General features: G+C 59.0%; 57 protein-coding genes (2 of these 57 only partly in view). 30 read left to right on the top strand and 27 right to left on the bottom strand.

Going from position 1 to position 56,344, the window contains the following annotated elements; all coding sequences use genetic code 11:
* The 8 genes from EDB94_RS20265 to EDB94_RS20230 form a co-directional block, all read left to right on the top strand.
* Positions 1-968: the 3' portion of a carboxyl transferase domain-containing protein gene (locus EDB94_RS20265; RefSeq protein ID WP_108019342.1), read on the top strand. 640 nt of this gene lie to the left of the window's left edge; the window shows 968 of its 1,608 coding nt (coding positions 641-1,608); its start codon lies off the left edge, out of view; it ends in the stop codon at positions 966-968.
* A gap of 14 nt (positions 969-982) precedes the next feature.
* Positions 983-1,789, top strand: a complete 807-nt coding sequence (locus tag EDB94_RS20260) for an enoyl-CoA hydratase-related protein (RefSeq protein ID WP_008170610.1) — start codon at positions 983-985, stop codon at positions 1,787-1,789.
* A gap of 2 nt (positions 1,790-1,791) precedes the next feature.
* Positions 1,792-3,786, top strand: coding sequence for an acetyl/propionyl/methylcrotonyl-CoA carboxylase subunit alpha (locus tag EDB94_RS20255; protein WP_014579286.1), 1,995 nt, complete (start codon positions 1,792-1,794; stop codon positions 3,784-3,786).
* Positions 3,786-4,691, top strand: a complete 906-nt coding sequence (locus tag EDB94_RS20250) for a hydroxymethylglutaryl-CoA lyase (protein ID WP_108019343.1) — start codon at positions 3,786-3,788, stop codon at positions 4,689-4,691. Before EDB94_RS20255 ends, EDB94_RS20250 begins: the two co-directional genes overlap by 1 nt.
* 14 nt (positions 4,692-4,705) lie before the next feature.
* Positions 4,706-5,281: a peroxidase-related enzyme gene (locus tag EDB94_RS20245; RefSeq protein WP_014576479.1), complete on the top strand. Its 576-nt coding sequence runs from the start codon at positions 4,706-4,708 to the stop codon at positions 5,279-5,281.
* 52 nt (positions 5,282-5,333) lie between these two features.
* Positions 5,334-7,022 (top strand): AMP-binding protein, encoded by a 1,689-nt coding sequence (locus EDB94_RS20240; protein ID WP_081449819.1) that lies wholly within the window; start codon positions 5,334-5,336, stop codon positions 7,020-7,022.
* A gap of 152 nt (positions 7,023-7,174) precedes the next feature.
* Positions 7,175-7,861 carry a DUF2959 domain-containing protein gene (locus EDB94_RS20235; protein WP_008170621.1) on the top strand — a complete coding sequence of 229 codons (687 nt, stop codon included), beginning with the start codon at positions 7,175-7,177 and terminating at the stop codon, positions 7,859-7,861.
* Positions 7,862-7,882: 21 nt separating this feature from the next.
* Complete coding sequence (locus EDB94_RS20230; protein ID WP_008170623.1) at positions 7,883-9,868, top strand: hypothetical protein; 1,986 nt, start codon at positions 7,883-7,885, stop codon at positions 9,866-9,868.
* 18 nt (positions 9,869-9,886) lie between these two features.
* On the opposite strand, the gene EDB94_RS20225 is transcribed toward EDB94_RS20230, so the two are convergent.
* The 5 genes from EDB94_RS20225 to EDB94_RS20205 form a co-directional block, all read right to left on the bottom strand.
* On the bottom strand, positions 9,887-11,158 hold the full coding sequence (locus EDB94_RS20225; protein WP_108019344.1) for a CynX/NimT family MFS transporter: 1,272 nt from the start codon (positions 11,156-11,158) through the stop codon (positions 9,887-9,889).
* Between the two features lie 86 nt (positions 11,159-11,244).
* Positions 11,245-11,988: an ABC transporter permease gene (locus EDB94_RS20220; RefSeq protein ID WP_108019345.1), complete on the bottom strand. Its 744-nt coding sequence runs from the start codon at positions 11,986-11,988 to the stop codon at positions 11,245-11,247.
* Positions 11,988-12,935, bottom strand: a complete 948-nt coding sequence (locus EDB94_RS20215) for an ABC transporter ATP-binding protein (RefSeq protein WP_108019346.1) — start codon at positions 12,933-12,935, stop codon at positions 11,988-11,990. The genes EDB94_RS20220 and EDB94_RS20215 overlap by 1 nt, the downstream gene beginning before the upstream one ends.
* Before the next feature lie 20 nt (positions 12,936-12,955).
* Positions 12,956-14,110, bottom strand: coding sequence for an ABC transporter permease (locus EDB94_RS20210; protein ID WP_108019459.1), 1,155 nt, complete (start codon positions 14,108-14,110; stop codon positions 12,956-12,958).
* A gap of 36 nt (positions 14,111-14,146) precedes the next feature.
* Entirely contained in the window at positions 14,147-15,070 is a 924-nt protein-coding gene (locus EDB94_RS20205; RefSeq protein WP_108019347.1) for an ABC transporter substrate-binding protein, read from the bottom strand.
* Between the two features lie 174 nt (positions 15,071-15,244).
* Here EDB94_RS20205 and EDB94_RS20200 point away from each other — a divergent pair, with 174 nt between their 5' ends.
* On the top strand, positions 15,245-16,336 hold the full coding sequence (locus EDB94_RS20200) for a TauD/TfdA family dioxygenase (protein WP_094182554.1): 1,092 nt from the start codon (positions 15,245-15,247) through the stop codon (positions 16,334-16,336).
* Between the two features lie 27 nt (positions 16,337-16,363).
* Here the strand turns inward: EDB94_RS20200 and EDB94_RS20195 are convergent, their stop codons facing one another.
* Positions 16,364-16,672 carry a hypothetical protein gene (locus EDB94_RS20195; protein WP_008170638.1) on the bottom strand — a complete coding sequence of 103 codons (309 nt, stop codon included), beginning with the start codon at positions 16,670-16,672 and terminating at the stop codon, positions 16,364-16,366.
* Positions 16,673-16,839: 167 nt separating this feature from the next.
* Here EDB94_RS20195 and EDB94_RS20190 point away from each other — a divergent pair, with 167 nt between their 5' ends.
* A complete protein-coding gene (locus tag EDB94_RS20190; RefSeq protein ID WP_260312645.1) occupies positions 16,840-17,649 on the top strand; it encodes an ABC transporter substrate-binding protein in 810 nt (269 codons plus the stop codon).
* Here the strand turns inward: EDB94_RS20190 and EDB94_RS20185 are convergent.
* The 5 genes from EDB94_RS20185 to EDB94_RS20165 all read right to left on the bottom strand — a co-directional run bounded on the left by EDB94_RS20185 (position 17,646) and on the right by EDB94_RS20165 (position 21,124).
* Positions 17,646-18,032 carry a phosphate-starvation-inducible PsiE family protein gene (locus EDB94_RS20185; protein WP_108019348.1) on the bottom strand — a complete coding sequence of 129 codons (387 nt, stop codon included), beginning with the start codon at positions 18,030-18,032 and terminating at the stop codon, positions 17,646-17,648. The two genes, EDB94_RS20190 and EDB94_RS20185, sit on opposite strands and share 4 nt — an antisense overlap.
* Before the next feature lie 77 nt (positions 18,033-18,109).
* Entirely contained in the window at positions 18,110-19,045 is a 936-nt protein-coding gene (locus tag EDB94_RS20180; RefSeq protein ID WP_108019349.1) for a M14 family metallocarboxypeptidase, read from the bottom strand.
* Positions 19,042-20,256, bottom strand: coding sequence for a serine hydrolase (locus EDB94_RS20175; RefSeq protein WP_108019350.1), 1,215 nt, complete (start codon positions 20,254-20,256; stop codon positions 19,042-19,044). The genes EDB94_RS20180 and EDB94_RS20175 overlap by 4 nt, the downstream gene beginning before the upstream one ends.
* On the bottom strand, positions 20,253-20,639 hold the full coding sequence (locus EDB94_RS20170) for a GFA family protein (protein ID WP_108019351.1): 387 nt from the start codon (positions 20,637-20,639) through the stop codon (positions 20,253-20,255). Before EDB94_RS20170 ends, EDB94_RS20175 begins: the two co-directional genes overlap by 4 nt.
* 125 nt (positions 20,640-20,764) lie before the next feature.
* Positions 20,765-21,124 (bottom strand): helix-turn-helix domain-containing protein, encoded by a 360-nt coding sequence (locus tag EDB94_RS20165; protein WP_108019352.1) that lies wholly within the window; start codon positions 21,122-21,124, stop codon positions 20,765-20,767.
* A gap of 110 nt (positions 21,125-21,234) precedes the next feature.
* On the opposite strand from EDB94_RS20165, the gene EDB94_RS20160 reads away from it, so the two are divergent.
* Together EDB94_RS20160 and EDB94_RS20155 are read left to right on the top strand one after the other, a co-directional pair.
* Positions 21,235-21,840: an NAD(P)H-dependent oxidoreductase gene (locus tag EDB94_RS20160; protein ID WP_108019353.1), complete on the top strand. Its 606-nt coding sequence runs from the start codon at positions 21,235-21,237 to the stop codon at positions 21,838-21,840.
* Entirely contained in the window at positions 21,837-22,238 is a 402-nt protein-coding gene (locus tag EDB94_RS20155) for a GFA family protein (protein WP_108019354.1), read from the top strand. Before EDB94_RS20160 ends, EDB94_RS20155 begins: the two co-directional genes overlap by 4 nt.
* Before the next feature lie 31 nt (positions 22,239-22,269).
* Here EDB94_RS20155 and EDB94_RS20150 read toward each other — a convergent pair whose 3' ends face one another.
* Positions 22,270-22,728 (bottom strand): hypothetical protein, encoded by a 459-nt coding sequence (locus EDB94_RS20150; protein ID WP_108019355.1) that lies wholly within the window; start codon positions 22,726-22,728, stop codon positions 22,270-22,272.
* 265 nt (positions 22,729-22,993) lie between these two features.
* Here EDB94_RS20150 and EDB94_RS20145 point away from each other — a divergent pair, with 265 nt between their 5' ends.
* Positions 22,994-23,842, top strand: coding sequence for an MOSC domain-containing protein (locus tag EDB94_RS20145; RefSeq protein WP_108019356.1), 849 nt, complete (start codon positions 22,994-22,996; stop codon positions 23,840-23,842).
* A gap of 121 nt (positions 23,843-23,963) precedes the next feature.
* Entirely contained in the window at positions 23,964-25,163 is a 1,200-nt protein-coding gene (locus EDB94_RS20140; protein ID WP_108019357.1) for an MFS transporter, read from the top strand.
* A gap of 33 nt (positions 25,164-25,196) precedes the next feature.
* On the opposite strand, the gene EDB94_RS20135 is transcribed toward EDB94_RS20140, so the two are convergent.
* The 4 genes from EDB94_RS20135 to EDB94_RS20120 form a co-directional block, all read right to left on the bottom strand.
* Entirely contained in the window at positions 25,197-25,445 is a 249-nt protein-coding gene (locus EDB94_RS20135) for a DUF1272 domain-containing protein (RefSeq protein WP_108019358.1), read from the bottom strand.
* Positions 25,446-25,486: 41 nt separating this feature from the next.
* Positions 25,487-25,858 carry a hypothetical protein gene (locus EDB94_RS20130; RefSeq protein ID WP_108019359.1) on the bottom strand — a complete coding sequence of 124 codons (372 nt, stop codon included), beginning with the start codon at positions 25,856-25,858 and terminating at the stop codon, positions 25,487-25,489.
* Between the two features lie 244 nt (positions 25,859-26,102).
* On the bottom strand, positions 26,103-26,513 hold the full coding sequence (locus tag EDB94_RS21035; protein ID WP_108019360.1) for a GFA family protein: 411 nt from the start codon (positions 26,511-26,513) through the stop codon (positions 26,103-26,105).
* Positions 26,514-26,657: 144 nt separating this feature from the next.
* Positions 26,658-26,954, bottom strand: a complete 297-nt coding sequence (locus tag EDB94_RS20120; RefSeq protein WP_108019361.1) for a hypothetical protein — start codon at positions 26,952-26,954, stop codon at positions 26,658-26,660.
* A gap of 455 nt (positions 26,955-27,409) precedes the next feature.
* Here EDB94_RS20120 and EDB94_RS20115 point away from each other — a divergent pair, with 455 nt between their 5' ends.
* The 3 genes from EDB94_RS20115 to EDB94_RS20105 all read left to right on the top strand — a co-directional run bounded on the left by EDB94_RS20115 (position 27,410) and on the right by EDB94_RS20105 (position 29,615).
* Positions 27,410-28,435: a DUF2235 domain-containing protein gene (locus tag EDB94_RS20115; protein ID WP_108019362.1), complete on the top strand. Its 1,026-nt coding sequence runs from the start codon at positions 27,410-27,412 to the stop codon at positions 28,433-28,435.
* A gap of 97 nt (positions 28,436-28,532) precedes the next feature.
* A complete protein-coding gene (locus tag EDB94_RS20110) occupies positions 28,533-28,865 on the top strand; it encodes an SMR family transporter (RefSeq protein WP_014576437.1) in 333 nt (110 codons plus the stop codon).
* Between the two features lie 24 nt (positions 28,866-28,889).
* Positions 28,890-29,615, top strand: coding sequence for an SGNH/GDSL hydrolase family protein (locus tag EDB94_RS20105; protein WP_108019363.1), 726 nt, complete (start codon positions 28,890-28,892; stop codon positions 29,613-29,615).
* A gap of 15 nt (positions 29,616-29,630) precedes the next feature.
* On the opposite strand, the gene EDB94_RS20100 is transcribed toward EDB94_RS20105, so the two are convergent.
* Together EDB94_RS20100 and EDB94_RS20095 are read right to left on the bottom strand one after the other, a co-directional pair.
* Positions 29,631-31,289, bottom strand: coding sequence for an acetolactate synthase large subunit (locus EDB94_RS20100; protein ID WP_108019364.1), 1,659 nt, complete (start codon positions 31,287-31,289; stop codon positions 29,631-29,633).
* A gap of 58 nt (positions 31,290-31,347) precedes the next feature.
* Complete coding sequence (locus EDB94_RS20095; RefSeq protein WP_108019365.1) at positions 31,348-32,961, bottom strand: FAD-dependent oxidoreductase; 1,614 nt, start codon at positions 32,959-32,961, stop codon at positions 31,348-31,350.
* A gap of 157 nt (positions 32,962-33,118) precedes the next feature.
* On the opposite strand from EDB94_RS20095, the gene EDB94_RS20090 reads away from it, so the two are divergent.
* From EDB94_RS20090 to EDB94_RS20075, 4 genes are all read left to right on the top strand, one after another.
* On the top strand, positions 33,119-34,075 hold the full coding sequence (locus tag EDB94_RS20090; protein ID WP_260312644.1) for an AraC family transcriptional regulator: 957 nt from the start codon (positions 33,119-33,121) through the stop codon (positions 34,073-34,075).
* Positions 34,076-34,166: 91 nt separating this feature from the next.
* Positions 34,167-34,775 carry a sigma-70 family RNA polymerase sigma factor gene (locus EDB94_RS20085; protein ID WP_108019367.1) on the top strand — a complete coding sequence of 203 codons (609 nt, stop codon included), beginning with the start codon at positions 34,167-34,169 and terminating at the stop codon, positions 34,773-34,775.
* Positions 34,772-35,500, top strand: a complete 729-nt coding sequence (locus tag EDB94_RS20080) for an anti-sigma factor domain-containing protein (protein ID WP_108019368.1) — start codon at positions 34,772-34,774, stop codon at positions 35,498-35,500. The genes EDB94_RS20085 and EDB94_RS20080 overlap by 4 nt, the downstream gene beginning before the upstream one ends.
* 120 nt (positions 35,501-35,620) lie before the next feature.
* A complete protein-coding gene (locus tag EDB94_RS20075; RefSeq protein WP_108019369.1) occupies positions 35,621-36,049 on the top strand; it encodes a hypothetical protein in 429 nt (142 codons plus the stop codon).
* Positions 36,050-36,095: 46 nt separating this feature from the next.
* Here the strand turns inward: EDB94_RS20075 and EDB94_RS20070 are convergent, their stop codons facing one another.
* The 4 genes from EDB94_RS20070 to EDB94_RS20055 all read right to left on the bottom strand — a co-directional run bounded on the left by EDB94_RS20070 (position 36,096) and on the right by EDB94_RS20055 (position 40,881).
* The gene (locus EDB94_RS20070) at positions 36,096-37,421 is read right to left on the bottom strand and encodes a sensor domain-containing diguanylate cyclase (RefSeq protein ID WP_108019370.1); all 1,326 of its coding nucleotides are present in this window, start codon (positions 37,419-37,421) and stop codon (positions 36,096-36,098) included.
* Positions 37,418-37,654, bottom strand: a complete 237-nt coding sequence (locus EDB94_RS20065) for a hypothetical protein (RefSeq protein ID WP_108019372.1) — start codon at positions 37,652-37,654, stop codon at positions 37,418-37,420. The genes EDB94_RS20070 and EDB94_RS20065 overlap by 4 nt, the downstream gene beginning before the upstream one ends.
* An 89-nt stretch (positions 37,655-37,743) precedes the next feature.
* Positions 37,744-39,255 carry a fibronectin type III domain-containing protein gene (locus tag EDB94_RS20060; protein ID WP_260312643.1) on the bottom strand — a complete coding sequence of 504 codons (1,512 nt, stop codon included), beginning with the start codon at positions 39,253-39,255 and terminating at the stop codon, positions 37,744-37,746.
* Positions 39,256-39,600: 345 nt separating this feature from the next.
* Complete coding sequence (locus tag EDB94_RS20055) at positions 39,601-40,881, bottom strand: FAD-binding oxidoreductase (RefSeq protein WP_311316510.1); 1,281 nt, start codon at positions 40,879-40,881, stop codon at positions 39,601-39,603.
* Positions 40,882-41,065: 184 nt separating this feature from the next.
* Here EDB94_RS20055 and EDB94_RS20050 point away from each other — a divergent pair, with 184 nt between their 5' ends.
* Positions 41,066-42,583, top strand: a complete 1,518-nt coding sequence (locus tag EDB94_RS20050) for an aldehyde dehydrogenase (protein WP_108019378.1) — start codon at positions 41,066-41,068, stop codon at positions 42,581-42,583.
* Between the two features lie 74 nt (positions 42,584-42,657).
* Here the strand turns inward: EDB94_RS20050 and EDB94_RS20045 are convergent, their stop codons facing one another.
* Positions 42,658-44,022, bottom strand: a complete 1,365-nt coding sequence (locus EDB94_RS20045; RefSeq protein WP_108019380.1) for a glutamine synthetase family protein — start codon at positions 44,020-44,022, stop codon at positions 42,658-42,660.
* A 255-nt stretch (positions 44,023-44,277) separates the two neighbouring features.
* On the opposite strand from EDB94_RS20045, the gene EDB94_RS20040 reads away from it, so the two are divergent.
* From EDB94_RS20040 to EDB94_RS20020, 5 genes are all read left to right on the top strand, one after another.
* The gene (locus EDB94_RS20040; protein WP_108019381.1) at positions 44,278-44,604 is read left to right on the top strand and encodes a hypothetical protein; all 327 of its coding nucleotides are present in this window, start codon (positions 44,278-44,280) and stop codon (positions 44,602-44,604) included.
* 302 nt (positions 44,605-44,906) lie between these two features.
* Positions 44,907-46,013, top strand: coding sequence for a polyamine ABC transporter substrate-binding protein (locus EDB94_RS20035; RefSeq protein WP_108019383.1), 1,107 nt, complete (start codon positions 44,907-44,909; stop codon positions 46,011-46,013).
* A gap of 3 nt (positions 46,014-46,016) precedes the next feature.
* A complete protein-coding gene (potA, locus tag EDB94_RS20030; RefSeq protein ID WP_108019385.1) occupies positions 46,017-47,135 on the top strand; it encodes a polyamine ABC transporter ATP-binding protein in 1,119 nt (372 codons plus the stop codon).
* Between the two features lie 4 nt (positions 47,136-47,139).
* Positions 47,140-48,069, top strand: a complete 930-nt coding sequence (locus EDB94_RS20025) for an ABC transporter permease subunit (RefSeq protein ID WP_108019387.1) — start codon at positions 47,140-47,142, stop codon at positions 48,067-48,069.
* Positions 48,062-48,889: an ABC transporter permease subunit gene (locus tag EDB94_RS20020; RefSeq protein ID WP_053114713.1), complete on the top strand. Its 828-nt coding sequence runs from the start codon at positions 48,062-48,064 to the stop codon at positions 48,887-48,889. Before EDB94_RS20025 ends, EDB94_RS20020 begins: the two co-directional genes overlap by 8 nt.
* 24 nt (positions 48,890-48,913) lie before the next feature.
* On the opposite strand, the gene EDB94_RS20015 is transcribed toward EDB94_RS20020, so the two are convergent.
* Complete coding sequence (locus EDB94_RS20015; RefSeq protein ID WP_108019389.1) at positions 48,914-49,804, bottom strand: LysR family transcriptional regulator; 891 nt, start codon at positions 49,802-49,804, stop codon at positions 48,914-48,916.
* Between the two features lie 105 nt (positions 49,805-49,909).
* Here EDB94_RS20015 and EDB94_RS20010 point away from each other — a divergent pair, with 105 nt between their 5' ends.
* Both EDB94_RS20010 and EDB94_RS20005 read left to right on the top strand, forming a co-directional pair.
* On the top strand, positions 49,910-50,350 hold the full coding sequence (locus tag EDB94_RS20010) for a DoxX family protein (RefSeq protein WP_108019391.1): 441 nt from the start codon (positions 49,910-49,912) through the stop codon (positions 50,348-50,350).
* Between the two features lie 26 nt (positions 50,351-50,376).
* Entirely contained in the window at positions 50,377-51,150 is a 774-nt protein-coding gene (locus EDB94_RS20005; RefSeq protein ID WP_108019393.1) for a class III extradiol ring-cleavage dioxygenase, read from the top strand.
* Positions 51,151-51,162: 12 nt separating this feature from the next.
* Here EDB94_RS20005 and EDB94_RS20000 read toward each other — a convergent pair whose 3' ends face one another.
* Complete coding sequence (locus tag EDB94_RS20000; RefSeq protein WP_108019394.1) at positions 51,163-54,267, bottom strand: efflux RND transporter permease subunit; 3,105 nt, start codon at positions 54,265-54,267, stop codon at positions 51,163-51,165.
* Entirely contained in the window at positions 54,264-55,433 is a 1,170-nt protein-coding gene (locus EDB94_RS19995) for an efflux RND transporter periplasmic adaptor subunit (protein ID WP_108019396.1), read from the bottom strand. Before EDB94_RS19995 ends, EDB94_RS20000 begins: the two co-directional genes overlap by 4 nt.
* 113 nt (positions 55,434-55,546) lie before the next feature.
* Between EDB94_RS19995 and EDB94_RS19990 the strand changes: the two genes are divergently transcribed.
* Entirely contained in the window at positions 55,547-56,074 is a 528-nt protein-coding gene (locus EDB94_RS19990) for a hypothetical protein (RefSeq protein WP_108019398.1), read from the top strand.
* An 81-nt stretch (positions 56,075-56,155) separates the two neighbouring features.
* On the opposite strand, the gene EDB94_RS19985 is transcribed toward EDB94_RS19990, so the two are convergent.
* Positions 56,156-56,344: the final stretch of a branched-chain amino acid ABC transporter permease gene (locus EDB94_RS19985; RefSeq protein WP_108019400.1), read on the bottom strand. 807 nt of this gene lie beyond the right edge of the window; the window shows 189 of its 996 coding nt (coding positions 808-996); its start codon lies beyond the right edge, outside the window — the gene reads right to left on this strand; the stop codon is at positions 56,156-56,158.

The following is a 56,344-nucleotide window of genomic DNA, read 5'->3' as shown; positions in this document are numbered from 1 at the left end:
CTGGCCCGCCGCTGGTAAAAGCTGCCACCGGTGAAGTGGTCAGCGCCGAAGACCTAGGTGGCGCCGACGTCCACTGTAAAATCTCCGGTGTTGCCGACCACTACGCCGAGAACGACGCACACGCCCTGGAAATCGCCCGGCGCAGCGTCTCCAACCTGAACCGTCGCAAGCCAACGGATGTGGAAATCCGCAAGCCCAAGGCACCGCTGTACGACGCTGAAGAAATCTACGGCATCGTCGGCACCGACCTGCGCAAGCAGTTCGACGTGCGCGACGTCATCGCCCGCACCGTAGACGGTTCCGAGTTTGACGAATTCAAACGCTATTACGGCCAGACCCTGGTCACCGGCTTTGCCCATATCCACGGCTACCCGGTCGGCATCATCGCCAACAACGGCATCCTGTTCAGCGAAGCCGCCCAGAAAGGCGCCCACTTCGTTGAATTATGCTGCCAGCGCAACATCCCGTTGCTGTTCCTGCAAAATATCACCGGATTCATGGTTGGCCAGAAATACGAATCCGAAGGCATCGCCAAGCACGGCGCCAAGATGGTTATGGCCGTAGCCTGTGCCAACGTGCCCAAGATCACCGTGCTGATCGGTGGTTCATTTGGTGCGGGCAACTACGGCATGTGCGGTCGTGCCTACAGCCCGGATTTCCTCTGGATGTGGCCGAACGCCCGCATCTCGGTGATGGGCGGCGAACAAGCCGCCGGCGTTATGGCCACCGTTCGCCGTGAAGGCATGGAGCGCAAGGGCCAGGAATGGAGCGCCGAGGAAGAAGCTGAATTCAAGAAGCCGATCATCGACACCTACGAACACCAGGGCCACCCGTACTACGCCAGCGCCCGCCTCTGGGACGACGGCGTCATCGACCCGGCCCAGACCCGGGAAGTGGTTGCCCTCAGCCTGTCTGCCACCCTTAACCGACCCGCCAAGCCGACACGCTTTGGCGTGTTCCGGATGTAATCGGGGAGACTGACATGACAGACAACGAATCCGCAGTTCTGCTCAAACGTCGCGACGAAGGCATTGCCGAGGTGGTTCTCAACCGCCCTGACAAACGCAACGCCTTTGACGACGTGATCATCCAGCAGCTGATCAGCACCCTCACCGAGGTGAATGCTGACAACAGCGTGAAGGTCGTCATCCTGCGCTCCGAAGGCAAGCACTTCTCCGCCGGGGCCGACCTTGGCTGGATGCGCCGCATGGCAGAGAACAGCCGCCAGGAAAACCTGGATGATTCCCGGGAACTGGCGCGGCTGATGAACGTACTCAACCACCTGTCCAAGCCCGTGATCGGCCTGGTACAGGGCGCCGCTTTCGGCGGCGCGGTGGGCCTTGCCGCCTGCTGCGACATCGTAATCGCCACCGAGAAATCCAGCTTCTGCCTCAGCGAAGTGAAGCTCGGCCTGATTCCGGCCGTGATCAGCCCCTACGTGGTGCGCGCTATCGGCGAACGCCAGGCCAGGCGGTACTTCATCTCGGCCGAAGTATTCACCGCCAAGCAGGCTCAGGAATACGGCCTAGTGCACATCGTCTGTGACGATGTCGATGCCATGGAAGCCCGCTGCAACGAGATGCTCCAGCAACTGGCCATGAACGGGCCCGAGGCCATGAAAGCCGCCAAGGACCTGGTATTCGCCGTCAGCCACAAGCCCATCAACGACGACGTGATTGACGACACCGCACACCGCATCGCGGATATCCGGGTGGGTGAAGAAGGGCAGGAAGGGCTCAGCGCCTTCCTGAACAAGCGCAAGGCCAACTGGGTTCCGGAGGAAGAATAACAATGTTCAGCAAGATACTGATCGCCAACCGGGGCGAAATCGCCTGCCGGATCATACAAACCGCCCACCGCATGGGCATTCGCGTTGTCGCCGTCTATTCCGAGGCTGACGCCAATGCACGGCACGTGGCCATGGCTGACGAAGCCTTCCACATCGGCCCTGCACCTAGCTCCGAGAGCTACCTGCGGGCCGAAAAGATCATCGAGATTGCCAAAAAGAGCGGTGCCCAGGCCATCCACCCGGGTTACGGTTTCCTCTCGGAAAACACCGGGTTTGCCGAATCCTGTGAAGCCAACAACATTGTCTTCATCGGCCCGCCCTCCTCGGCCATCGCTGCCATGGGCTCCAAGTCCGCGGCCAAGGCCATCATGGAAAAGGCCGGCGTTCCGCTGGTGCCCGGTTACCACGGCGACGACCAGTCGGTTGAAACCTTGCGGGCCGAAGCCGAGAAATGCGGCTTCCCCTTGCTGCTCAAGGCTGTTGCCGGCGGCGGTGGCAAAGGCATGCGCGTCGTGAACAACATGGGCGAGTTTGACGATGCCCTGGCTGCTGCCAAGCGCGAAGCCCAGAACGCGTTCGGCAACCCGGACATGCTGATCGAACGTTACCTGACCCAGCCCCGGCACGTGGAGATCCAGGTCTTCTGCGACCAGGAAGGCAAGGGCGTTTACCTGGCCGAGCGTGATTGCTCCGTGCAGCGCCGCCATCAGAAAGTCCTGGAAGAAGCCCCGGCCCCGGGCCTGAGCGAAGAAACCCGCAAGGCCATGGGTGAGGCGGCCGTGCGCGCCGCCCAGGCCATTAACTACGTGGGTGCCGGCACCGTTGAATTCCTGTACGACGTCGACGGCTCCTTCTTCTTCATGGAGATGAACACCCGCCTTCAGGTCGAGCATCCGGTGACCGAAATGGTCACCGGCCAGGATCTGGTGGAATGGCAGCTGAAAGTGGCCTGGGGTGATGCCCTGCCGCTGGAACAGTCTCAGGTGAAAACCCGGGGCCACGCTCTGGAAGCGCGGATCTACGCCGAAGACCCGGACCAGGACTTCCTGCCGGCCACCGGTAACCTGCGCTACCTGAGCACCCCGGATGAAAGCGCCCATGTGCGCGTCGACACCGGCGTGACCGAAGGCGACGACATCAGCATCCACTACGACCCCATGATCGCCAAACTGATCGTGTGGGACGAAACCCGCGACCAGGCCATCAACCGCATGGTTCAGGCCCTGGAGCACTACCGCATCGCGGGCGTGAAGACCAACATCCGGTTCCTGCACGCCCTGGCGGACGCCCAACCGTTCCGGGAAGCGGAACTGACCACCGGCTTTATCGACGATCACCGGGAACTGCTGTTCCCGAAATCCAAGCTGGATACCCATAAAGCCCTGGTACTGGCCGCCGGTTTTGTTCTGGAACAGCGCAAATCCCGGGAAGTGGTCAGCACCGACCCCTGGTCGCCGTTCGGTCGCCAGAACAGCTGGCGCATGAACTCAGAGTTTGCCCAGCCGCTGCAGCTGCAGGTGGGCGAAGAGATTCACGACCTGAAGGTGCTGGAGCGCGACGACCGCTATCAGGTATTCGTTGGTGACAGCGTCTACAACCTTACGGCCCGTCTGGATGACGACTACCTGCAGGCGGTCATCAACGGCCATCGCATCAGCATCCACGGCAACCTGCACAACGACCAGCTGGTGCTGTTCTACGAAGGCGACACCTTCAACTGCACCGTGTACAAGGAAAGCTACGGCTTCGAGGAAATGGCCGGCGAAGGCAGCCTGGCCGCGCCCATGAACGGCGCCATCGTCGCTGTGCAGGCCAAGGTTGGCGACAAGGTCACCGCGGGCCAGAGCCTGGTGATCATGGAAGCCATGAAGATGGAACACGCCATCAAGGCCCCTGCCGACGGCGTGGTCACTGAAATCTTCTTCGCCGAGGGCGACCAGGTTTCTGAAGGTGCCGAACTGATTGCCATTGAAGTGAATGAAGAGGAGGCAGGCTGATGGCCTTTCCCAAACAGGTTCGCCTGGTTGAGATGAGCCCCCGGGACGGACTCCAGAACGAGCCCGGCCCGGTGATCGCCACCGCCATCAAAACCGGGCTTATCGACCGCCTGGCAGACAGCGGCCTGAGCCACATCGAAGCCGCCAGTTTCGTGTCCCCGAAATGGGTGCCACAAATGGGCGACGCCGCCGAGGTGATGGCCGGCATCACCCGCAAGGCTGGCGTCCGCTACTCCGCGCTCACCCCGAACCTGAAAGGGTTTGAGGGGGCACTCGCGGCGAAGGCCGACGAAGTGGCCGTCTTTGGCGCCGCGTCCGAATCCTTCACCAAAAAGAACATCAACTGCACCATCGCCGAGAGCCTCGAGCGCTTTGCGCCGGTCGTCGAGCAAGCACGCAAACACGGCATCCCCGTGCGCGGCTATGTCTCAACCGTGATGGGTTGCCCCTATGAAGGTGACATTGCCCCGGAGCAGGTGGCCACCGTGGCCAAGGCCCTGTACGACATGGGCTGCCACGAGATTTCCCTGGGCGACACCATTGGTGTGGGCACTCCGATCAAAGCCAAACGCATGCTCGAAGCCGTCGCTGCGCACGTGCCCATGGATAAACTGGCTGCGCACTTCCACGATACCTACGGCCAGGCACTGGCCAATCTGTATGCGGTGCTGGAAGAAGGCGTCAGCGTTATCGATGCCTCCGTCGCCGGACTCGGCGGCTGTCCCTACGCCAAGGGTGCTTCGGGCAACGTCGCAACCGAGGACGTGCTATACCTGCTTAACGGCCTTGGCATCAAGACCGGCGTCGATCTTGAAAAACTGGTCGTCACAGGCGACTGGATCTGCAGCCAGCTGAACCGTCACAACGGTTCAAAAGTCGGCCAGGCAATGGGCGGTAACTGTTAAAACCAGGAGTAGTTATGAGCAACAAGAATGTGGTCGCGCTGGATCTGCCGATTCCCGAGATCAGCGACATGCCGGAGGACACTCAGAAGTACTTCCAGATCTGCCAGGAAAAGCTGGGCATGATCCCGAACGTACTCACCGCCTACAGCCAGAACCTCAAACAGCTGGACGGCTTCACCCGCCTGTACAACGAGCTCATGCTCGGCGAAGGTGAACTCTCCAAGCTGGAGCGGGAAATGGTGGCCGTGGTGGTTTCCTCCGAGAACAAATGCTTCTACTGCCTGGTCGCCCACGGCGCTGCCGTGCGGGTGCTGAGCGGCGATCCCCAGCTGGGAGAGCACATGGTGATGAACTACCGCAGCGCCAAACTCGACAAGCGCCAGCGGGCGATGCTGGATTTTGCATCCCACCTTACCCGCTCCCCGGCCACCGTCACCGAAGACGACATCCAGGCCCTGCGGGATGCCGGTCTGAGTGACCGCGGCATTTGGGATCTCAGCAACCTGATCGGTTTTTACAACATGTCCAACCGGGTGGCGATTGCCAGCGATATGCAACCGAACCCCGAATATCACAGTCAGAGTCGCTAGCAGGTAAACCACCCTGCTCGCCCTCGAATACAAAAACAATGGAGGCAGAGATATGAGCAAGACTCTACCAAGTTATACCAGCGGAACCGCGGAAGTGCCCCTGCTGGGCATGACCATCGGTGAAATGCTCGACCGCACCGCCGAGAAATACCCGGACAACGAAGCCCTGGTGTGCCTGCACCAGGACATTCGCTGGACCTACAAAGAGTTTGTTGAAAAAGTCGACGAAGCCGCCCGCGCCTTCATGGCCATTGGCGTCAAACGCGGCGACCGCGTGGGCATCTGGTCCCCCAACCGCTACGAGTGGACCGTTACCCAGTTCGCCACCGCCAAAGTCGGCGCCATCCTGGTGAACATCAACCCGGCTTACGGTGTCCACGAACTGCAATACGCCCTCAACCTCGCTGGTATCACCACCCTGGTGACGGCTGACAGCTTCAAAGCCTCCAATTACCGCGAGATGATCTACGAGCTGGCCCCGGAGCTGAAGCGAAGCTCCCCCGGCAAGCTCAAGGCCGACCACGTTCCGGAATTGCGGGCCGTGATCAATGTGCACGAAGACAAGCACGACGGCATGTGGACCTGGAAGGAATTCCTCGGCTTCTCAAGCGACGTGTCCCAGGACGATCTGGTAAAACGCCAGGGCGAACTGCAGTTTGATGACCCCATTAACATCCAGTTCACCTCCGGCACCACCGGCAACCCGAAAGGCGCTACCCTCACCCACCACAACATCCTGAATAACGGGTACTTTGTGGGCGAGAGCCAGCTCCTGACCGAGAAAGACCGCCTGGTGATCCCGGTGCCCCTTTACCACTGTTTCGGCATGGTCATGGGCAACCTGGGCTGTATCACCCACGGTTCTACCATGATTTATCCCGGCGAAGGCTTCGAGCCCAAGTCCGTCTTGCAGGCCGTGCACCAGGAAAAGGCCACCGCCCTGTACGGCGTGCCCACCATGTTCATTGCGGAACTGGCCGAGCCGGAATTCGAGACCTATGACCTTTCCAGCCTGCGCACCGGCATCATGGCGGGGTCCATCTGCCCGGCAGAGGTCATGAAGAAGGTCAACGGCAAGATGAACATGAAAGAGGTTCAGATTGCCTACGGCATGACCGAAACCAGCCCGGTTTCCACGCAGACCAGCTCCCTGGATCCGTTCGAGAAGCAGGTCACCACCGTGGGCCGCACCCAGCCGCACCTGGAAACCAAGATCGTTGATCCGGGCACCGGCAACGTGGTTCCGCGTGGCGAGATCGGCGAACTGTGCACCCGTGGCTACAGCGTGATGCTGAAGTACTGGAACAACGAAGAGAAAACCCGCGAAGCCATCGACAGCGCCGGATGGATGCATACCGGCGATCTGGCCACCATGGACGAAGAAGGCTACGTCCAGATCGTTGGCCGCATCAAGGATATGGTCATCCGCGGTGGCGAGAACATCTACCCGAAAGAAATCGAAGAGTTCCTCTACACCCACCCGGCCATCGAAGAAGTGCAGGTAACCGGCATTCCCGATGACAAGTACGGCGAAGAGCTGATTGCCTGGGTGAAGCTGGCTCCAGACGCGGCGCCAGTCACAGCCGAGGACCTGCAGGCCTTCTGCAAGGGCAAGATCGCTCACTTCAAGATTCCGAAGAACTACAAGTTCGTGGACGAATTCCCGATGACCGTCACCGGGAAGATCCAGAAATTCAAGATGCGGGAGATTTCAATCGAGGAGATGGGACTGAAGAAATAACCACGGTCCCTGCTTTGGTTGAACCGACAAACCCCGGCACTTGCCGGGGTTTGTCGTTTTCCGCTCCAGCGAATCAAGGCCGAATACGTGCTTGTCAGCGCTCCACCGCCATGCTTCACTTCTGTGATTAGCATGCAACCGGAGACGCCCCTATGCCCAGCCCCGCAACCGACTACTCGAAAACAAAAATCAGCCTTCAACGTGTCTGGGTGCTATTGCTCAGCGCGGTGCTCCTTGGCGGGTGCTCCACGGTGTACTACAAAACCATGGAAAAGTTCGGGTATGAAAAGCGGGACATCCTGGTGGATCGGGTTGAAGATGCCCGGGACAGCCAGAACGACGCCCAGGAAACCTTCCGTTCGTCGCTTGAGCGTTTCCAGAGTGTGGTGGACACGCCTGACACCGAGCTAAAGGAACAATATGCCGAAATCAGCGATGCCTACGAAGACAGCCTGGCGAGTGCCGAAGAGGTTAGAGACCGGATCGACAAGGTAGAAGAAGTCGCCGAGGACCTGTTCGATGAATGGGAAGACGAACTCAGCCTGTACGAGAGCGCATCACTGCGCCGCAGTAGCGAACAGCAGCTGAAAGAGACCCGCGTTCAGTACGGCCAGCTGATCAGCCGGATGCACGACGCCGAGGACAGAATGGAACCGGTGCTGCAGGCATTTGAGGATCAGGTGCTGTACCTTAAGCATAATCTGAATGCCCAGGCGATCGGTTCGCTGGAAAACGAACTTGTGAGCATCCGTCAGGATGTAGATTCCCTGATTCGCAATATGGAACAGTCAATCGCGGAGTCTGAAGCCTTTATTCAACGCTTTCGCCAGGGCGGGTAATACCTCAAGGGAGCCAACGCTATGGAGCGCCAAGACGCAGATCCTGCGCTCAAGCCGGCATTGATGCAATTCGACATGGCGCTGGCAGAATTTGCCCGCGCCCGCAAATCGGACCCCAAAGCCTCCAGTCTCAGTCTCCTGGAGCGCACACGGATGCTGATGACGCTGCCAGGCGGCTTCGACGCCATCTACCGGCGCGTAAGGTCGCTCGAATCCGCCGGCATTTTCGGCACCAGCGACTGGGCCCGACCAGCCCTGCTGCAACCGGCGCTCGCCAAACACTCGCTGAGGGAGGCGGGTGCCGTTACCACCATTGTCGAGGCGATCAGCGAACTGCGTATGCTGGCCGTCACCCGTGGCAAATACTTCCATCCCGGAATTTCTGCTGAGCAGGCACGCCACTTTCTCACCCAGGTGATGGCATTAAACCTGGACCTGCTGTCTGGCCAGCTCACCGAAGCCGATCGTGAAAGACCCAAGCAACTTGGCACCATCGTTCAGGAACTCTATCGGTACCTGATCTCCCACCTCGGTTATGAAAGCCTATTGGACAGCCTGGTGGCGGAAGTCTGGCGATTGCTGGACCAGGGGCCGGTGCAGGTCGACAGTATTCGGGAGATGATCGGGCAGATCGCCAAATGCCTTTACGACCCCGACATCAAAACCGGACGCAATGCCGATGCCACGCGGCTGGTGAAGGCCCTCTTTGCCCCCACACCTGCCAGCGCCGAGGACCCCGGCCTTGCCGTTTACGAGCAGCGTTTGAAAGACATGGACGACGTGGCGCTCTCTTCCGAAGCCACCTACTTTGCCCGCAGCATGTTCGACACCGGTCTTGCCTCTCCCTACCACGCCGTGATGCTGCGGTTCCTGCGCGCCAGCGGCCAGGACGATCTCATCCCCAACACACTGGGGCTGACCATGACCGGGCTGGACGATCTCTACTGTTACACCGATCTGGTCCATGCCCTGATTGATGAGGCCATCTATCCGGAAACCTGCCAGGCCGTCTATGGCCTGACCATGATGCTGGAGCGTGGATCGCTGTTTACACCCTCTGTGGCCCAGGCCCTGTGGCGGCAAATCAAACTGAAGCCCTCTGCGGAAACCGATCAAGCCCTGAGAGAGGCGTTCGGCGATGCCCGGCCACCCCGGGTATTCCTGCTGGCCGGGGTTATCAACCTGCTGGGCCAGCCGCTGGGCGTTGGTCAGGGCAACAACCCCACCTGCCAGTCTGCCATTGGCCTCTCCATGTGGGCGTCAAACGAGGCGGATTACCTGTTGCAAGTCCTGGCCTGGGCAGCACGCGACAACGAAGTACTGAGCCGCTTTGAAGGGCAGGAGGTTTCTTCCCGCGATCTGGAACCCGGTCTGGTGAAGGGCACGCCGGTGGATGTGGACCCGGTATCGCTCGTGCTCATACCCCATCTTGATCGCCTCTACGGCGAGATGTGGCGCCGCTGTGAAACCCGGGACGACGACGCCCATCGCTGGATCAACCCGGAGTTCTACGGCTGGTGGGTCAGCCACGGCTTTCGCGTGGTCGCCGACGTAAAAACCGGCGAGGTGAAAGACTACGAGGGGTTTATCCGGCATTTCTACGCGAGCTATCACCCCTTCTACAACGGCAACATACCGGTCATTCACGCCCAGCCTGCAGGGATTGCTGTAACAGACAGCGCCGCCCGCTTTGTTGGCCGGCACGCCATCAATATCCTGCGGGTTGCCCTGAGCCCGAAGAACGAGATGCGGGTGTACTTTTTCAACCCCAACAACGACAGCGGCCAGAACTGGGGCCAGGGCATTACCTGCTCAACCCATGGCAATGGCGAGTTTCGCGGTGAAGCTTCCCTGCCCGTGGCCGAATTCACGTCTCGACTGTACGCCTTCCACTATGACCCGCTGGAACTGGGCGACCTCTCGGCGATACCCGATGAGGAAGTCGCCCGGGTTATGGACCTGGGCTACACAAGCTGGGCGGCGCCGAGAGATACATCCGAGGAATAACACTCTCGGCTATCCACCCTAATAGCTCTCGGTCTTACCGGTGACCGGCGACAGGGGCTCGCCCTCCTCGTTCTGCAGCTGATAGTCGTAAGCGGCCTGCAGACCGGTATCCTCTTCGGTCTCGTCATCCGGTTCATATTCCAGATGCCTTGGATAGAGCGGCGACAACATGGCCACGATAATGCCGATGGCGCAGAACATGGCAAAGGCATCGGCGTAACCCACATTACCCACAAGCATACCGACTATCGGCGAGCCGGCCGCCTGGCCCAGTGACACCGCCATGAAAGGCAGCACGGGGCCCATGGACAGCCGCCCCGGCAGCAGGCGAATGCCGGTCATCAGGTACAGCCCGGTCAGACTCATGTAGGCCAGACCAAACACCAGCGCTGAAAACGCCGAAATCATCAGGTTGTCGGGGCTGGCCGCCAGCAACGCCAGGCTCGCGGCCAGTGTCATCAGCATCAGGGCCTGGGTAACCGGCGGGTTGTTCCGGTCAGCCAGGTCGGCCACCACCGCGCCGCCAAGGCCGGCGATACCCACCCCCAACCACAGCCAGGCCGTGGCATCGGATGGCATGGACCCGAGATTAACCACAAGGTCGGGTGCGAAAATCCAGTAGGCGGCAGACACGAAGCCCATCATGAACGCGAACAGCGAGAGCCTGAGCAGTCGCCACCACTGATCCGCACTGATCGGCTGCACCGGCGCGGCGTTGGCGGGCACAACGCGGGATACGGAGGGAATGAAGAACCAGGTGGCAATCACGCCGATTACCGCCAGCACGGCAAAGGACGCGTAGGCATAGCGCCAGGCCCCGGCGAGGAACAGGATCGTCGGCACAGCAACGACGACACCGATACTGGTGCCCGCGTTCATCACCGAGCTTACCCGGCCATGGAGCGAGCGTCTCACCAGCGCCTGCATGGCGGCTGTGAGAGCCGGCATCATCAGGCCCGTGCAGATACCACAGAGAACAACACCCACCCCGAGGGAGACGGCCCCCACGGCCTGGCTGATCAGCGACAGGCCAACAACACCAAAAATACCGGAGGCCATGGCGGTATTGCGGGCACCAAGCCGATTTGCCGAGAGCGGAGCAACCAGGGTAGCGAATACGAAACTGATCAGCGGCAGCGCACCGATCACACCGATCACATCCGGCGCCAGCCCCAGGTCATCCCGGATCGGGGGGACGAACAGACCGAACGCAAAGCGCGCCAGACCATAGCTGATCGCGATCAGTGCTGCGCCGAGGAGTGCAAATGACGTGCTCGAAGGAAACTTCATTCCGCTGTGCTCCTTGCGCTGTCCATCTTCGTCAGACTAGACATCAAAGCAGGATTTTTAAAGCAGCGGATGGCCTGCTCCAGCGATCAGCCTGCGGTCTGGGGCAGAAACCGGCGGTCCCAGACCCGCTCAGCGGCCTCGAACAGGCTGTCCACCGTCAGCGCGAGCATGCCAATCAGAATCGCGCCCTGCAACACGTAGGCTGTGTTGCCATTGACTAGACCGGCGATCACCGGATCCCCCAGGGTTCTGGCACCGATGGTTGAGCCAATGGCGGCCGTTGCAATGTTGATGGTTACCGAGGTCCGGATACCGGCCAGGATCACCCTGCCCGCCAGCGGCAACTCCACCTGCAACAGCACCTGAAAAGGCGACATGCCCATACCGAGTGCCGCCTGCCTCACTGTGGGATCGACACCCTCCAAGCCGACCAGGGTATTGCGCAGAATGGGCAGCAATCCATACAGAATCAGCGCCACCAGAATCGGCGCCTCACCAAACCCGAGAACCGGCACCGCCAGGGCGAGAACCGCCACCGGCGGGAAGGTCTGGCCGATAGAGGCGATCTGGCTAACCAGCGGCAGAAAGTCGCGCCCAGCCGGGCGCGTGGCGAAGATTCCCCCGGCAACCGCAGCGACGGTTCCAACCAAGGCGGAAATCACCACCAGCATCAGATGGTTCTGGAGCAGAAAGAGAAAGCTCTCCCGCTCGTAGATCACATTCTGTTTATCGGGCTGCACCCACTCGAAAAGCGGTTCGAGAGCCGGCATGCCCGCGCTGAGGGCACAGAGGAGCACAGTCAGCAACACAGGCGGCAACCAGACCCGCATCAGGCACCTTCCCGGATAATGCGGTCACGGGTGATGGTTCCGGTTTCCTGGCCATCGGCATTGAACACCGGCACCTGGCTCCAGTTCTGCCAGAGCATGATTGAAAGAGCCACTCGCAGGCTGTCGTCTTCCTTGAGGCCGTCGGCGCCGGGCTCTGGCTCTCTGGGCTGAGGGTGAGCCTCCATCAGATCACGCACGGTATGCAGGCTCATCAGTTTCAGGCCTCGGTCCTGCTTGCCCACGAGGTTCTCCACGAAAACGGAGGCGGGTCGCCGGAGAATGTTCTCCGGCGTGTCGTGCTGGATAATCCGGCCCTGATCCATCACGGCAATGCGGGTCGCCAGCCGCAGGGCTTCGTCGATATCGTGGGTCACAAAGACCGTAGTTTTCCGCAGCTGACTCTGGATACGCAGCATCTCCAGCTGCAGGTTCTCCCGGGTGATGGCATCCAGCGCACCGAAGGGTTCGTCCATCAGCAGAATATTGGGGTTGGCGGCCAACGCCCGGGCCACGCCTACCCTCTGAGCCTGCCCGCCGGACAATTGCTGGGGATATTTGTTGGCGTGGGTGGCCGGGTCCAGATCCAGCAGAGTCAGCAGCTCATGCACGCGCTCGTCGATCCGCTCCCGTGGCCATTTCAGAAGCTGGGGTACCATGGCGATATTGCGGGCCACCGTCCAGTGTGGAAACAGCCCCGTGCCCTGAATCACATAGCCCATGTTCAACCGCAGCTGCTCAGGGTTCATGGCGGTAACATCGTTACCATCCACCAGGATCTGCCCCTCACTGTGGGGCAGCAACTGGTTGATCATCCGCAGGGTGGTCGACTTGCCGCAGCCAGAGCTGCCGACCAGCACGCACACTTCGCCGGTTTCGACCGTGAGGTTTATCCGGTCCACCGCCACGGCATCGCCAAAGCGGCGGGTAACGTTTTTCAGTTCAATCATCCGGGCTTATCCCTCTCCTGTCAGGCCGTCGCCGGTGTCGGCTTGAGACTGGCCGCCAGCATGGTGAGCAGAGCATCTGCCAACAGCGCGAGTGCAATGGTGGGCAACGCACCAAGCAATACCAGATCCATCGCCGCCTGCCCCAGGCCCTGAAAGATAAAGCTGCCAAAACCACCGGCGCCAATGAGCGCGGCAACCGCGGTCAGGCCAATGGCCTGGATGGTGGTAATGCGCACGCCTTCCACAATCACGGGAAGCGCCAGTGGCAACTTGAGTTTGAAAAACAGCTGTCGCTCGTTCATTCCCATACCCCGCCCGGCATCGGCGAGGCTTTCCGGCACCTCGGTAAGCGCGACGAAGGTGTTGCGCACCATGGGCAACAGGCTGTATGCCACCAGAGCCAGCAAGGCCGGAGCCCAGCCAATGCCACGAATCCCCATGGCCTGCAGGGCTGGAAAGGCAGCCGCCAGCGCACTGAGCGGTGCGATCAGTAACCCGAATACCGCCAGGCTGGGAATAGTCTGAAGAAAGCTGACCGCGCCAAGGATGGGACGGCGCCAGGCCACACTACGAATCATCTTCAGGGCCAGTAGAAAAGCCAGACCGGCGCTGATGCCGACCGCGCCAAAGGCCAGTGCCAGATGAGTCCACAGGGCCTGCTCGAACTTGTTGGGGCGGGCGTTGAATTCCCGAACCAGCGACAGACTCTCCAGCCCACCGCCACGAAGGATCCACAGCCAGCTGCCAACGATGACGGCCAGTATCATCAGCTGCAGCCCTCGCCCGCTCCCGAGGCGCCCGAGAATTTCGATCAGCATCAGCGACAGCAAAAACAGCAAACACCAGAAACCGGCTCCGATGGACGACCGCGCGTAAGGTGCGTCTTCCGGCAGGTGCCGGCCCGCGAAGACCTCAAGCAATAGGGGCAGCAGCGCCAGGGAGAGGCCTACCAGGCCCAGAAGCGGCAGGTACCGCCGGCGCAACGGCAGAAAAGACAGCAGAACGCAGCCAGCCAGAACCAGTGACACCAGGCCAGCCCAGGGCCCGCCAACGGCCGAAATGAGGCCGTGACCGGTACCCGGAACGATGCGATTGGGTTGAATGACGCCCAGGTCCAAAAGCCAGACCAGCGCCAGGGCAAGACACCCCAGCACAGGCAGGACACGGTTCGACATGGTGTTCGGGGCAACAGGGCTGTAAATCGACAAACCTCAGTCCTGGGCCAGGGAATCCAGGTAATCCCGGGCGACGGTATCCGCCGGTACCCCGTTCACCGCCACTTGGCCATTCAGGCGCTGCAGCGTTTCGAGATCCAGCGATTCGAAGATCGGCGTCAGCACTTCCCGGATCTGCGGATAGGCTTCCAGCACCTCGCCACGCACGATCGGCGCTGGCTGATACACCGGCTGAACGCCTGCGGTATCTTCCATTACCTTCAGATCCAGCGCATCCAGCCCGCCATCGGTGCCGTAAGTCATCGCGCCGTTTATGTCGTTGTTATTCAGGGCCGCCGCGCGCAATGTCGCCGCCGTGTTGCCACCGGAAAGAATCAACAGCTGGTCGGATTCCAGCTTGAAGCCATAGGCCTCCTGGAACGCCGGCAAGGCACTGGCGGATTCCACAAACTCGGCGCTGGCCGCAAACTTGAAGGCACCGCCCTCATTGATGTAATCCGCAAGGTCTTCGAGTGTGGCCAGGTTATTTTCCCGCGCCAGATCGCCCCGCACGCTCATAGCCCATGTGTTGTTTGCTTCGGCGGGTTCCAGCCAGACAATGTTATGTGCCTCTTTATCCAGGCGAGCAGCCTCCTGGTAGGCCTTATCCGCATCTTTCCAGATATCCCGATCCGCCTGATCGTGAAAGAACGCAGCATTACCGGTGTACTCGGGGTAGATATCGATTTCGCCGGCCTTGATCGCATTGCGGACGATGCTGGTGCCCCCCAACTGGAGCCTGTTTTCAGCCGGAATACCGGCCCCCTCCAGGGACTGCAATACCATCTGCCCCAGCACCGAGCCTTCGGTGTCGATCTTGGAGGACACCACCACGGGATCAGCAGCCATTACCGATCCGGACATCACGAACGCTATCAATGCCGCTGTGCGGCGCAAAAGGGATTTGGGAGTCACGGCCATTCCTCTCGGTTTTTGGTTACCACTATCAGTCTAGAGGCCGCATCTACGAAGGCAAACGGGATTTGGTCTTGCCGGCATCGGCCCGCAGGAAGCCAGCTCGGAAATCGGGCGGAACGGACATCGTATTTGAAATCCGGAAAGCCAACGGGTTAGGCTGTCTAAAAAGCGAGCAGCATGGTAGTGAAGGTTATGGCACAGACCCTGGAAAAGACCCGTGAACCCACCTCCACCGTAGCGCCCCTGAACCCTGATAACGTGGCACTGCTCGAACAGGAAGGTTTAACCCTCAAGCCACTGGATCCTATCGGCGTTGAGATCTACGGATCCGACGTGCGCAACCAGCTGCCAGAGCCCGCTATCAAGGCCCTGGAAGAGGAAATGGCGAATCGCGGGTTCATCGTATTCAAGCACCAGGCCGGCCTTTCCCCCGATGAACTGATTGAAGCCTGCAAATGGTGGGGCGGGCGCGAGATCCATTCCACCCATGGTGTTCATCCTGCAACACCCGGCCGCAACCGGCATATTTTCCGCTGCTCCAATGACGGCCGACAGGGCATTCTCGGCGTTGGCCCGCAATGGCACAACGACGGCAGTTTCGAAGCCGCCACCTTCTCCCACAGCGCCTACTACATGGCCCGTGCGCCCGAGAATGGCGGCGGTACCCACTTCGCGCACCAGGGTGCGGCCTTTGACGCACTCCCTCCGGAGAAACAGGATTTCTGGGAACGACTGGTGTCGGTAAACTCCGCATCCAGTGTGACCCACCCCGTGGTTCACACCCACCCGATTTCCGGTCGCAAGAGTGTCTGGCTGCATCTGGGGATGACCGGCGCCGTGCTGGAGCGCCTGCCGGAAGAAGGCCTGACGCTCGACCAGTTGAAGACCCTGCCCGCACCCGCGGACAGCTTCCACCTGCTGGACGAGGCCGCCATGAAGGAACTGTTCAACGATTACAACGATCTGCTGAACGATTCCTTCGAGGGTGGTTACGGAATTCGCTACGAATATGAAACGGGCGATCTGTTATTTATCGATAACTGGGCCGTCGCCCACCGCGCCGCGCCAGAAGCGCATCTGCCGGCAGAGCAACAGGGACTGCGCATCATGGACCGGGTTACCATCAAGGCACCGCGAAACCTGTCGCCCCATTTCGGGCTACCCCAATACATCAACATGGCCGGCCCCCACCCGTTCAACAAAGACGGCGTATGGCAGGCCGGTGGCGTGGGCTTCCGGTGGAAAGACGATATCCGCATGCAGAACTGATTCACCCGTTTTGCATGCGGCCATGCGTCACTGCACCGGCTGACAACCGCGCACAGCGAGAGAGATATTCGTTGCCGCCTTGATCTGATCGTAGTATTTGGCGGCGGTTTTCACGCCCATATCCGCGTAGTTCCCGGCACTGGGACTGATCAGGGTGCCCAGCTGGGCCCAGGCCGCAGCGGATTGCCGGTCGCTCTCATAGGCTGAAAATGCCTGGTAGATTTCATTACAGGTAATGCCGTCTCCATCCATCGCTGCGGAAGAAACATGAGAGGACGTCTGACAGCCCGTCAAAGCGCCAACCGCCAACAAAAACCCAAGACTCTTGTACTTCATTGATCAGGTCTCCCGGGCCGCAATGGCCTCTTTTCGAAAGTATGGATAGCATGGTCTTATACATTCCAGCCCGATGCCAGAGCTGCCGGTCTCAATGGAAAGATGTATTGAAAATTCCTCGCCACAAACTAAGCTATTCCTGTCTCTACACTCTTTTGAGCATGCCCATGAAAGCGTGTCTTCATGCAGTTCTCGCTCTCGCGCTATCCACTCTGCTTCTCTGGAGCCCAGCCCGAATTGGCCATGCGGAAACCGTCCTGCACGTTGCCTACGAAGATAAAACGCAATTCCCCTATTACATGGGCGACACCCAGAAGGTTCTGGAGAGACCCGGCGCAGCGGTGGAACTGGTCAAACTGCTGGAAGAGCGGGTACCGGGTTTGCGGATCAAGTTCAGCCGCTATCCCTGGAAACGATGCCTGGCAGTGCTCGAAACCGGCCAGGTGGATGGAATATTCAATGCATCCTACAATGATGCACGCACCCGCATAGGCGAGTATCCCCGGCAGAATGGTCAGGTAGACGCCTCACGTCGCCTGACTACCATCAGCTACCATCTATACGCCCTGCCAAATGCTGAGCTGGGATGGAACGGCGAGCTCTTTGCAGATCCCGATCTCGAGATCGGCGCGCCGCTGGGTTATTCCATCGTGAACGATCTGGAGAACCTGGGCGTGTCGGTATTGAAGGTCCGCAGTTCCAGGCAAAGCCTCCAGTTGCTGGTCGCAAAGCGGGTGGACGCTGTCGCCCTCCAGTCGGTTACGGCGGATTTTCTGTTGAGCAAGAATCCTGGCCCATTAGCGGACATTGTCCGGATCGACCCACCCCTGAAAACCAAACCCTACTACCTGATGCTGTCCCGGCAGTTTAAAGCGGCTAACCCTGAGCTTGCCGAGCAAATATGGAACGCCATTGGCGAACTTAGAGAAGAAAAGCTTGAGGCCCTGGCCCAGCCCTACTTATCAGAACCGAGCTAATCGGATTTCCGCATCTGATTGAGGCGCGTCAGAACTACCGCGGCAATAGCGAGGATCAGTATCGCAATGGCCTCAAAGAGAATATTCTCCGGCGCCATATCCTTGCCTTGCAGGATGATAAGTCGCGCCAGTGCCGTGATAGCAATGAAAATCGGGAAAACAGACGCAGACTGACGGTCCGAGTAGAACACCGCCACCATGCCGATAACCTCCAGATACAGAAACATCAGCAGAATATCTGCGAGATTGATGCTTTGGGCGGCGTATAGAGAGTGAAGTTCGAAGGCCACCCCACCAAGAGTCATCAATACAACGAGGAACAGCAGAATGCGCTCGATTATCTGAAAAAGACCGAGCGCCAACTTCTTTTCGGAAGAATCCATGGGGTTTGCCTTGTTGTTTTAGGGTACGTCTCTTCGGAAAGTCTAGCCAAGTAATCAGCCAACGCCGATCACATTGATTAAAGTGCGGTTCCGCGATGAGCCAACCCGTAATCAATCGCCGCACAAACCGCCGCGGCCTGCGCGGCATTGCATTGCTCGGGGGTTACACGGGGGCTGTCGGGATACACCTCGGTGGTGGTCCGGTAGGGAGCGCGGGTCATGCCAGCGCACAGCCCCCACTGCGAGAGCGGATACTGGATCACGCCCCGGGCAACCACCGGAGAGCCGAAAATCTCGCCTTTCTCGTCGGCCGGTGCAATGTGCGCCACCTGCTCCACCGCCTTGATCAGTGCCTGCTGGAAATCTGGCTGCGGGTTTTCGCTATCGTCCACCACATAGAAGCCATCGGGAATGCCGGCCGGCTCGAATGGCTTGCCATCGCGAGCGGCCAGCGCCGGGCGGAACTCCGACTCGTCGGTATCGGTGGTTTCGTGAAGGTCGATATGAATCAAAACATGCTCACGCACAGGCGCCACCAACCGCATCAGCGCGGCAGACTCCCCGGCCGGGCTGTCCTCGTGGAACGAGCGGTTCGGATCAATCGCGTTCCGGTTCCAGCGATGAATGCGCTCGTATGCCCAGGGGCTGACACAGGGCGCAACCAGAAGGTTCACGCGCCCGGCATAATCCGCCGCGTGCTTATCGAGGAACTCAAGCGCGCCATGAACGCCGCTGGTTTCGTAACCGTGAACGCCGCCCGTGATCAGCACCACGGGCAGGTCGTTGTTCCAGTCGCGGCTGCGAATCGCCTTCAGCGGATAATAATCCGGGCCGTAATCCAGCCCGCCGTATTCTTCCACATCAAACCGCGCGCCAAGGCGCTCGATCACACTCAACACCTCCGCCTCGTAACTGCGATGACGGGTCTGTTGTGACAACCACTCGGCGCGCTCTGCCTCGCCCCAAGGAGTGCCAGGGGTGCCGATTGGATAGGGTGTTGAAGCTGTGTTCATAGCAGCGCTCCGTTAACGATCGCCCGCAGCTCCTGACGGATGGGGTAGGTGGACGACGGAATCAGTTGCGTCATGAAAATCATCACCAGTTCCTCTACGGGATCGACAAAAAAGTTGGTGCTCGCAAGGCCACCCCAACCGTACTCACCGACCGACCCGTTGGTCTGGGATTTGGCGACGTCCGTTTTTACCGAAAAACCCAGACCAAAGCCAGTCCCGGCAAAAGGGGTCTCACTGAATGCACCAACAGACAGGCCCGGCAGGTCCTGATTGTTGGGCAGATGGTTACGGCACATGAATTCCAGAGTTTTTCGACCAATAATCCGCCGCCCCCGGAACTCGCCACCCTGACACAGTGCCTGGGCGAAGTGGAAATAATCGTCGATGGTGGAAACCAGCCCGCCGCCGCCAGACATAAACTGGGGCTTGCGCCGGAAGGGAGACGTCTCGGGGTCATCCTGCAGCGTGAACTGATCACCAGCCTGGTACTGATAGCAGGCAGCGAAGCGGTCAAGCTGATCGTCACGAACCTGGAAGCCGGTGTCAGGCATGTCCAGAGGCTCAAAGATATGCTCCCGCAGATACTCATCAAACGGCTTACCCGACAGCAACTGCACCAGATACCCCAGCACATCCGTGCTGACCGAATAATTCCAGGCTGTGCCCGGGGAAAACTCCAGCGGCAGCTCTGCCAAGTGATCAACCAGGGCTTCCAGGGACATACTCCGGCTGCCATCCAGCTTGAGCTCACGGTAGGCAGCGTCAACGTTGGTGCGCTGCATGAATCCGTAAGTCAGGCCGGACATATGCGTGAACAGGTCGCGAATCGTCATGGTGCTGGATGCAGGCGTGGTCAGGAAGTTCGGATAAACCCCGCTTTTGTAAATCCGCAGGTTTCTCCAGGCAGGAATATACTTGTGTACGGGATCATCCAGTAAAAACCGCCCCTGCTCATAAAGCTGCATCATGGCGATAGACGTGATCGGCTTGGTCATGGAATAGATGCGGAACACCGTATCCCGGCGCACCGGCTTGTTGCGTTCCACGTCCATCAGCCCCTGGGCTTTCACATAGGCAATCTCCCCTCGCCGGGCAACCAGTGTCAGCGCGCCGGGTAGCTTCCCGGGCTGGAGATAGCGACGGTCAAGGTGATGTTCAATATTTGGAAGCTGTTCCGTAGACAGGCCGGCCACCTGTGGGAGTTCCGTCATTGCACGGGTACCTCTTCAAGCGCCTCATCCCAGGCTGCCCTGCTCGCCGTGAAAATATGCGCCGTTGGCTTTATGGAGACTTCAGTGTCCAGACACCCTGCTGGAACCACAAGCAAACCTTCAAGCTGAATGCCTGGCAGTGCGGAACCACACCGCTTGCAAAAGCTCTTGCTGTGGCGGGTGCCCGGAAGCGTAAAGGAGGTCACGGCATCCTCACCGGCCAGCCAGGTCAATTTGGCGGATTGTGAAAACAGATTGGCTGCATGCGCGGAACCCGTATCTTTTTGGCAGTGTTGGCAATGACACAGGTAAAAGTTCTCGAAATCGCCTTCTACATCAAATTTCACGGTGCCACAAAGGCACGAACCAGAATGAACAGTCATCGGTTTTTCTCTATCGCCTGGTACTGAGACACCCGCAACATCGCGAACAAGTAGCCCAGTCGTAAATATTATTTTCGTGACCGAAGTGCTGCACCAGAGACCAGTGCCGCCCAATAAAGCATTTCCTATGCGAGATCGTGTTTTTCTGACCAAATCCTGAGGTCATCAAGAATCTTCAGCGCGCTGCGGCCAAACTCCGTCAGCTCGTAGGTTACCGCGACTGGCCGGTCATTGATGACCTTTCTCACCACCATCTCGCGCGACTCAAGCTCCTTGAGACGCTGATCAATCATCTTCTTGCTGGCACCGCCAAGCATGCGGGCAAGGTCATTGAAGCGCACCGGGCCGTCTTTCAAATGGTAAATGATGGAGCCAGTCCATTTTCCGCCAATGATGCGCATGCCCCTCTCGATGGCGCAGGGTTCCATGCAGGCATTGAAAACTTTTTTCCGGCCGTAATGGTCTGTTTCTACGCGACTTTCCATCTTTTCTCCAGCACCTGAAGGCAGGTTACTAAAAGTATACTAATTGATCACCGTTTGCAGGTAACCATAGTATACCAGCGGTATATTTGTTACCACAGATGGAGGTTCCGATGAGCAATATTCTCATCATCAATGCGCACCATTACTATCCCTTCGCAGAAGGCAAACTCAACGGAACTCTGGTCCAGATGGCCGACGAGTTGCTCACTGCCGACGGGCATCAGACAAGAATCGTGGAAGTCGATATAGGCTGGGACGTGGACCAGGAGCTGGAAAACCACCAGTGGGCAGACATCATCCTGCTGCAAACCCCGGTTAACTGGATGGGCGTGCCCTGGAGCTTCAAAAAATACATGGATGAAGTCTACACCGCCGGTATGGGCGGAGCGTTGTGCAACGGCGATGGCCGCACCGAAGAGGCACCCAAGGCAAATTACGGCAATGGCGGCACGCTGCAAGGCAAAAAATACCTGCTATCGCTCACCTTCAATGCCCCCGAAGAAGCATTCAATAATCCTGATGAGTATCTCTTCCGCGGCGGAAGCGTGGACGACCTGCTCTTCCCCATGCACATGAATTTCCGCTTCTTCGGCATGGAGGCCCTGGAGACCTTCGCCTGCTACGACGTGATGAAAAACCCGCAGGTGGAGCAAGACTTCGAGCGGTTCAAAGCCCATCTACAGGCGCAGATTCCGAGCCCGCGGAGCACATCATGACAGATTCACATAAAGTTCATTGCGACTGCGGCGAAGTGGAAGTCACCGTGACCGGAGCCCCGAAAGTCCATGCGTTCTGCCACTGTGAGGATTGCCGGGAACTGCTTCAGGTTCCCTATCACTCTGTGCTGGCCTGGGAAGCGGATCAGGTTTCGGTGACGAGGGGTGAGTCGAGTGTAAGAACGTACCAACACCCTTCCAAGCGGATGACACGCGTGTTTTGTCGTGATTGTGGCGAGGTGCTCTACAACACCAACGCTATGGGTTGGAGGTTGGTTTCACAGCTTCTGGTGCTCAAGACCAACGGAAATACACTTCCAGAGTCTTACCAGCCAAACGGGCATTTCTTCTACGACCGCCGAATCATCGACATTGATGATAAATTGCCAAAACGATAAAAGCTGAACGGTTTCGGCACAAAGCGGGCCATCACCGCATGGCCCGGACATCCTCGATATCTACCGGCCTTGAGAGCACGGATTTATACCAAACGAGATCCTCCTTCAGCATCAGAGGAAGCTCAAGGCCGAGGAAGTGCACCGTCTCGTATCGAGAAAAATCGATGCTTAGCGCAATCCAGGTTCTATTTTGCGCATCGAAGATTTGTGCAGCCTCGGCGTTACCCACTTCCACTTTGACACCCTCATATTTGAACTGGACGTAGGTCAGGTCCCAGCCCTCTTCCTGGCGGTGGGCAGCCGCTTTGGATACAAACGGCTGCCCTGCCTGGACCACAGACAAAAAGTGCTCCCCAGGGACAAAGAGATCAATGTCATGCAGATCGCGTTGAGAGCCATATCCCCTTGCGGCGAGCCCGCCACAAATGAGGAAGGGAATGTTCCTTTCCCTCAGTAGCGACACAATCCACTCGGCGGCTGATTGATGCACGCTCTCTCCTTTCGTGCTTAAAGCTGAACACAGCAGTGCGGCACGCAGTTGATGGACCATTGAGGGCTTATTTGTAACCGTTGATTCTTAGCTGCAGCTTAGACATTTGCCTCCTGGTTGCAACGCTCTCTTCCAGTAACGCTAAGCTCATTAGCGCCTGGTAGCTCAACGCCACGCCCCTCGAAGTAGTTTGGTGCATGGGGTAAATGACGTATGGGCCATAGCTTCTCCCTGATTTACTTTGATTGCGGATAAGGAGGAAGCGATGATCAGGATTGGGACCGTCTCATCCATATGGCGATACCCTGTAAAAGGAATGGCTGGCGAATCGTTAACACGGGCAGATATCGGATCAATGGGGGTTTCCGGAGATCGGATTCTTGCGGTGCAGGACGTTGCCCGCCAGGAGATTCAGAGCTGCAAGTTCCGCCCGGAGTTGTTGCAGTGCCGTTGCAAGGCCGTTGATAACGCGGAAACCGTGGAAATTCTCTTTCCGGATGGCGAGGTTAAACTAAGCTCTGATCGCGATGTGAATGACAAAATATCCCAACTGGTAGGCCATAAGAGCAAGCTGCAATCATTACGCCCCAAAAGTGACTCGAAGTTCTATCAGCGTTTCAAGCGGGATGATCATTCATGGCTGACTGAATTGAAAGCAACCTTCGCGAGAGAGCCCGGCGAGCCACTGCCGGACCTGGATAATCTGCCTGACGAGATGCAAACCTATGTGTCGTTACTCGGGACTTTCTTCCTGGTGTCCCCGTTTCACATCATCACCACCGCCAGCCTCAAGCATATGCGATCAATCCACCCCGGCCCCGACTGGAACGTGGAACGGTTTCGGCCCAACCTGATCATTGAAACGTTGCCGGAGATATCTGGATTGGCCGAACAGGAATGGCTCGGGCGCTCGCTAGTAATTGGTGACGTCACCGTCAAGCTTGGTGAAGCCGCACCACGTTGTGGAGCCGTGGTGAGGAAACAACAGGGCTTTTCCGAAGATAGAAGCATACTGCGCAGTATTGTGCGTGATGCGGACCAGAACCTCGGAGTTTACGGCGATATCCTTGCCACAGGTGCCATCCATGCAGGCGATCAAATCTACCTCGTGTAAATCTGCAGAACCCCGGGAAGAGCGGTTGAACGATTGTCTCTGATATCAGGATGCTTCGATTCCGCCCAACGCATCTGATAGTGTAACCGGCCTTTCTCTCACTGTTCATTGGAACTCTGGCATGGCCTCCTCCAAGCAGCACCCATGGCTTCCGCTACTCATATTCCTGGGCGCGGCCTTTACCTTCAGTGTGACCATGATCGGCACCACCATGCCGACACCGCTCTACCCCATCTACCAGGACAGGTTCGGCTTTTCGGATCTGATGATCACCATCATCTTTGCCGCCTATGCCTTTGGTGTGATCGCCGCACTGGTAATGACGGGGCGTTGGTCTGATCAGATAGGCCGCCGGCCGATGCTGTTCGCGGGCCTGGCGTGCTCCATCATCAGCGACCTGGTGTTCTGGCAGGCCAATGGGCTGGGAATGATACTCACCGGCCGGGTGCTGTCCGGTCTGTCTGCGGGGATCTTTACCGGCACGGCCACCGTGGCCGTGCTTGAATTGGCACCACCCCACTGGCGGGACAAGGCAACCTTCTTTGCCACGGCTGCGAACATGGGCGGGCTTGGCCTCGGGCCCATGCTTGCGGGCGCCCTTTCCGAGTATTTGCCCTGGCCACTGCACCTGACCTTTCTGGTGCACTCGGCCATGGCCCTGCTGGCCGTGTGTTGCATCTGGGCAGCGCCGGAGACTGTCTCAAAACCCGCCCACCCAAAACTGACTATCCAGCGCCTGAGCGTGCCACCGGAAGTTCGCGGCGTGTTCATTCCCGCGGCCATTGCCGGATTTGCGGGCTTTGCCATGTGCGGGTTCTTCACCTCCATCGCCCCGGCGATGATGGGCAAGGTGCTGGGCTATGACAATCGGTTGCTGATCGGTGTTGTTGCCGGCAGCATTTTCATCGCCTCAACCCTGGGCCAGTTCCTGCAAGGCGCCCTGCCGCTGCGGCTGCGCCTTCCCCTGGGCTGTGTGTCTCTGATGCTAGGCGTGATTCCGATAGCACTGGGCATCTATTCCCAGTCTCTTGCCCTATTCGTAACCGGGGCCGTGATTGCCGGCATGGGCCAGGGTATTTCGTTCCGGGCCGGCATGGGTGCAATCGCGTCGGCCAGCCCGACTGCGGAGAAGGCCGCCGTAACGTCCGCCTTCTTTGTTGTGGCCTATATCGCGATCTCGGTGCCGGTGATCGGCCTGGGCGTGATGGCAACCGTGACCAGCCTGACGACGACGGGAGTCAGTTTCGCCGCTGTTATGGGGTCACTGGCGGCGCTGGCATTGGTGCTGCTGATTCGCCGGGAACGGGTAGAAGTGCGATAAGGCCGGCAAACGGGCGCGTACTACTGCGACTGGTTATGAATTGGCACTGCAACCACCGGCCTTAAGGACACGTTTGGTTGACGCCGGATACTTACCAAGCAGTGACGCAGGGCGAATCGGACGGGGTGAGAAATTACCACCACAGTTGGGGCATCGGTTACCCAAAATACCCGAGGCGCACGATTGGCAGAACGTGCATTCGAATGTGCAGATGACTGCCTCACTGGAGTCCGGCGGCAGATCCTTGTCGCAGCACTCGCAATTGGGTCTTAATTCGAGCATAGAATTCTCCGTACTTCTTAATTTGTACTATTTCTAGCCGCTCACATTTCTCGCCCTGTGGTGCAGAACACGCTGGCCTCGGTCACGACAAGCTGGGCCAAAATAAGCCGTTTGTCTGACTTATCCAAAGGCACCCAATTTTCCTCTGGTAGCGACAGCGATTTAGGATCGAGGGTTTCCGGATCACCAGCGATCTCGGCGCGACGATCAGCCTGTGTCTTGATGCAGTTGTACACCTTTTCACTGATGTTCGTCGCTTCTTTCATTCCCACCAAAAAATGGTCCAGCTCGGCGCTGGTAAGCTTGCCGTCTGCATCAAAAGGTGGGTCAGTGAACAGTTGATCACATGCACTGGTGAATAGTGCGATAGACGTTAACAAGAAAGCACGCCCAAATCTCAGACCTTTTTCCATGCATCTAGGTCCCATGCAATGGTGTTGAAACCATAAATTGGCTGCTAATCCAGTCTACTGTTCTATCGCCAAGTAAGCCTTCCTTAGCAAACGTTTTTCAAGCAGATTTCATGCTGCCAATAATGACTAAATCTGCAGCTAAGAAGATTAGCGCTTTTGTTTAGCTGCGGCCATGTAGCGCAGCTAAATGGGTGTCCGGTGGAGGGTAGAAGGCCCGAAACAAGCTACTATCACTTGTTACGCGTCACTCCTCGTCGCCCGATGGAAACCGATCATGAGCCTTTAATGTGCCGAGGTGGGGAACCCACGCTTGGCGCTCGGCCGTTTGAATCTGGACCGCGGGTGGTAGCGAGTTCGGGTTATCGAGAGTGGCGGTCTGAACGTCAATAAGACCTGGCAGAACATCGGCATTTCGGTAGAACAGCCCTGTGCCACACTCTGGACAGAACGAACGCATAGCAGCGCCGGATGAATTGATTGTCTTCGGCACACCCGCGATGACCTTGACCGATGATTCAGGAAACATAGCCCAAGCAACAAGTGGTGCCCCAGCACTGCGTTGACAATCTCTGCAATGACAAACAGCCACTAAATTTGGGCTGCCTGTAATGTCGTATTTAATCGATCCACACAAGCATTGACCAGTTTGGTTCATTGTCATTTCCTCGCGAGCTGAACAGTGATGTTGTTCTTGTGCAGTGAGGCATAACGCTGAGCTAAGCGGCGCCACGTCAGTGGCGTCCGGTGGACGGCCGCTAGGCCGGGAACATACTTAAGCGACTGGTTATGTGGCATGCATTCACGACGCACCAAAGTTCTCCCACGGAGCGAGGAGCACCGCAATGGTGAACGGTACTGCTAAACCAACCAAGCAAACCAAAATTGCTTCCGTCAGTGAGGCATTATCACCATTGCCGATCTCCGCTTTCGGAAATTGCCCAACGCTCAGTACCCGACAAATAGGCCAACCGAAATACCAGGCCAAATTCACTATAAGGTATTCCCAAGCCGCAACGACGAGCCAAACCATTGATCTTGCAGCTAAACCGACTAATTTCAGCAGCCAGCCAAATATGCCTGCGCCTATCTCTTCCATGTTCGGCTTTCCTTACACATAACAGCTAATTATACGAACGCGTTCGTATATCACCCGTTCGTAAAACTCCATTCAAACACGCTCAGGAAAAAATGAGCTTCTCTATTAAAAACAGCATCTTGAGCATCAATTACCACGGCTACCGCCGGAGTTATACGCGCTCTCCTGAGCCACTCCTGCTCCCGCTATAGGCGTATAACTCCGCCCAGATTTCCTTCACTTTCCAACCCTATCAGATAGTTACCGGCATTTCTCATCTGACATCTGGAGTTTTGGGAACGCGTGCGTATAACTCCAGCTTGTCGGCACTACCCTCCCACTCACATACCTGAGATACTCATCTATACCCACCAAACAGGATGTACCGGCCGTTTCCATTCGCCGGAGAGTGGGCAAAGTTGCTCCCCGGTTCCCAGGTGGAGCAACGGGAAACAACACGACTGGAGGTCACTCCCATGAAACGCATTGCTGTCTGCTTTGATGGCACCTGGAATCGCCCGGAGGAAATCCTGGGTGAGGACTTTCCCACCAACGTTCTGCAATTTGCCCGCGCCATCCGGCCTACCGACGGTAACGGGGTGGAGCAGGTGGTGTTTTATGACTGGGGCATTGGCTCCTACCACGATTCACTTCGGGCCGGCGCCACCGGGTACGGGCTGGAGAAGAACGTGATGGACGGCTACCGGTTTCTGGTGCACAACTACGAGCCGGGTGACGAGATCTTCCTATTCGGATTCAGCCGCGGTGCCTACACGGCCCGCAGTCTGTGCGGGATGATCAATAACTGCAGCATTCTGCGAAAAGAACACGGCAGCCGGATCGAGGAGGCGTTCAAGCTCTACAAAACCAAGAAGCACAAGGCCAACGGCGACCACTCCATGGCCTGGAAGGCGAAATATTCGCTGGAGCAACGCACGCCCATCCGGTTTGTCGGGGTGTGGGATACCGTGGGTGCCCTGGGCCTGCCCTTTACTTTTTTCGGCCTGATCAAGGATCGGGACCTGTTCTACGATTGCAAGATCGGCAGCAACATTCGCGTCGCCCGCCACGCGCTTTCGCTGGACGAGCAGCGGGAGGATTTCGAACCCACGCTCTGGGACCCGCGAGACGGTACCGATCTGGCCCAGGTCTGGTTTGCCGGGGTGCACTCGGACGTCGGCGGGGGTTACGAGCCAGACAAACAGGGCCGCACCCTGGCGGATATCCCCCTGCTGTGGTTGAAAGAGGAGGCGCAAAAACACGCCCTGGTGTTCAACGATTCCCTGCCTGCCGCAATCCACGCCAACGCCGATCAGCACAATGAGTACAAGGGCAAGTACAAGTTGCTGGGCAAGCTGGTGCGTGAGATACCCCCGCCCGAAAAAAACCGCACCTGGGTGCATCCCAGCGTTAAAGAGCGCTATGCCGGCGGCTACCGCAGCGAGCCGATCGAGCGATACAACAAGCTCCACGGCCAATGGCCACCGCTCTGGCCGGGATAAGCCCGCGCGTTATCGGCCTGGTTTTTGATAGACTCCGCAGCCACAGAGTGCCGTTCGGTCTAGCCGTGCGGTTGTTCACCAATGGGGGCTGTAAGTTGTGAAGAGCTGGATTTTTCTGGGAGTTGCCATCGTAGCGGAAGTGATTGCCACCACCGGCCTGAAAGCCAGTGAAGGGTTTACCAGACTCTGGCCCAGCCTGCTGGTGATTGCCGGCTATACAATTGCCTTTTACTTCCTCTCGCTAACCCTGAAGGAAATTCCCGTAGGCGTAGCCTATGCCATCTGGGCGGGGATGGGCGTTGTGCTGGTGGCACTGATCGGCTGGCTGATTTACGGGCAGGCTCTGGATGCCGCCACTGTGATTGGTATGGCGCTGATCATCACCGGTGTTGCAGTGATCAATCTGTTTTCCAAGTCAGTCGCTCACTAACCTGAAGCTAAAACCGGAGCCCCCATGCATCTCCCTTTCTGGCTGACGACTACCCTGCTCTTTCCGGTACTGCTCTATCAGGGCAAGCAGGCGCGCCGCACAACGCCCAGGTTGCCGGAGGCCGGGGGATCTCCGTGCGGCCAATATGGCGAAGGTACTCCCGCCAGGCGAGTCCTGGTGATTGGCGAATCCACGGCGGCCGGCGTGGGTGTTGAAAACCACGATCAGGGCCTGGCCAGTCAGTTGGCAAGGGAGATTCACGAGCGCACGGGCCAGACCATTGCCTGGCATACCTTCGGGGTCAACGGCATCCGGCTCGGGGCGTTGATTCAAAAGCTGGAAACCGCCGAGTTGCCAGAGGCGGATGTGGTACTGCTGAGCATGGGGGTGAACGACACCACGGGCTTCACGCCCCGCTTTCGTTTCCGCCAGCAGTTGCGGGCATTGCGTGAATTGCTGGCGCCACGATATCCAGGGCCTATTCTGCTTCTGAGCGTGCCGCCGATGCATCTGTTCACGGCACTGCCTTCGCCGCTTCGACATGTTATGGGGTGGCGGGCCCGGCAGCTGGATAACCTCTATATCCGTCTGGCTCGCCAGTTTCCTGAAGACTTCCGTTACGTGAACTATCCGGTGGTTACCGATCCTGAACTTCTGGCCAGGGATGGCTATCACCCCGGCCAGAAGGGTTACCGCTACATTGCCGAAGCACTGGCAGACAGGGTCAGCCCCACCAATCGGCCAGACTAACCCTTACTTCCCGCCTCAGGGCGCCAGCTTGCGCTTCAGCGCCTTGGACACCGACAGTGGCAGGCTGGGCAGTGAGCGCAGCATCCACGGCAGTATCCGGCGTTTTACCCCACTCAGGGATTCCGGGATCACGGCTTCGATCAGGTGTGGGCCCGGCATTCTCTGGGCGTATTCCAGGGCTTTTGCCATTTCCTCGGCGGTGTGTACCCGCACGCCGTGAACGCCCATACCGTTAGCCATTTCCGCGAAGTTGATCACCGGGCCCCGCAAGTCCAGCTGGGATTTGGCTTTCTCTCCGGCTTCTTCGGCGCCTACCCGCTCCAGTTCGATATTGAGCACGGAGTAAGAGGCGTTGTTGAAGATGATGGAGGTTACGTTCAGCTGCTCACGGGCCATAGTCCACAGGGCCTGGATGGTGTACATGGCGGTGCCGTCGCCGATCAGGGCGATAACCGGCCGGTCCGGGCAGGCCACGGCTGCACCCACGGCATTGGGCAGGCCCTGGCCGATGGCGCCACCGGTGAGGGTGATCATGTCGTGCCGCGGCGCGCCGGCAGTCATCACCGAAAGCATCAGGCTGGAGGTGATGCCCTCGTCGACGATGATGGCGTTCTCCGGCATCAACTCGCCCACCGCTTTGCAGACTTTCTCGGCAGTCAGCTTGCCCCGTGGCCGGCCCGGTCGCTTCTCGGGCTGGAGCTTCGGCTGCGCCTGGCTAGCACCAACAGCGTCGTTGAGTTTGTTGAGGCTGGCCAGAATATCCTGGTCCGGGGCGGCCAGGGTGTGTACCTCGCAGGTATCCGGCACCAGGTAGCTCTTCTTGCCGGGATAGGCGAAGAAGGAAACCGGCGCTTTGGAATCCACCAGGATCAGCTGTTCTATATCGGTCAGCTGCACAGTGGCGAGCTCCGCCAGGTAGGCGATTCGTTCGATGTAAGGCAGGCCGGCCCCCCGCTCCATGCGGGTGGGGAAGGTCTCCGCCAGCAGGGTAACGCCGCTGTGGGCGGCCAGTTTGGCGGCCGCCAACATGCTGGGCTCTCGCAGGGAGTGGCCGCCCATCAACAGGGCGGTTTTCTTGCCGGAGCGGATGGCCTTGGCAATGGCCTCTACCGTGGCATCGTCTGCCGGCTCCGGTGTAGGCGGTGCCATGGGCGAGCTGGGGACACCGCCCTCGCCCCAGGACACATCGGCCGGCAGTATCAATGTGGCTACCTGCCCGGGCGCTGTGCGGGCAGCCGCGATGGCTTCGGCGGCATCCTGGCAGAGGGTTTCCGTGCTCTTGGCGGTGCGCACAAAACCCGGGGACACGTTGCGGGCCACGGTCTCGATATCCGACTGCAACTGGGCATCGTATTTCACGTGGTAGGTGGCGTGGTCACCCACAATGTTCAGCACCGGCACCTTGCCCTTGCGGGCGTTGTGCAGATTGGCCAGGCCGTTGCCCAGCCCGCAGCCCAGGTGCAACAGCGTGGCGGCAGGTTTGTCGGCCATGCGGGCATAGCCGTCGGCGGCACCGGTGGCGACCCCTTCGAACAGGGCAAGCACCGCCCGCATTTTGGGCTCGTCATCCAGGGCGGCCACAAAGTGCATCTCGCTGGTGCCGGGGTTGCTGAAGCAGACCTCAACGCCGGCATCCACCAGGGTTTTCATCAGGGCTTGAGCGCCGTTTGTCATTGTTGTTCTCCAAGCTTTCCGGGTTCGGGGTTTTGGTTGTGTGTTTTGCCCACAGGATTCAGCCTCCGGCTACGATGGCCCGCACCGCCGCCCGGGCTGTCATGATGCAGCCCGGCAGGAAGGTGCCTTCCAGGGAACGTTTTCCGTTCGCACCGCCGCCACCAAAGCCGGCCGCCTCGCCGACACAATACAGGCCTTCAACCGGGTGCCCGTGGGTGCCCAGGACGCGGCTCTGCAGATCGGTTTGCAGGCCACCCAGGCTCTTGCGGGTAATCAGCTGCATGCGGATGGCAATAAAGGGGCCAGCGCCGGATTTCTGCAGCGGGGCCGGCTTGCAGGTGCGCAGGCGGTCCGGCTTCCATTCCCGGGCATGCTGGATCATCCGGATCTGGGGGTCGTCGTGGAGGCTGGTGCCTGCCGCGAAGTTGGCATCAAAGGCATCCGCGGTGGCCTTGAGTGTTGCCGGGCTGATGTCGTTGGAGCAGGTCAGCGCGTTCATCTTGCCTGCCAGATCCGTCAGGCTGTCCGCCACCAGGAAATCCCGGCTTTCATGCCGCATCTGCCGAATCAGGGCGTGGTTACCCAGCAACAGCTCTTTCACAAACTGGGGGAACTGTTTATCCCGGATGCGGGCGTTGTGCTCGGCGCCGGAGATGGCAAATTCCTTGGCGGCGATGCGCCAGTTAAGCAGGTGCCAGGTCCAGGGCTTTTCCTGTTCGGCCACGCGCTGGCACAGCCAGTGGGTATCGAAGCCGGTCACCAGGGGTTCCGGGCCAATCCGTTCGCCCCGATGGTTCAACCACAGGGCGGATTTACAGGGAATGGTGGACAGGCCGTGGCCCGGAAAGTGGGGGTACGGATGCGGAAAACCGGCCGCGTAATTCCACATTTCGCCAGCGTGGGTAATCCGGCCTCCGAGGGTGTCGGCCACCCAGTGATGCATGCGGCCATCGGCATAGGGGTGGGCCCCATTCAACATGCGGGTGGGCTGCGGGCGATCCACCGGCCAGTTGGCGCGGCATTCCTTGTGGCTGCCGTTGATGCCGCCAGTGGCCAGAACCACGGCCGACGCCGCGAAGCGGACTTCCTCACCGGTGGCTTCGTTGATGGCCAGGGCGCCGCTGACCTTTCCCGCTTCGTGGTCCAGTTCGGTAATGCGATGCTGGTGTAGAAGTATGAGCTTGCCGCTGGTGTTCTCCCGGTGCAGCGCCGTCATCAGGCAACGCACCAGTTCTCTGGCGGTGCCCCACACCACATGGTAGCGGGGCAAACGGTTGCCATCGCCGAACCGGCCGCGCTCAACCCAGTTCACGGCGGGCAGGAACTTGATGCCTTCGTTGCTGAGCCAGTCGTAGACCTCGGAGCGTGAATGCTCCACGTAGTAACGGGCCCACTGCAGAGGCAATTCATCGTCGGGGGCCAGCTCGCCAAAGCTGAGCCAGTCTTCCAGGGCGATTTCCGGTGTGTCGGCAATCTTCATGCGTTTCTGCAGTGGCGTGCCCACCAGCATCATGCCGCCAAAGGCCCACAGCGCCAGGCCACCCATGCGTTCTTCCGTGTCACGGTCCGCGAGGGTTACCGACTTGCCGGCGCGCAAGCCTTCCAGAGCCGCGACAATGCCGGCCAGCCCGCCGCCGACCACCAGAATATCCGAGGAAATCACCTTGGCCATATCGCATCCGACCTGATCGCAATGAGTTGTCAGCTTTAAAGATATACCGGTACCATGGCTTTAAAATTGACTTCAGAGGCCAACAAAATTGACAATAGAGGCCACAGTTTCCATTGGCTGGGTCAACACCGTGATCGGTGCTGCGGAAAGGCTGTCTTTGCCAGCTGAAGAACTGCTGGCTGCGGCGGGTATTCCGCACTCTGCCTGCGAACTGGAGCGCTGGCCGATCGACGATATTACCCGGCTCTGGCACGCTGCCGAACGCTGCACCGGTGACCCCGGTTTTGGTCTGAAAGTGGGTGCGGAGTTCTCCCCGATGAGCATCAGTGGCGTTGGGTTTGCACTGCAGTCTGCGGCCACCCTGCGGGAGGCCATCGTGATGGTTCAGCGTTTTCAGCGGCTGATCTCCGATGGTGGGCGTTTCCAGGTGGTCGCCGGCAACGCCGCGACCTGGCTGGTTTACCATCCACGACAGGGCCGGCTTGCATTCAGTCCCCATCAGATCGAGGCGGTGCTGGCTTCGGTGGTCGGCTTTGGAAGCTGGGTTACAGGCACCCGAATGCAACCGGCCAGGGTGCAGTTCAGCCAACCCCGGCTGGGGCCGCTGGCCGGGTACCAGACCGTGTTCAATTGTCCTGTTGAATTCGAGCAGGCGTTCAGCGGTGTACAGATAGACAACGCCGTTCTTGACCAGCCCTTGCCCCAGGCCGATCCTCAGCTCGCGCAGGTGCACGAGCGTTACACTACCGCCCGCCTGGCCGCGCTCTCTATAAACAGTGCCTCGGTGCCGGAAATACGAAGATGGCTCACTGCCCGGATAGGCCCGGTTCTGCCACGCCGGGCAGACGCCGCGGAGGCCCTGGGCATCAGCGAACGGAGCCTCGCCCGGCGGCTCCGGGAACAGGGCCAGACCTTTGATGGGCTGGTCGACGACGTACGCCGAGAGAAGGCCCTGCAGGCGGTTGCCGATTCCTCCTCTTCCCTGCCGGAAATCGCCGAAGCGCTGGGTTTTGCGGAAGTCAGCACATTCTACCGTGCATTCCGACGCTGGACCGGCATGCCACCGGTGCGGTGGCGCAAGCAGCGAAATCAGGCTGAATCCGGCCCAAACTGACATGCAGGGTAACACCGCCAGCGTAATTTCATGTTGAGCATAAGCAGTCCAAGCAGTAACCTGCTGATCAGACATTAAAGCCTGAGGCCCCATGAAGCCTGACCCCGATCAGCTCCCAGACAATCCCAATGATGCACAGAGTTTTCAGGCGCCCCCAGACACCCCGGAGCGTATTGCTGAGCTGATTCACCGCGTCGCTCAAAAAGACCGCCAGGCTTTCGCCCTCCTCTACCAGGCAACAGCGCCGAAACTTCTGGGCACCGTGTTGCGTATCCTCAGAGACAGAGGGTGGGCAGACGATGTTATCCAGGACAGTTATCTCAAGATCTGGCAAAAAGCCGAGCAGTTTCAGGACGGCAAATCCTCGCCGATTACCTGGCTGGTGTCGATTGCCCGTAACGGTGCCATTGATGAGCTGCGCAAACACCCCGCCGGACGCACCACGAACAGCGACGAGCTGGATGAGATGCCAGGCCGGCAGACATCAGCTCAGGAACAGCTGGAAGACCAGCGGGCGGCAACTCAACTGAATCACTGCATCGACCAACTGGAAAAAGACCGACAGGACATGGTGCGCCTGGCCTACCTTAACGGATGGTCCCGGGAGGACCTGGCAAGCCAGTTTGAACAGCCGGTCAACACGGTAAAGACCTGGCTTCACCGCGCCCTGAAACAGCTCAAAAGGTGCCTCGAATCATGACTGAACGCGACGACCTGGACATGCTGGTTGCAGAGTTCGTTCTGGGCACATTGCCAGCCTCGGAGCGGGCCTATCTTGAAAGCCGACGCAATGAGGACCCGGAGGTAGAAGCGCTGATTCTTCATTGGGAAGAGCGCCTGGGTAAGCTGGCCGAGGAAACCGAGCCCGTTCAGCCCTCACCGGCGCTGTTCGCAAAAATCGAGAAGGCTCTGGACCGGGTGGAATCGACGCCTCGAGAGGCTGCCGAAACGTCAAACGTGGTTGCGCTGCGCAGCCAGCTGAACCGCTGGCGCTGGAGCACGGCGATTGCCTCGGCGGCCGCCCTGGTTCTCGTGGCCATTCTGGCGTTCCAGCCGCAGCCCGAGCCTCAAGCCCAGTCGTTTGTTGCGGTTTTCCAGAACAACGATGAGCAGCCGGCCTTCCTGCTGACGGTGGACCTGAAGGAGCAACGGCTCAACATCCGGCCGGTCACCGCCGAGCCAAGACCCGGAAAATCCTATCAGTTGTGGATCAAGGCCGACGAGCTAGGCCCAAACCCCCGCTCCGTGGGCGTTCTGGGCAACGATTTCGCGCTGGATGAAGGGGCGTTGAGCAATTACGACCCTGCCCTGCTCAAGGAGGCCACGTTCGGCATCAGCGTCGAGCCCGAAGGCGGCTCACCCACCGGACAGCCCACGGGACCGGCGATTCACGGTTACCTCTACCCCACCGACGGAAACAATTAATAGGCAGGTGCCAAAAAAATCTTCCGTGCCTGAAACTTTGCGCATCGGCTCCCGTAGCTGCAGTTAACCCGCCCAAAAACAACCCAACGGGCGGGAAACACTGACACTCAGGAGAACGCAATGATCAAGCACGCAAAAACTTCCGCACTTCTGGCCGCCCTGGTTTCCGGCGCTTTCGCAACCGGTTCAGCGTTGGCCGCTGAACACAAGGCCGGTGTCTGGACCAACGATCAGTCTGTTGCCAACGGCGTTGTATCTGCCAGAAAGGTGGTTGCCGAACAGAATGGGTGGCTGGTGGTTCACCGCACCGACGAATCCATGAAGCCGGGCCCTGTTGTCGCCCACGCGCCGTTGCGCAAAGGCATGAACATGGACGTCGCCGCCATCCTGACCGAGGAAGTGCAATCCGGTGACATGCTGATGCTGATGGTTCACAGCGAAGACGGCGGGATGAAAACCGGTATTTTTGAATACACCCTGGGCGCCAAGGAAGACGGCCCGATCAAAAAGGACGGCAAGCTGGTGATGTCGACCATTACCGCGAAATAATCGCCCACGGTCTGGCTGCCTGCACATCTGGCGCATGCAGCCAGCGCTACTCTGACTGACGCTTGCTCGCGTACATGGCCGCGTCGGCCTTGCTGAACAACAGCCGGGCGGTTTCACCATCCTCCGGATACACGGCCGAACCGATACTGCAGCAAACGCGAACCGTTTTGCCACCGATGGCAACCGGCAAACTCAAAATTTCGCGAATCTTGGCTATGGCATTCTCAACTGACCCACGCCCATGAACATCGGTGAGCAGAACAGTAAACTCATCACCGCCCATCCGCGCGACAGTATCTGTCCCACGGGTGCAGTCCCTGAGCCTCTGGGCCATCTCGATCAACAGTTCATCGCCGGCTTCATGACCCAGCGTATCGTTAATCTGCTTGAAGTCATTCACATCGAGGTACAGCAGCGCCAGCCGCCCCTCGTTCCGGCTGGCTGATCGCAGCGCGGTCTCCAGGCGATCGTAGAACAGGGAACGATTGGTTAACCCGGTAAGCCCGTCGTGATGCGCCAGGAATCGGAGGTTTTCTTCCGAACGCTTGCGCTCTACAACCGTCGCAACCTGGGTTGCCACGAACTCCAGCAGTGACTTGTCGGCCTCATCAAAGGACACGGCCGCTGTACCACGCTCAATAACCAGGACGCCCATGGTGGACTCGTGAAAAACCAGAGGCACCCCCAGCCAGTTGGCAACCTCCGAGCCGGTTTGAGGGTGCATTCCCAAACCCGGATGCGCCGGATCCCGCACTGCCATAGACGATTTTCGGGTATGGATGACGTCTTCAAGAGCCGATCCCGGGGCCACCTGCCAGTCGATCCAACCGCTCTTCGTGCGCCAGTCGGGCAAGCTGAGCCGACCGGAGTGCGACTGATTGAAACCCAGGTAGAGATCGGACTCGGGGAAAAGCTCACCAATAATTGAATGAACACCATCGCACAAATCGCGGAGCGTCTCTGCCTCGTGAGCTGCTTCGGAGATCCGGTAGAGCGCGTTGCGGGTCTGGTCTCCCCGTCGCAATGCGGTGACATCCCGAGCCACCGCAATCCGGAGACGGTCTTCCTCAGACCAGCGAGCCGACCACAGGATATGCACGGCATGACCATCCCTGTGCAGGTAGCGATTTTCGAAGTCCGTGTGGGTGTGCCCACTCATTACCCTGCGGGCAGCAGCCAGCGTGCGCTCCTGGTCTTCCGGGTGAATGTAGTTAAGCAGCGGTGTTCCGATCATTTCCGAAGGCGAGTAACCGAGCAACCGCTGGCACGCTTCGCTGACAAAAACGATCTGGCCAGACTCGTCCACCACGAAGATCGTGTCGAGTATGAGATTGACCAGCTTGGGATAGAGAGGACTGAAATCGATGGTCACATCCCGTCTCCCTTTACGCCCAGGCGGTCCAGATAGAGATGAAGATCCGCCTCGCTCATGTCCACATATTCCAGCACCCTGCCATACAGCATGGCGGTCGGGACATTGCGGCCCTTCAGCTCTTTCTGAGTTTCATGCAGGACGTAAAGAATGATTCTTTCAGTGCGGGTAAAGCCGTCTCTGGCGTCAGGGATCACTTCAAGGAGAGTGCGGGAGTAGTCTGAACCGGCCATGATGTACCTGGTATGGAGCAATGGACCAGCACATAGTAGCAGGCTGGCAGCGAAGCCCCCAGAGGGGGTCGCTGCCTTTTACCGCCAAATCAGATCTGTTTGTAGACCACTTCAGACAGCCGGCTGCGATTACCATCGGTGTCCAGGGTACGGATAGCAAAGTACCAGGTGCCTTCAGTCAGCTCATCAACCAGCAGCTCGTCGACGGAGGCGTCACCAATGGCCAGGCTCTGGTCGAGGTTTTCAGCGCTGGTACCGTAGACCACCTCGAAGCCTGCAATTTCACCCATGGCCAGGCTGTCGCCATTTTCGCGGGTCAGCGGCGCGGTCCAGCTCAGCAGTGCTGTGTTTGCAGGAGCGGTTTCCTCAGGCGTCGTCTCGGTGACGGGCTCGCTGGTTTCAGTGTCTGTTCCTGTGTCCGCTACGGTTTCGTCGGTGGTTGTATCAGTCGTTGTATCGGTGGTTGTATCACCGCCTGACGTCGAGTCACCTGACGTATCGGGCTCAGTTGTACCGGCAACCTGCTCGTCGGTTGAACCTGTTGAGGTATCGGTCGAGGTATCGGTGCTGGTATCGGTTGAGGTGTCAGTGGTGCTGCCGGAATCAGTTCCAGCGGTTTCATCGCCGCCAGTGGTTCCGTCGGTGGTATCACCGGAATCGGCGACGTCGGCATTGCTTTCTTCGTTAACATCGGCAATGGTTTTGAAGCGCTGTACATTGCGGTATTCGACCACCACCAGCTTCTGGCTAATGACGCTTGAATTCACCACGTTCTGCAATTCTGAGGACTGCAAGGCCGCCGCGCTGACAAGATCTGCCAGTGCCACGTTGGTACCATCGCCCATAACGCTGATCTGGCCGGTGGCACTGACCTGTGAAGTAACGTCATCCAGGACAGCTGAAATCGAATCCCACTGGGCGTTGTCATTGACCAGCGCCAGGAATGACGCATTGGCAATCGCCACCTGAATGGCATCGGCGGTTACGCCGGTCATTCCGTCCAGATTCGTCAGGTCGGGGGGAGTCAGGCGCAACGCACCGGCCGGAAGGGCGAACCAGTTTTCAACGGTGGTGTAAGCGCTGGAAATCGCTGTCGGTGAGAGACCTTCTGAACTGCGCTCAGCCAGTTTTACAGCCAGGTGGGTGAGCGGCGTAAGGTTTACCGTTTCGTTCCGCAAATCGCCAGCACCCAACAGACTGAAGTTGCTATCCAGCGGCATTACCTGCCCAAACGGCACTGGCTCGGCACCGGCCTGATCGCATTGGGGCAGAACGTCACAGACCATGCGAGTGCCGCCGTCCGCAGAAAGCTCAACCAGCGCCCAGCCTTCGGCCTTACCGCGAAGCTGCCAGGTATAGCTGCCATCGTCTGCGGTTAATACCGGTTTGGCTGCCTGACGCTGCGGGGCGTAGTAGCCGTCTTTGTCGGCAATAAGCCGATTTGCAACCACCAGGCCTTGTTGAATGATTCCTTTAACGGCCGCGCCGGCGATCTGGACTGTGGGCTCAGGCGTCGCGGGAGCAGCCTGCGCCGCCGTGGTGCTCTCTTCACTCGTAATGTCCAGACCGCAGCCCGAAAGCAGAACGACCGCAGGTAACATCAGCAGTCCTTGCTTCGTTAATTTTTTGCCGCAATTTGACATTGACTCACACCATTTATTTGACGGATTTGAGCGAATCTTACAGCGGCAGTTTTCGGTTATATGCGGCGCAGTTCCGGATTTTTCGGCGGGATTACGTCAGAAAATTGGCGTTTACGGAGGGATACACGTTGTGATGGAAGGTTACAGCATGGAGCCCGAACCCCCGAGCATAGGCCATTGTTTTAACGAGTCTTTTTACAATTCGCTTGAATCCCGGCTGTGGGCCGGGAGCCAATAGCGGGCCGACTGATTACAAATTTAAACGTTGATGAAACGGGTACCGTTTCACAGTTTTCCGGGGACTCAAACGCCCAACCTGTCCCGCAGCGCATAGTACCAGGCTCCCATCGCCGTCAACGGCACCCGGAAGGCGCGCCCACCCGGGAACGGGTAATGCGGCAGGCTGGCGAACGCATCAAACCGTTCCGCCTGATCCTGGATTGCCAGTGCCAATGCCTTGCCTGCCACGTGTGTGAAGGTAACCCCATGGCCGGAGCAACCCTGGGAGTAGAACACGTTCTCGTGCAAGCGCCCGAGCTGTGGCAGGCGCGACAGGGTCAGCAGGAAATTGCCGGTCCAGGCGTAATCGATCTTCACATTCGCCAGTTGCGGGAAGGTTTTCAGCATATTCGGGCGAATCAGCCGTTCGATGTTAGCCGGGTCGCGGGCGCCGTAGACCACGCCACCGCCGTAGATCAGGCGGTTGTCACCCGACAGCCGGAAGTAGTCCAGGAGGTAGTTGCAGTCTTCGACGCAGTTGTCGTTCGGCAGCAACTGCCTGGCAACAGCCTCCTCCAACGGTTCGGTAGCAATAATCTGCGAGCCGCAGGGCATGGATTTGGCCCCGAGCTCTGGCACCAGGCCGCCAAGATAGGCGTTGCCCGCCAGGACAACCGTTTGCGCCCTCACCTCGCCCATGTCGGTTTTAACGATTACGGTTTTCCCGGGGACGACGCCGGTTACCCTGGAGTGCTCGTGAATCAGGCCGCCGCGCGACTCGAGGGCCGCGGCTTCGCCGAGAGCCAGATTGAGCGGATGAATGTGGCCGCCGGTGTGATCAATGGCGCCGCCGACATACCGTTCCGTGCCCACGCGGGAACGGATGGCATTCCTATCCAACAGTTCCAGTTGGTCGTAACCGAACCGGCGCCACAGCGCTTGCTGAGATTCCAGCTGCCTGAGCTGCTTTGGATTGAGCGCTGCGAAAATACCACCTTCTTTCAGGTCGCACCGAATGCCGTAACTCTTCACCCGCTGGCGAATGATCTGGCTGCCCTCAAAGGCCATCTCGGACAGCAGTTTCAGGTGGACTTGAGAGGTCTGTCGTTCGATGCTGTCCAGATCCCGGCTGAAGCTGTTAACGATCTGGCCGCCATTGCGCCCCGAAGCACCCCAGCCGACCGTCGCTGCCTCCAGAACCACCACCCTGAAGCCAGCTTCCGCCAGGAACAACGCTGTCGAAAGGCCGGTGTAGCCGGCACCGACGACGCAAACATCGGCCTCGCAAGACCCTCGCAGCGCCGGGCGCACAGGGGCCGAGTTGGCGGAAGCTGCGTAATACGAGGGAACCGGGGGATACTCGATCATTATGTGACGCCAGAAAAGGTGATAGAGACGTTCAGGATCAGGCTGCAACGATGCGCGCCGCAGGAAGTCTATGCCAGCGCCGCGCGTTCGGAAAGACACGTTCTTATACCTATATCGCGGGCGGCGCCTGGGGATAAAAGTGCTGCTATGATTGCTCAACTCTACAGCCTGCGAGGCGCCCATGAATCAACCCGTCAGCTCTTCCACACCGACCAGCCAGGCCGAATGGCAGGCCCTGGCCACAAACCTCACTCTGGAGGGCCGCGCCTATCTGAACGGCGCCTATCAATGGGCGGCCAACGGCGAGACGTTTACCTCGGTCAGCCCGATTGACGGGCGCGAGCTGGCCTCTATTGCCAGTTGCGATCAGAGCGATGCCGACCAGGCCGTTAGGGCTGCAAGGGCCGCCTTTGAGGCGGGCATCTGGAGCCAGCTGGCACCGGCAAAACGCAAGGCGGTGCTGCTCCGGTTCGCTGAGCTTATCGAAGCCCACGGCGACGAGCTTGCCCTGCTGGAAACCCTGGACATGGGCAAACCCATCAACCACGCCAGGAATGTGGATGTACCGGCCACCGCCCGGGCAATCCGCTGGACCGCCGAGGCCATCGACAAGGTCTACGGTGAACTTGCCCCCACGCCTCACAACCAGATCGGCATGATCTCCCGTGAGCCGATGGGTGTGGTGGCGGCCATCGTGCCCTGGAACTTTCCGATGATTATGGCGGCCTGGAAAATTGCCCCGGCCCTGGCTACTGGTAATTCCGTCATACTGAAACCCTCCGAGAAATCGCCCCTGAGCGCCATTCGCCTGGCCGCCCTGGCCGGGGAAGCGGGCGTTCCCGCCGGCGTTTTCAATGTGCTTCCAGGCTATGGTCACACCGTGGGCAAGGCCCTGGCGCTGCACATGGACGTGGACTGCCTGGTGTTTACCGGGTCCACGAATGTGGCCAAGCAACTGATGATCTACGCCGGCCAATCCAACATGAAACGGGTATGGCTGGAGGCCGGTGGCAAGAGCCCCAACATTGTCTTTGCCGATGCGCCAGACCTGAAAAAGGCCGCTGCCGAGGCGGCCAGTGCCATAGCCTTCAATCAGGGCGAAGTGTGCACTGCCGGCAGTCGCCTGCTGGTCGAGAACAGCATTCGTGCCGAGTTTGTAAGGCTGATATGCGAGGCCCTGAAAACCTGGCGCCCCGGCCATCCGCTGGACCCGGCGACTACCTGTGGCGCGATCGTGGATCAGGCCCAGCTTGATCGGATTATCGACTACATCGGCATCGGGCAGTCTGAGGGCGCACGCCTGGTGGAAGGTGGGCAGCGGATTCTGGAAAACACGGGCGGCCTGTTTGTTCAACCCACGGTGTTTGACGGGGTGAATAACCAGATGCGCATCGCCTCGGAGGAAATCTTCGGGCCGGTGCTTTCTGTCATCGGGTTCCATACCGCAGACGAAGCCGTCGCCATTGCCAACGATTCCATCTACGGCCTGGCCGCAGCCGTGTGGACCTCCAATATCAATACCGCCCATAAGGTAGCCAAGGCCCTGCGAGCCGGCAGCGTGTGGATTAACCACTATGACGGCGGCGATATGACCGCACCCTTCGGTGGCTTCAAGCAGTCCGGCAACGGGCGCGACAAATCTGTGCACGCCTTCGACAAGTACACGGAACTGAAGGCCACCTGGCTGGTGCTGGAGTAGTTCGGAATAGTCCGTTGCAGTCCGGCAAATGAAAAACGGCGCCTTCAAGGCGCCGTTTTTTATCCCGGAATTGATCAGACAGTGTGCAGGTACCAGAGATACTCGAGATCGGAGATGGTCATCTCGAATTCGTTCAGTTCATGCTCCTTGCAGGCGACGAACACATCCAGAAACTGGCTGCCAAGATAATCGGCCATCACTTTCGATTGCCCCAGCTCCCGCAAAGCATCCCGCAGGTTATTCACCAATGAGGCTTCGTGCTGTTCATGGGCATTACCCACGGTGACCGGTGGTGGCTCTATCCTGTTGGAGATGCCGTAGTGAATACCCGCCAGCACCGCAGCCATCAGCAGATAAGGGTTGGCATCGGCACCGGCGACCCGGTGTTCGATTCGCAGGGCCTCGGGATCACCGCCCGGCAGACGCAGCGATGCAGTGCGGTTGTCCACGCCCCAGGTGGCAGCACTGGGCACGTAGTACTCCGGGCTGAACCGGCGGTAGGAATTGATATTGGGGCAGAACAAGGCCATGGCGTCGTTCATGGTAGCGACCAATCCACCCACGGCCCAGCGCAGCATGTCGTTTGGCTGCTCGGCGTCGCCGGCAAACACGTTACAGCCTTCGCCATCCACCAGGCTCACGTGCAGGTGCATGCCACTGCCGGCCTGGTTGTGATAAGGCTTGGCCATGAACGTGGTGTCCATTTCATGGTCGTAGGCCATGTTCTTGATCAGACGCTTCAGCAGAGTGGCGTGGTCGCAGGCCTGCACGGCGTCATCCACGTAGTGCAGGTTGACCTCAAACTGCCCGGGCGCGGATTCGGCTACCAGCGCATCCGCTGGCAGCTCCTGCTCATGGGCGGCATCCAGCACGTCCGCCAGGAATTCTGCGTATTCGTCCAGATCATCAATGGAATAGGCTTGCGTGCCCGCCGGGCGTTTGCCAGAGAGGGGTGATTTGGGTGGCTGAGGGCGACCGGCGAGGTTTTCCTGGTCAATCAGGTAAAACTCCAGCTCAAAGGCCGCCACAGGAGTCAGCCCCAGTTCCTCGAAGCGCTTGATGATGTTCTGCAAAACCACCCGCGGATCTGCGAAAAACGGCGTCTCGCGATCCAGCTCATACATGGTCAACAGAAGTTGCGCAGTGGGCCGCTTCTGCCAGGGTTCCATAGTGAGGGTATTTTCAATGGGCAGACAGACACGGTCTGCCTCGCCAATATCCAGGCCGAGGCCGGTTTCTTCCACCGTAGTGCCCTGAATATTCAGGGCAAAGATGGACGCCGGCATAGCCACACCGCGCTCAAAAACCTTCGCCAGCGCAGACGGGTCTACCCGCTTGCCGCGAACAATGCCATTCATATCCGGGATCAGCAGATCAACAAACTGCAGTTCGGGGTGTGCCTGAAGGAACGAGTCGGCACTCGAAGAACCAGAAGCCATAAGGGAAGCCATCCACAACGCAAACAGGCCTGGTGCCGAGGAGCCGGCGCAGGGGTTTCAACACTCCTTTATCCCGGTTTCCTGAGCGTTTGGCAAGATACGCACATACCGTATTTTGCCCGGATTCCGGGCAATTAAGACGACAGCTGCCCAAAGCCCGCCCCGGGAAAACCGTCCTGTCCCGATGTGATAGCATGCAGAGGTTGCATACCGAGCAGCGCAGCCACTTACCGCCACGCAAGGGAGCCACGTTCCATGAAAACTCTCGCAGGCCTGACCCTGATTCTAGCCACTTTCAGCACCGGCAGTTGGGCTGAGCCGGTCGACTTTAATAAACGCAACGCCCACATTTTCTGCTCTTCCCACCTGGCTGTTATCAGCGAGTCTGCGGACAAAGGCTCTGAGGAATACCAGGCATTACGTTATCTCTCCGGCATGCACCGTAAAGAAGCTCAGGCCATGGGTGCGACCCGGAAGCATTTCCTGGATGTTTTTCGTTACCTGGAGCAGGTACGCGACAGCGACACAGAGAAATGGCGGAGCCTGTCTGCACGGAGCCAGGAAGTCTGCATACAAGACTGATTTGAATAGGAATACCCCGAACGCGCCTTTGTTCTGAAGCAAAGCGCGCGCCGCATACGCATAACTCCGAATCGGTCAGCGAAAATTTCCGTAGCGCATTCCGCGATCTCATGATAAATATCGCGAGAATTCGGCAGGTTCCCCACCGCCGTTTCCAGGACAAGCCTTAAAGGAGTCAAAAGGCGGCGACCGGTCCTTCCCGGGACAACAGCCACCTGCGGCCACCCTCAGCAGACCTGCACAACACCGCGTGCGTCCTGCACGTTTTGTATTTATCCCTTTTGAGTGAGGGACATCATCCAATGTTGAAGTTGTGTAAGCCACAGGCGCTGGCCGCCTCTGTTGCGTTGTCTCTGTGTGCCTCTTCCGCGTTTGCCGCCGAGGAAGTGCGTGTCTACAACTGGTCCGATTACATCGCCGAGGACACCCTGGCGAAGTTCACGGAAGAAACCGGCATCAAGGTGATCTACGACGTTTACGACAGTAACGAGATCCTCGAAGCCGCCCTGCTTTCCGGTCGTTCCGGCTACGATCTTGTTGTGCCGTCCAACCACTACGTGGCCAAGCAGATTTCTGCCAACGCCTTCGTAGCGCTGGACCACAGCAAGCTGCCGAACATGAGCAACCTCAACCCGGATCTGATGGACGATCTGGAAAAGGTTGACCCGCGTAGCCAGTTTGCTCTGCCTTATCTCTGGGGCACCAACGGCTATGGCTATAACGAAGGCCGTATCCAGGAAATCCTGGGTGACAGCGCTCCCAACGATTCCTGGGCCCTGGTATTCGATCCTGAAGTCACCGGCAAGCTTGCCGCCGGCGGCTGCGGTATTGCCATGCTGGATTCCGGCGAGGAAATGGTTCGTGCTGCCATGGCCTACATTGGCCTGGACCCGAACAGCAACAACGCCGACGACATCAGGAAAGGCGGCGAGGTGATCAAGGCCATTCGCCCGAACATCACCTACTTCCATTCGTCGCGTTACATTGGTGACCTGGCCAACGGTGACCTGTGTGTGGCTGCCGGTTACTCCGGCGACATCCTGCAGGCCGCCGCACGCGCCGAGGAAGCCGAGAACGGCAACGTGATCCGCTACACCATTCCCAAAGAAGGTGCAGTGCTGTGGTTCGACATGATGACCATCCCGGCCGGCGCACCGAACGTTGAGAACGCCCACAAGTTGATGAACTTCCTGATGCGTCCGGAAATCATCGCGGACGTGACCAACTATGTGTGGTACGCCAACCCGAACAAGCCGGCCAACGAATTCGTTGATCCGGAGATTCTGAGCGATACCAGCATCTACCCGACCGATGAGGTGATGAAGAAGCTCTACATCATGGAAGGCCGGCCTCAGGACGCCCAGCGTCTGATGACCCGCACCTGGACCAACGTGAAGTCTGGTCGTTAAGCGGTGGAAAACGGCAACAACACCTCCGCGCAAGCGGAGGTGTTACTCAGCATTCGGGGCATCTCCAAAAGCTTTGATGGCACGCTGGCCGTGGACAATGTGAACCTGGACATCCACAAGGGCGAGATCTTTGCCCTTCTGGGTGGTTCCGGTTCCGGCAAGTCCACCCTGCTGCGCATGCTCGCGGGTTTTGAAACGCCCAACGCCGGCTCTATCATGCTCGACGGCCAGGACGTTACAGCTCTGCCCCCGTTCCTGCGCCCGACCAACATGATGTTCCAGTCCTATGCTCTGTTCCCCCATATGACGGTGGAGCAGAACATTGCCATGGGCCTGAAACAGGACAAGCTGCCGAAAAGAGAAATTCGCGACCGGGTGGCCGCCATGCTGAAGCTGGTCAAGATGGAACCCTATGCCCGGCGCAAACCCCAGCAGCTTTCCGGTGGTCAGCAGCAACGCGTTGCCCTGGCCCGCTCACTGGCCAAACGTCCCAAGCTGCTGTTGCTGGACGAGCCCATGGGCGCCCTGGACAAAAAGCTGCGTACCGAAATGCAGCTGGAACTGGTGGAGATTCTGGAAAACGTGGGCGCCACCTGCCTGATGGTGACCCACGACCAGGAAGAGGCCATGACCATGGCCAGCCGCATCGCCATCATGGCGCAAGGCCGGATTGCCCAGATCGGCTCGCCCATCGACATCTATGAGAGCCCGAACAGCCGCATGACGGCAGAGTTCATTGGCTCGGTGAATATTTTCGAGGCCCACATCCGGGAAGACGAGGCCGACAGCGTTACTTTGACCAGCGACCTGCTGGACGCCCCGGTTTTTATTGATCGCGGCGTGACCACGCCGGCGGAAAGTACCGCAACACTGGTGGCCCTTCGCCCAGAGAAGATCTACCTGACCCCGGATAAACCGGACGGCGAGCACAACTGGAGCTGCGGAACGGTGGACAACATCGCCTATCTGGGCGACATCACGTCTTACTACGTAAAGCTGGCCAGCGGCAAACGGGTTCAGGCGACCATGGCGAACGTCGAACGCCGTGGTGAGCGGCCAACCTGGGGCGACAGGGTATTCGTATCCTGGGAAGCCTCCAGCCCCATCCTGCTCTGGAACTGAGCCAATGAGACGGAAACTTTTACCCACCTCTCTGACCGAGCGGGTGCGTGCAGTCCTGTTCAATCGCCGGGTGGTGTTCGGCATCCCGTTCCTGTGGCTGCTGTTGTTCTTTCTCCTGCCCTTTGCGCTGGTGCTGAAGATCAGCCTGACCTCGGCGGTGATGGCCATCCCTCCTTACGAGCCCGTCTTCCGCTGGGTGGACAACACCCTGTCGGTGGTGGTGAATACCGGGAACTACCTGTTCCTGCTGTCCGACAGCCTGTACATCGCAGCCTACTGGGGATCGGTGAAAACCGCTTTTCTGGCCACAGTCGTGTGTCTGCTGATTGGCTATCCCATGGCGTATGCCATGGCCCGGGCTCCGAAGCACTGGCAACTGGTGCTGCTGTTGATGGTGATGCTGCCCTCCTGGACCTCATTCCTGATCCGGGTCTATGCCTGGATGGGCATCCTTGGCAATCAGGGGCTGCTGAACAGTTTTCTGATGTGGCTGGGTTTGATCGAGCAACCCCTGAAAATGCTGAACACCAACTTCGCGGTGGTACTGGGCATTGTCTACGCCTACCTGCCGTTCATGGTGCTGCCCATCTACACCAATCTCGTGAAACTGGACGTGCGGCTTCTGGAAGCGGCATCAGACCTTGGTTGCCGCAGCCTGACCACCTTCTGGGCCATCACCCTGCCGTTGTCGAAGGCCGGCATTCTGGCCGGTTCCATGCTGGTGTTTATTCCCGCGGTGGGCGAATTCGTGATTCCGGAGCTGCTGGGCGGACCAGACACGCTGATGATCGGCAAGGTGTTGTGGGAAGAATTCTTCAACAACCGCGACTGGCCTGTGGCCTCGGCCCTGGCGATCGTGATGCTGCTGTTACTGCTGGTGCCGATTGTGCTGTTCCATCGGTTCCAGGCCCGGGAGATGGAAAAGCATGGTTAAGTCCCGCTCGTTCAGTTTCTCGAAGGTGATGCTGGTCCTGGGCCTGCTGTTCCTGTACCTGCCGATGTTCGTGCTGATCGTGTATTCGTTCAATGCGTCACGGCTGGTATCGGTGTGGGCCGGTTTCTCCACCCACTGGTACGGCGAGTTGTTCCGGGATGAACAGATCCTGTCGGCGGTGTGGATGAGTCTGCGGATTGCCTTCTACTCTGCGAGCATGGCGGTGTGCCTGGGCACACTGTGCGCGTTCGTGATCACCCGCTTCAAGAAGATGCGCGGGCGCACGCTGCTGTCCAGCATGATTACCGCGCCACTTGTTATGCCGGAAGTTATCACCGGCCTGTCGCTGTTGCTGCTGTTCGTGCAGATGGCCCAGACCATTGGCTGGCCCGTGGATCGGGGCATGGCAACGATCTGGATTGCCCACACCACGTTCTGCAGTGCCTATGTGGCGGTGGTGGTGTCAGCCCGGTTACAGGAAGTGGATCGCTCCATCGAGGAGGCGGCCATGGACCTGGGGTGCACCCCGCTTAAAACCTTCTTCGTCATCACCCTGCCGGTGATTGCCCCGGCGCTGGTGTCTGGCTGGTTGCTGGCCTTCACCCTTTCGCTGGATGACCTGGTTATTGCCAGCTTCGTTAGCGGGCCGGGTGCGACAACGCTGCCGATGGTGGTGTTTTCATCGGTGCGGATGGGCGTTTCGCCGAAGATCAACGCGCTCGCCACACTGATCATTTTGGCTGTCTCTCTGATTGCGTTTATCGCCTGGTACCTGATGCGCCGCGCTGAACGGAAGCGCCTGCAGACACCGGACGCCTAGCGCGCGAAGGCCACACCTGTGGCTTTACAGGGCATCGGGAAAGGCAGAGACAAGGTAATCAACCAGCACCCGGACTTTGGGTGTGACGAACTTGCGGGTGGGATAGACGGCGTAAACGCCAAGCTCGGTGGAACGGTAGTCAGGCATCAGTTCCACCAGCCTTCCGGCGTCCAGGTCTTTATGCACCAGGAACCCGGGCTGCAGAACGATGCCCTGCCCGGCCACAGCGGCGGCGCAGCAGGTTTCACCGTTATTGGCGTACATCCATGGCCTTACGCGAACACTGGTGGCGCCATCGGGGCCTTCAAAGGGCCAGTCGTTGCCGGTGGTGAAGTTGCTGTAGCCGATGATCCGGTGGCTGGCCAGATCTTCCGGTTTGACGGGGGCGCCGTGGGTGGCGATGTAATCCGACGAGGCGCAGGCAATGAGCCGGGTGGAGGTGATACGTCGGCTGACCAGCGTGGAGCTTTGCAGCGTGGCAATCCGGATGGCCAGATCAAAACCCTCCTCGACGATATCCACCAGCCGGTCCGAGAGATCTATCGACAACTCCACATCCGGATAGCGGGCGTGAAATTCTCCCCACAAAGGCGCCAGGTGGCTTATTCCGAAGCTGACCGGCGCATTCACCCTCAACGTGCCCCTTGCGACATCATTGCGGGCGGTTATTTCTGCTTCGGCCTCCTCAACCCCGGCCAGTAATTCCCGGCACCGGACGTAGAACACTTCGCCCTCCCCCGTGAGCGACAGGCGGCGGGTGGTCCGCTGCAGCAGCCGGACCCCGAGACGACTTTCCAGTTCGCTGACATAGCGTGAGACAGCGGCCTTGGACATTCCCAGATTCTCTGATGCAGCGACGAAGCTGCCGGCCTCAACCACGTTGCAGAACGTCTGCATCTCCAACAATCGATCCATTGTCTCAAATTCCGGAACAGTTAATTCAATAAAGCTACGTTTATCCCGTTTATTGATATTTGTAAAGTATTCGCATGTTCAAAACACACCCCAAGGAGATTCATCATGAACAACGCATTCCTGAACAAACTGATCAGCACTGACGCAGGCTGGGGCGCTTTGGCCCTCCGGATCCCTGTCGGTATCATTTTCGCCGCCCATGGTGCCCAGAAACTGTTCGGCTGGTTTGGCGGCTACGGGCTGGAGGGTACCGGTCAGTGGATGGATTCTATCGGGCTCAGCCCCGGCTACCTGATGGCCCTGCTGGCCGGCGGTGCGGAAGTCTTTGGTGGCCTGGCTCTGATCATCGGTCTGCTGGTTCGCCCTGCCAGCGCGGTACTGGCATTCGCCATGCTGATCGCTATTTTCAGCGTTCATATCGGCAACGGCCTGTTCATGAGCAACAATGGGTACGAGTTTGGCCTGGCTTTGCTCGCCGTATCCGTATCCCTGGTATTCAGCGGCGCAGGCCGCGCGTCCATTGATCGCGCGATTGCAGCCAGATAACACCACCGCAACCCGGAGGAGCAATCATGAGTCTGTTTGTTTCCCACGGCGCTCCCACCTTCGCACTGGAGCCGGGCCTGGCTGGCCCGGCCCTGACCGAGTTGGGCAAACGCCTTCCCACGCCCGAAGCTGTGCTGGTGGTTTCACCCCACTGGATGACGCCGGAAATCCGGGTAGGCGTTTCCGGAACACCCGAGACTATTCATGATTTTCGCGGTTTTCCAGCCGAACTCTATGATCTTGAGTATCCGGCATCCGGGCACCCGGACCTGGCGCACACCGCCCTGTCGTTGCTGGAAGCTGAGGGCTGGAGCGTCCGGGCTGACGGGGCCCGGGGGCTGGATCACGGGGCCTGGGTGCCAATGATGCACCTTTTTCCCGATCACTCGGTGCCGGTGTTCCAGGTTTCGATGCCAACGGATCTTGACCCTGAGTCAGCCTGGCGGTTGGGCCAGACCCTGCAGCCACTCGAGCATGAGGGTGTGCTTATTGTCGGATCAGGCAGCCTTACCCACAATCTGCACGACGTTCGCTGGGGTGACCCGAACGCATCCGGGTATGCGAGGGAATTCACGGATTGGGTCCGAGCCAAAGTGCAGGACGGCGACCATCAGCAGCTGATAGCAGCGTTGGAGGAGGCCCCCCATGCCAGGCGGGCGCACCCGACCACCGAGCATTTTCTGCCTTTGCTGGTGGCCGCCGGTGCGGCCGGGGAGCAGCAATCCGGCGTGCTGATTGATGGCGGGATCGAACACGGTGTTCTGGCCATGGATGCCTTTGTTTTCCGGCATTCGGCCTGAACTATCAGCAGACTATGCCGCCGGTTGGCGGCGATCCCGAACAGACTGGATCCACTTGTAAAACACCGGCACCAGCAATGTACCCAAAACGGTGGCGGCAACCATGCCACTGAGAACCGTGATACCGAGGCTAACCCGGCTTGCCGCACCAGCGCCGCTGGCAAAGACCAGCGGCAGCACGCCAAGCACGAAAGACAGAGCTGTCATCAATACCGCCCGGAAGCGAAGGACAGCGGCTTTCTGGGCCGCCTCCGCGGTTGACATGCCCGATTGGCGCAGTTGCATGGCGAATTCCACAATGAGAATCGCGGTTTTGGTGGAGAGTCCGATCAGCAGCACCAGGCCCACCTGGGCGTAGATGTTGTTGGCGAGCCCCACCAGCCAGAGTCCCGCCATGGCGCCGGCAAGGGCAAGTGGCACTGCACCGAGCACCGCCACCGGGAGGGTGCAGCTTTCGTATTGCGCCACCAGGAACAGGTACACAAACACCAGGGCCAGCAGGAAGATCACCCCCGCCAGGTTACCCGCCTGAATCTCTTGTAGGCTCTGGCCGGCCCAACTGAACTCATACCCCTGAGGCAGGCTCTGTGACAGCTCTTCCATGGTCGCAATGGCGTCGCCACTGGCAAAGCCGGGCGCCGCCTCCCCAGAGATGGTTACCGAGCGCTTCAGGTTAAAATGCTGGATGCTTGAGGGCCCGAGCACGGGTTTGAGCGAGGCCAGCGTGGTCAGCGGCACCATGTCGCCATCCCGGTTGCGGACAAAGTAATGGGAGAGGTCTTCGGGGCGCTGTCGGAACTCGCCTTCGGCCTGCAGAAGCACACGGTAGTTCTTGCCGAAACGGGTAAAGTCGTTCACGTAAAGCGAGCCAAGCTGGGTCTGCAGGGTAGAGAAGATATCGGAGAGCTCAATACCCAGAGCCTTGGCCTTGTTCCTCTCGACTTCCAGCAGGTACTGCGGAATGTTCGCGCGGTAGGTGCTGTATACCCGGGAAAGCGCTTCACTCTGGTTGGCCTCGTAGATGAGGCCATTCATAACCTGCGCCAGCTCCGAGACGTCCCTGCCCTGATTATCCTGAAGGCGGAAGTCGAAGCCGGATGAGGTTCCCAGCCCGGGGATCGGAGGCGGATTGAAGACCATCACCTGTGCCTCGGGGATTGTCCAGAGCCTGGAATACAGTCTGGGAATGACCGCCCCCAGACCCAGACTGGCATCTTCCCTTTCTTCCCAGTCTTTCAGCATCACAATGCCAAGACCATTGTTTGAAGATGCGCCACCCAGCAGCGAGAAGCCGGATACCGTAATGAAGTCCGTTACTGCCGGGTCTTCCAGAACCATGTCCGTTACTTTGGTTAGCACGGCTTCCGTGCGCTCCAGGGAAGCAGCATCGGGCAACTGCACATCCACAAACAGGAAGCCCTGATCTTCCGGCGGGACGAACGCCGAGGGCACTGATTTGAACAGGCCGGCACCGGCAACCAGAATCACCACCAGGGCAACGCCAACGAGCGCCCCTTTGCGCAGGAGCTGCACAACCAGCTTTGAATAGCCACTGGTAGTCCGCGTGATCGCCACCTCGAACGGCCGGAGCCAGCCAATGGCCTTTTCCCCGCTCCTGCCAAGCAGCGCAACACACAGGGCCGGGCTCAGTGTGAGCGCATTGATTGAGGAGATGATCACAGCAACCGAAATGGTGACCGAAAACTGCTGGTAAAGCTTGCCGGTTATTCCGGGCATGAACGCAACAGGCACGAACACCGCCAGCAATACCAGCGTGGTGGCAATTACCGGCCCTGTGACTTCCGCCATCGCCTTGGTGACCGCCTCGCGGATGGGCAGCTTTTCTTCCGCAAGGATGCGTTCCACATTCTCGATAACCACAATGGCGTCATCCACCACGATGCCGATCGCCAGCACCAGCCCGAACAGCGTGATGGTGTTGATGGAATAGCCAAGCACTGACATAACCGCAAAGGTGCCGATCAGGGAAACCGGGATGGCAATACTCGGAATCAGCGTGGCACGCCAGTTCTGCAGGAACAGGAACACCACCAGGATCACCAGGCCGACGGCCTGGAACAGAGTAACGATGACTTCACTGATGGAGCGGCTGATGAATTCGGTGGTGTCGTACAGAACAGTGTAATTCACGCCCGCCGGAAAACTGACTGAGGCCTCTTCAACCAGGGCCTTTACCCGCTCCGCGACCTCCAGCGCATTGGCATCGGGCAGTTGGTATATCACCAGGAATGCGGTGTCCTGATTGTTCAGTTTCGCGGTGGAGGTATAGGAACGGGAACCCAGCTCGATACGCCCCACATCCCTCAGGCGCACAAATCCGCCATCGGGCCTGGAGCGGAGAATGGTCTGAGCGAACTCGTCGGGATCTGACAGGCGTTCCCGGGTCTGGATACTGTAGACAAACTGCTGGCCCGCAGGCACGGGCGGCTGGCCGAGTTTACCCGCCGCGACAATCTGATTCTGCTCACGAAGCGCGGCCGCAACCTCGGCGACGGTCACATCCAGGGAGGCCATCCGGCGGGGATCCAGCCAGACTCGCATGCTGTAGTCTTTCGCGCCCATCACTTCCGCCGAGCCTACCCCTGGCACCCTACCAAGGGCTTCGACAAGGTTATTGGAGGCGTAGTTGCTGAGGAAGACGCCGTCGAGATCCGGTCGCTCGGAGGTCAGGTTAATACCCATCAGCATGTTGCCAGCCTGCTTGCTGACCACCACGCCCTGTCGCCGGACTTCATCGGGCAGAAACGGTTCCGCCAGGGCAACGCGGTTCTGGACGTTTACCTGGGCAATGTCTGTATCGGTGCCGCTCTCAAACGTCAGGGTGATCTTGGCCGTGCCATCGCTGGACGCGGTGGATTCAATATAAATCATGCCCTCCACGCCGTTCAGCTGCTGCTCGACCGGCCGGATAACCGCCTCTTCCACCACCTGGGAGCTGGCGCCGGGAAGCGAGGCGTTCACCTGGATCTGGGGCGGGGCCATGTCCGGATACATGTTGACCGGCAGAATGCGTAACGCCAGCAACCCGGCCAGGGTGATCAGGATGGAAATAACAAACGCAAACTTCGGTCGATGAATAAAAACCCGGCTGATCATTGGCCAGCCCCACCCATCTGGATGAGCGCTCCGGTTTGCTGATCAATCTGTTTTTCAACGGGACTGACCGTAACCCCGGGCCGCACTTTCTGCAGGCCCTCGACAATCACCCGGTCACCGGCTTCGAGCCCTGAATTGACGACCAGCAGCGCGCCTTCCCGGGAGCCGGTCTGGATAAAGTGCTGGGCAACCTGGTTCTGGTCATCAACCACCAGCACAAACTTGCCTTCAATGGTTTCCTGAACCGCCACTTGAGGAACGAGCACCTGCGGTTCTCCGGACTGCCCCTCAACCCGGAGCGTTACGTAGAGGCCCGGCACGAGCACCGCGTCGGGATTGGGAAAGACCGCTCGCATCGCAACGGTGCCGGTGCTGGCGTCCGTCTGCACGTCGGCGAAATCCAGCACACCAGCCTGCTCATAGCGTTCGCCGTCTGGCAGGGTAAGATAGAGCCCCAGGGATCTGGATAGCGCTTGAGCAGATTCTGCTCCCCGGCGGCGGAAGTTGATAAAGTCAGCCTCGTTGATCTGGAATTCGACGTAGACAGGGTCGGTCACCTGGATAGAGGTTATTGCTCTAGAAGAGGGACCGACCACGGCTCCAACGTCATAGTTCAGGCGGCCGATCCAGCCATCAAAGGGTGCGCGTATTTCAGCGTACTCGAGGTTACTTCCGGCCTTCTGAACGGCCGCCTGGGCCGCCTGAAGGCGGCTTTCAGCTGCGCTGAAGCGGTCTTTGAGTTTGTCCAGGTCCGCAGCCGACAGGAAGCCTTTCTCCGACACTTCTTCCCCTCGTTTCAGATTTCGGCTCGCAGAATCCACTTCGGCGCGGGCCGCAGCCAGTTCTGCATCCGCCTGTTGGAGATCAGCGCTTGCGCGAGTGTCCTCAAGCCGGATCAGGAGGTCGCCCTGGCTGACTTTCGCGCCCTCGGTAAAAAGAATTTCCCGGATTTCCGCTTCTATGCGCGGCGTGATATCCGCTTTGGCGGAAGCGGCCGTTCTGGCAACAAACTCCCGGGAAGGCCGGATTTCACTGGCCTCAAGCACCACCACGGAAACGGCAACGGGACTGGTTTGCTTTGGCTCCTGAGGCTCGGAACAGCCTGCCAACAACAAACCTGCACACACTGAAAATACGGCAATGCGGAATTTCTTATAGCCTTCCATCGTCTGTCTTCCCTGAAATGGCAGTCTCTTGGCGGGGTTCAATCAAGTCGAAAATAAGATTAGTCGAATCTTTGCTATATTTCCCTGAATCGTTCGTTTCAGAGATCCACTCAATGAAAATCCCCAAAACCTTAAAATTTACTTCCGTCATCATCGGGCTTTCCCTGGCGGGATGCTCAATTCAGAACACGCTGTCACTGGGCGTTGACGATCCCTGCGCCTCACTGAAAGGCATCGTTGCTGATTACCCCTCTGGTTTTGAGGCTTACCGTGGCAGCTCCAATAGTTTCAGCTCGGTAACTGTCTACAATGCCAAAGAGCAGATAATCCGCGGACACTGCGAAGTCTGGAGCTGGGCCAATAACGACAGCGCCTACGTCTGCTCCGGCAATACTCCCAACGACGAGGTGGCGACCACCAGGTACAACACGGCCGTAAACTGGATGGGACAGTGCCTGGGTGATGACTGGTCAAGCACGGAAGGGGAAAGAGCGAGGGATGGGATGAATGCAGGAATGGTAACCCGGTTCAGCTCGGCTGAGGCTGGGAAACCGAATGTATCGGTTCACAAGGTGGCCTTCCGCGGCGATTCAGCGGTTTATGTGTATGTGGGTACACCCAGTCGTTTGGCGGAGTTCTAACCCGAGAAACCCTGCCAGTTGAACAACAAAAAGGGCCACCCTCAGAGGTGGCCCTTTCTGTTTTCCGGGCTAAAGCAGGCGTCAGCCCAGGTTCTTTTTCACGAACTTCTGGATCTCTCCCACGATACCGCTACGGAATGCCAGTACCGTCAGGACGAAGATCCCGCCGAGGATTGGGTCCACCCAGTCACGCAGGGCACCCTGGGACAACTGGTACTCGATGTTAACCACGAAGGTGGCACCAACCACCGGGCCCAACAGTGTTCCCAT

Origin of the sequence: Marinobacter sp. 3-2, from assembly GCF_003751355.1 — a bacterium.
In the GTDB taxonomy this organism is placed as follows: domain Bacteria; phylum Pseudomonadota; class Gammaproteobacteria; order Pseudomonadales; family Oleiphilaceae; genus Marinobacter; species Marinobacter adhaerens.
This window is presented reverse-complemented; position numbering and strand designations above follow the sequence as displayed.

Coding starts and splice junctions, on each gene's coding strand:
- EDB94_RS20260 (WP_008170610.1), top strand. CDS start 983: ATGACAGACAACGAATCCGCAGTTCTGCTCAAACGTCGCGACGAAGGC.
- EDB94_RS20255 (WP_014579286.1), top strand. CDS start 1,792: ATGTTCAGCAAGATACTGATCGCCAACCGGGGCGAAATCGCCTGCCGG.
- EDB94_RS20250 (WP_108019343.1), top strand. CDS start 3,786: ATGGCCTTTCCCAAACAGGTTCGCCTGGTTGAGATGAGCCCCCGGGAC.
- EDB94_RS20245 (WP_014576479.1), top strand. CDS start 4,706: ATGAGCAACAAGAATGTGGTCGCGCTGGATCTGCCGATTCCCGAGATC.
- EDB94_RS20240 (WP_081449819.1), top strand. CDS start 5,334: ATGAGCAAGACTCTACCAAGTTATACCAGCGGAACCGCGGAAGTGCCC.
- EDB94_RS20235 (WP_008170621.1), top strand. CDS start 7,175: ATGCCCAGCCCCGCAACCGACTACTCGAAAACAAAAATCAGCCTTCAA.
- EDB94_RS20230 (WP_008170623.1), top strand. CDS start 7,883: ATGGAGCGCCAAGACGCAGATCCTGCGCTCAAGCCGGCATTGATGCAA.
- EDB94_RS20225 (WP_108019344.1), bottom strand. CDS start 11,158: ATGAAGTTTCCTTCGAGCACGTCATTTGCACTCCTCGGCGCAGCACTG.
- EDB94_RS20220 (WP_108019345.1), bottom strand. CDS start 11,988: ATGCGGGTCTGGTTGCCGCCTGTGTTGCTGACTGTGCTCCTCTGTGCC.
- EDB94_RS20215 (WP_108019346.1), bottom strand. CDS start 12,935: ATGATTGAACTGAAAAACGTTACCCGCCGCTTTGGCGATGCCGTGGCG.
- EDB94_RS20210 (WP_108019459.1), bottom strand. CDS start 14,110: ATGTCGAACCGTGTCCTGCCTGTGCTGGGGTGTCTTGCCCTGGCGCTG.
- EDB94_RS20205 (WP_108019347.1), bottom strand. CDS start 15,070: ATGGCCGTGACTCCCAAATCCCTTTTGCGCCGCACAGCGGCATTGATA.
- EDB94_RS20200 (WP_094182554.1), top strand. CDS start 15,245: ATGGTAGTGAAGGTTATGGCACAGACCCTGGAAAAGACCCGTGAACCC.
- EDB94_RS20195 (WP_008170638.1), bottom strand. CDS start 16,672: ATGAAGTACAAGAGTCTTGGGTTTTTGTTGGCGGTTGGCGCTTTGACG.
- EDB94_RS20190 (WP_260312645.1), top strand. CDS start 16,840: ATGAAAGCGTGTCTTCATGCAGTTCTCGCTCTCGCGCTATCCACTCTG.
- EDB94_RS20185 (WP_108019348.1), bottom strand. CDS start 18,032: ATGGATTCTTCCGAAAAGAAGTTGGCGCTCGGTCTTTTTCAGATAATC.
- EDB94_RS20180 (WP_108019349.1), bottom strand. CDS start 19,045: ATGAACACAGCTTCAACACCCTATCCAATCGGCACCCCTGGCACTCCT.
- EDB94_RS20175 (WP_108019350.1), bottom strand. CDS start 20,256: ATGACGGAACTCCCACAGGTGGCCGGCCTGTCTACGGAACAGCTTCCA.
- EDB94_RS20170 (WP_108019351.1), bottom strand. CDS start 20,639: ATGACTGTTCATTCTGGTTCGTGCCTTTGTGGCACCGTGAAATTTGAT.
- EDB94_RS20165 (WP_108019352.1), bottom strand. CDS start 21,124: ATGGAAAGTCGCGTAGAAACAGACCATTACGGCCGGAAAAAAGTTTTC.
- EDB94_RS20160 (WP_108019353.1), top strand. CDS start 21,235: ATGAGCAATATTCTCATCATCAATGCGCACCATTACTATCCCTTCGCA.
- EDB94_RS20155 (WP_108019354.1), top strand. CDS start 21,837: ATGACAGATTCACATAAAGTTCATTGCGACTGCGGCGAAGTGGAAGTC.
- EDB94_RS20145 (WP_108019356.1), top strand. CDS start 22,994: ATGATCAGGATTGGGACCGTCTCATCCATATGGCGATACCCTGTAAAA.
- EDB94_RS20140 (WP_108019357.1), top strand. CDS start 23,964: ATGGCCTCCTCCAAGCAGCACCCATGGCTTCCGCTACTCATATTCCTG.
- EDB94_RS20135 (WP_108019358.1), bottom strand. CDS start 25,445: ATGCTCGAATTAAGACCCAATTGCGAGTGCTGCGACAAGGATCTGCCG.
- EDB94_RS20130 (WP_108019359.1), bottom strand. CDS start 25,858: ATGGAAAAAGGTCTGAGATTTGGGCGTGCTTTCTTGTTAACGTCTATC.
- EDB94_RS21035 (WP_108019360.1), bottom strand. CDS start 26,513: ATGAACCAAACTGGTCAATGCTTGTGTGGATCGATTAAATACGACATT.
- EDB94_RS20120 (WP_108019361.1), bottom strand. CDS start 26,954: ATGGAAGAGATAGGCGCAGGCATATTTGGCTGGCTGCTGAAATTAGTC.
- EDB94_RS20115 (WP_108019362.1), top strand. CDS start 27,410: ATGAAACGCATTGCTGTCTGCTTTGATGGCACCTGGAATCGCCCGGAG.
- EDB94_RS20105 (WP_108019363.1), top strand. CDS start 28,890: ATGCATCTCCCTTTCTGGCTGACGACTACCCTGCTCTTTCCGGTACTG.
- EDB94_RS20100 (WP_108019364.1), bottom strand. CDS start 31,289: ATGACAAACGGCGCTCAAGCCCTGATGAAAACCCTGGTGGATGCCGGC.
- EDB94_RS20095 (WP_108019365.1), bottom strand. CDS start 32,961: ATGGCCAAGGTGATTTCCTCGGATATTCTGGTGGTCGGCGGCGGGCTG.
- EDB94_RS20085 (WP_108019367.1), top strand. CDS start 34,167: ATGAAGCCTGACCCCGATCAGCTCCCAGACAATCCCAATGATGCACAG.
- EDB94_RS20080 (WP_108019368.1), top strand. CDS start 34,772: ATGACTGAACGCGACGACCTGGACATGCTGGTTGCAGAGTTCGTTCTG.
- EDB94_RS20075 (WP_108019369.1), top strand. CDS start 35,621: ATGATCAAGCACGCAAAAACTTCCGCACTTCTGGCCGCCCTGGTTTCC.
- EDB94_RS20065 (WP_108019372.1), bottom strand. CDS start 37,654: ATGGCCGGTTCAGACTACTCCCGCACTCTCCTTGAAGTGATCCCTGAC.
- EDB94_RS20060 (WP_260312643.1), bottom strand. CDS start 39,255: ATGTTACCTGCGGTCGTTCTGCTTTCGGGCTGCGGTCTGGACATTACG.
- EDB94_RS20050 (WP_108019378.1), top strand. CDS start 41,066: ATGAATCAACCCGTCAGCTCTTCCACACCGACCAGCCAGGCCGAATGG.
- EDB94_RS20045 (WP_108019380.1), bottom strand. CDS start 44,022: ATGGCTTCTGGTTCTTCGAGTGCCGACTCGTTCCTTCAGGCACACCCC.
- EDB94_RS20040 (WP_108019381.1), top strand. CDS start 44,278: ATGAAAACTCTCGCAGGCCTGACCCTGATTCTAGCCACTTTCAGCACC.
- EDB94_RS20035 (WP_108019383.1), top strand. CDS start 44,907: ATGTTGAAGTTGTGTAAGCCACAGGCGCTGGCCGCCTCTGTTGCGTTG.
- EDB94_RS20025 (WP_108019387.1), top strand. CDS start 47,140: ATGAGACGGAAACTTTTACCCACCTCTCTGACCGAGCGGGTGCGTGCA.
- EDB94_RS20020 (WP_053114713.1), top strand. CDS start 48,062: ATGGTTAAGTCCCGCTCGTTCAGTTTCTCGAAGGTGATGCTGGTCCTG.
- EDB94_RS20015 (WP_108019389.1), bottom strand. CDS start 49,804: ATGGATCGATTGTTGGAGATGCAGACGTTCTGCAACGTGGTTGAGGCC.
- EDB94_RS20010 (WP_108019391.1), top strand. CDS start 49,910: ATGAACAACGCATTCCTGAACAAACTGATCAGCACTGACGCAGGCTGG.
- EDB94_RS20005 (WP_108019393.1), top strand. CDS start 50,377: ATGAGTCTGTTTGTTTCCCACGGCGCTCCCACCTTCGCACTGGAGCCG.
- EDB94_RS20000 (WP_108019394.1), bottom strand. CDS start 54,267: ATGATCAGCCGGGTTTTTATTCATCGACCGAAGTTTGCGTTTGTTATT.
- EDB94_RS19995 (WP_108019396.1), bottom strand. CDS start 55,433: ATGGAAGGCTATAAGAAATTCCGCATTGCCGTATTTTCAGTGTGTGCA.
- EDB94_RS19990 (WP_108019398.1), top strand. CDS start 55,547: ATGAAAATCCCCAAAACCTTAAAATTTACTTCCGTCATCATCGGGCTT.